Source organism: Trebonia kvetii, assembly GCF_007827045.1.
GTDB lineage: Bacteria > Actinomycetota > Actinomycetes > Streptosporangiales > Streptosporangiaceae > Trebonia > Trebonia kvetii.
In genome coordinates this window covers 399,253-455,397 of record NZ_RPFW01000006.1, presented here as the reverse complement: position 1 = coordinate 455,397, position 56,145 = coordinate 399,253, and the positions used below count along the sequence as shown (strand labels likewise).

The window sequence follows — 56,145 nt, the reverse complement described above, 5'->3', positions numbered from 1 at the left end:
CGACGTCCGCGGGAACATCACCAGCCACCGGGCCCGCTCCACGATCGCCAGCCAGCTCTACAACGCCAAGGAGCCGATGACCCTGTTCGAGCTGCAAGCCTGGCTCGGGCACCGCACGCCGACCTCCACCCAGCACTACGCGAAGATCACCCCGAACACCCTGACCAGGGCATACACCGAGGCCGGCTACTTCGCCCGGAACATCCGCACCATCGAGGTCCTCATCGACCGCGATGCCGTCACCTCCGGGGCCGCCGCGGCCGGACAGCCCTGGCAGCACTACGACCTCGGCCACGGATACTGCACCTACAACTTCTTCGAGCAGTGCCCCCACCGGATGGCCTGCGCCCGCTGCGACTTCTACCTGCCCAAAGACTCCGGCAAGGCCCAGCTCCTCGAAGCCAAGGACAACCTGCAGCGGATGCTCGTGTCCATCCCGCTCACCGTTGACGAGCGCGCCGCCGTCGAGGACGGCCAGACCGCGCTGGACACGCTGCTCACCCGGCTAGCCGGCGTCGCGACGCCGGCAGGCACGACACCACGGGAAACAGACCCGCCACCCGGCGCGACCAGCCTGCCGATCGCCGCAATCACGCATCCCAGACACGGATAAAACCGGACATTCAGATTCCACATAATGGCCACCGTGATCGACATCGCCTCCCGCCGGGTCGTCGGCTACGCCCTCGCGGACCACCTGCGCACCGAACTGGTCGCGGACGCGCTGTCCAACGCGGTCGCCATCCGGGACCCGGAGCCGGGCGTGGTCTTCCACTCCGACCGCGGCTGCCAGTACACCTCCGCCGCCTACGCCGCGCTCGCAGAGGAGAAGCAGGTCACGCTCTCGGTCGGGCGGACGGGCCAGTGCTGGGACAACGCGCTGGCCGAGTCGTTCTTCTCCTCGCTCAGTCGTTCTTCTCCTCGCTCAAGGGCGAGCTCATCGATACCCGCGCCTGGCCGACCAGAGCGGGGGCCAGGCGGGCGGTCGTGGAGTACATCGGCTGGTACAACGGCACCCGCCTGCACTCATCACTCGGCTACCAAAGCCCAGCCGCATTCGAAGACAACCATCACAACAAAGTCCGGCGAGTAGCCTGACCTAGCCGTAGCGGGAAGAATCAATGCCGTTTAGCGTGGAAGCCGACGTGGAGGCTTACGGCTTTCTGGCGAGCGATGATGACGAATTGCTCGCCAGGGTCATGGAGCGCCGGTGGGCGGAGGCCTTCCCCGTCATCACGGAACCGCTGCAGGTGACCTGGGAGCCAGGAGAGTCGCTGGTGAAGCCGAACATCTTCCGCCATAACCTCCTGCGGGACCTCGCCGTGGACGGCGTCGCCCTCCGGGCGCTTGACGCGGCGGTTGACGGGGGCCTGAAGCCGTATGCCAGGCTACTGGTTGACGGGACCGAGTTCTCAGTCGTACAGGCCACGAAAGTGCTCGATGTCGTCGACGTCGGCAGCTCGATCCCCCCTGATTACAGCTGGCAAGAATTCGCCTTCCCGCACATGCCGCCGCTTCATGACCCCATGACCGACCGTCAGTTCTTCAGGGTGCCCAACCGGGGTTGGGACCTATCGGTATTCATGGGGAATTCCGTGAAGCATGCATGCGACCAGGCCGGCCTGACGGGCCTGCTGTATTGCGAAGCGGTCGTCCCCCCAGATGAATGGGAACTTGGCCTCCCGTAGCCCAGGGGCGCCGCGCCGTCGTGGAGTACATCGCCTGGCGCAACGGCACCCGGCTGCACCCAGCGCTCGGCTACCCGGAGGCCCAGCCAACTACGAAAGCAACCATCACGAGAAAGCTCAGGCGAGTAGCCTGACCTAGCCATCAACCCTGTCCGTCAAAGCGGGGCAACCTCAGACCGGCCCTTTGACATGAGGGGCTGCGCTAGGGAGCGAGAACAGTAAGCCCGGCTTCTGCGCATTCGTCGTCTTGCCCGGGCACCATTCCGCCGCTTACCGCCAGCGCGCCGAGGACGGTGTCCCCCCGCAGGATGAGCGCCGCGCCGGCGCCCGCCAGGATGGGCACCCGCACGACCCGATCCAGCTGGGCGAAGAAGCCAGGCGAGGCCTCCTGCATCTGGCGCAGTGCGGCGCCGTCGCGGCGGAAGAGGGCGACGCTGGCCGCCTTGGTCTCGGCGATCCGAGCCGAGAGCGGCGCTGCGCCGTTCATGCGGCCGAGGGCCTGCAGGTGTCCGCCCTCGTCGACGACCGCGACCGTGACCATTGCGCCTATCTTGGCGGCGCGCTCGTGTGCGCCGGCGATGACTGTCTGAGTCTCTTGGAGCGTTAGCGGCATGGCGATCTCCTGAGTTAGTGTACAACTGTCCTTATATGAACAAGCGTATCGTTAGCGACGACGTCAGTGCAAGCACGCGAAGCTAGAATGATCGGGCGATGGACGACACCACCTCGGCAGGTCTCTCTGCTGGCCCTCGGCGCCCCAACGCGCGCGGGCAGGGGGAACGGCTGCGGGAGGAGATCATTTCCGCCGCCGTGCAGATGCTCGGCGACCTAGCCGACGACGAGGCCTTGTCGCTGCGCGCGGTGGCCCGTGCGGTGTCGATATCCCCCACCTCTGTGTACCTGTACTTTCCAGATCGTGACGCGCTCGTCGCGGCGGCCATGCAGCGCTGCCATGCGGAGATGCTCCAGGCCGCGGATGACGCCGAGGACGCACAACAGGACCCCGCTCTCGGCTTGCGCGCACGGATCCTGGCACAGGCGGCCTGGGTGCAGGAGCATCCCGGCATCTACAAGGTGATGCATGAGAGCAAGGTCGGCATGCCCTTCAAGGAGGCCGCGTTCACGCGCACTACGGCTGCGGTGCAGCGCTGCATGGACGCGGGGGTTGCCTCGCCAGGGGACGCCGCCACCGTCGCATTGGATCTCCGGACGGCCGTGATCGGCATGCTGTCTCTGCGGATCAATGAGCCTGACCTGCCCTGGCCGCCCTTCCCCGAGCAAGCCGATCGATTCCTGTCCAAGCTCGTCGGACTCGCGCCGCTGGCAGGGGAGACGACAGTCTCGCAAGCGAAGTAACAAAAGCGGGGTTGAGCTCGGTCACCCCACGGCGGCGACGGCGGCGAGGATCGCCGCGACCGACACCTCGGGGTGCGACACCATCGACACGTGCGAGGCGTCCACCTCGGTGATCGTGGCGCCCGCCCGCTCAGCCATCTTGCGCTGCGCTGCGGGCGGGATAATCCTGTCCTCGGTGCCGATCACCGCCCAGCTCGGGAGCGTCTTCCAGGCCGGGGCGCCGGACGGGGTGGTGTTGGCTGCCAGGGTGAGCGGGCGCTGGCTTGCCGCGATGAGCCACCGGTCGACCTCCGGGAGATCCTGTGCGAAGGCGGTATGGACGGCGTCCGGCTTAAGGTAGGCGTCGGCGTCGCCTTCGGGCGCCCCCGGATATCCGACGACGTCCAGGACGGTGGTCGGGTCGGGTACGGCCAGCGCCGACCCCGAGTCGCCCAGGACCCCGAAGGTCGTCTCGCCCTCGTCGGGCATGAACGCGTCGACGTAGACCAGAGCCTTCACGTCGCCGCCCCCGAGCGCGGCGTTCGTGATGACGAAACCGCCGTATGAGTGGCCGACCAGGACGACGGGGCCGTTCGTGCGCTGCGCGAGGAACGAGGCGACGTACTGAGCGTCGGTCGTGACGCCGCGTAGGAGGTTCGGTGGGGTAAGGACGGTGAAGCCCCGGCCCTGCAACTCGGTCGAGACGCCGTTCCAGCTGGAGCCATCGGCCCAGGCTCCGTGTACCAGCACGATCGTGGGCTTCGCCATTTCGGTCCTCTCGCTGAGGTGATCCGGCCCCTTCGGCACCACCCTACAAAGCGCAGTCGCTGATGACCGCTCTGCCCCCGTCGCCGCAGCCGACCTCGACGACATCCCGTGCGACAGGCATCTTGGACAACAGTGGCCCCTTCCGTGTCAGTTCAGGGCGGCTGTCGCGTGGGTATTTTCGCGTAAGTACTCGCGCCTGACCCGGATCGGAGCCCTATGACCACCGACACGCCCGACGCCGCCCCGGTGGCGCAGAAGCCCACCATCGTCCTGATCCACGGCCTCTGGCTCACGCCGCTCAGCTGGGAAGGCTGGAAGCAGCGCTTCGAGTCGAAGGGCCACGCCGTGCTCGCACCGGCCTGGCCGGGACTCGAGGGAACGGTGGAGGAGGTTCGCCAGAATACCTCCAGGTACGAGCGGCTCGGGATCAAGGAGATCACCGACCACTACGACGGGATCATCCGTGGTCTCGGCGCCCCGCCCATCATCATGGGCCACTCGTTTGGCGGCCTTATCACTCAGCTCCTGCTGGACCGCGGCCTCGGCGCCTCGGCCGTGGCGATCAGCCCGGCGCAGATCAAAGGCGTGTACATTCTGCCCCTCGCCCAGGCCAAGGTTGCTTCGGTGGCGCTGAAGAACCCGGCCAACCGCCACACGACCCAGATGCTCACGCCGGAAGAGTTCCACTACGGCTTCACCAACACGCTCACACTCGAGGAGTCGAAGCCGATCTACGACAGGCTCGCGGTGCCGGGGCCAGGGCGCACGCTCTTCCAGGCGGCGTTCGCGAACTTCACGCCCCACGCAGTGACGACGGTCAACCGGCATAACTCGAGCCGCGCGCCGCTGCTGTTCCTCGCCAACGGCAAGGACCACACCGTGCCCGCAGTGTCGACGCGCGCCGCCTACAACATCCAGCAGAAGACGGGCGCGCTCACCGAACTCAAGGAGTACCCCAACCGCTCCCACTACACCTTCTCCCAGGACGGCTGGGAAGAGGTGGCGGACTACTCGCTCGACTGGGCCGTGCGCAACGCGCGGACCTAACCCGCCGCGGGCCGACTGGCGTTCTCGCACGGGGCAATGTCCGCCAGATACCCTCGACCCAGCCAGAAACTGCCAGCCCACCGGGAAACCACGGCCCCCAACCAAGAAGACCCCGAACCCGTTGAGGGTTCAGGGTCATTCCGATGTCTTGCGACATCACAGTGCGCGCTCGGAGGGACTCGAACCCCCAACCTTTTGATCCGTAGCTTCCCGTACCGGCGTCCGGCGTCGTTCAGATCGGTCCGTGACCTCGGCGGGATCGCTTCGCGTTGTCCATGCGAGTCCGGGCAGCGATGAGGTTGTCCGTCCCCGTGGCTCCCAGTGTGGCTCCCATCCGTCCACGATCTGATCCGCGGACGGGCAAGACAGTCTGCGTTACGCCGGGACGTTCGCGGCTGGCCCCATGCGGAGCATGCTGAAGCCGTCTGGAAGGATTACACGCTCCTCGATGCGAGCACCTTGGCACATGTCAAGAATCCTGGGTTCGCCTCGCGGCCAGGGAGAGACGCCTGCAGGCCGGATCCGCCGCCATCTCGGGGTCTCCGCAGGACTGACGTCCAGACGGCAGACCATGACAAAGTGGGTTTGCGGGTCAAGCTGGCGGCAGTTTCCCAGCGGCACCGGCACTTCGGGGAGGTCCGCGATGCGGAGGAGCTCGTCGTCTGAGGTGAGCCTCGCCACTGCCCGGATGCAGACGCGGAACTTTTCTGACATGGGAGCCGTGGTCTGGTAAGCGCCCCCGGTCTGCCTGAGGACGTCCGCAAGAACAAAGCCCGCGGTAAAGCCCTTTTCCTGACCCCTCTTCAGAAATGGGTCGTCAGGCGTAAGGACCTCGGCGAACGTTCTGAATGTTGCCATCATCCACCATCCCGGCTGCTACCGCTGGTACCCAGCCGATGGGTGCCGCAGCATGGCACCACGGCTGCATCCAGTTTCTCACGCGTACGCCATACACGGAATTCCTGCTCTTTCCCGTCTGCCTCGCAGGTGCCGGATCCATGTGAGTGGGTGCCGGGTCTAGGCTGGCGACGACATCGCGAAGCGACGCCCGGAGGGCGGCCTAGACGCGGTGCCTGCGAGCTGGACAATCGAAGCCGAGGAAGACGGCCGATGCAGCGCTGTCGTGTCCGATTAAGCCTGGTAGATCAGTGGCTTCTGTGCGCGTTGGCGCGTCCGAGCCCGGCGGGCGCCCCAGCGTAGAGCCCAGCCCGGATCGCGCCGGCGGCGCCGCGCAGCGGCGTCGCCTTGATCTAAGAACGGTCTAATTCGGCAGTGCTTAGCTGAATGCGGTTCAAGGCAGTTCAAGTGCCCTTTCGGTGTTTTGTCCCGGCCCGCTGACTGCGCGGGCCGGATCGTCCGCGTGGTCAGTCGGGGGAGAACCGTTCCCACGCGGACTGGCGGCTTACGCCCAGTGCCTTGCCGATCTCTTCCCAGGTGCGGCCCTGCTGCCTGGCAAGCTTCACGGCCGCTCTGAGCGGGGGCTCCATCCCCTTGACTCCAGCGGCGATGCCGTTGATGACAGTAAGTGGGTCGGCGGACCAGTCGCCTGTGATGTCCATGTCGATGCCGACGCGGACCTTCTCAGACATGCGACGAACGCGGACCTTCTTCTCAGACATGATGTCAGGATTCCCTGACAAGTATTGCCTGTCAAGGCGTCCTGACAAGCAGGCAGCGTGAAGACAAGGCGGGTCTCAGACAAGCTTCCGGTCTTGCTGGTGCGTCCTGAGGACGCTGCCCGCGTGTTGGGGGGTGAAGCGGGTCAAGGATCGTGATGCCTCGTCCGGCCGCCCCACTCGGGTGCCTCGCTGATGCTGGCACAAGGGACGCGGCTGGAAGTGGTCTCTGAGGTCCTCTGTATGCCAGCATCGCGATCACCAAAGACGTGTACGGACACCTGCTCGAAGGTGACAAGCGGGCTGCCGCTGAGTCAATGAGCCGCGCTTTGTTCGGCGGTCAGCGTGTGTCCGTGGCTCCCAGCGTGGCTCCCAAGGGGACCAGAAGGCCGCTCCCGTGAGCTGGCCCCCCGCTAACGAACGAAGCCCCGGCCAGTAGGTTGCTGGTCAGGGCCTTGTTCGTCGCTGTCTCAACGAGCGCGCTCGGAGGGACTCGAACCCCCAACCTTTTGATCCGTAGCTACTTCACATATCCGAACGACCGTTTGAAAGTCCAGGACTAGCTGGAATAGACGGTCCATTAACGTCCGCCGATCTCCGTCCCGGTTGCGGTACTTCACTGCTGTACTGAGCTGTTTCCAACCTGGTTATGCCTCGCGGAGCTGCAGTACGTGAATGGCCTTGGCGAGTTTCCCGGCGCGCCACGGGCAGCAGCGTAGCTTCCGCAGAATCCTCCATGTCTTGAGCTGGGCGTTCGCCCGCTCGCCTAGGGCGCGCAGTCTCGCGTGGGCCCGGTTGGCCTCTTTCTGCGGTTCCGGCTTGTTCTTGCCCTTGTACGGGACCTTCGCCCAGGTGCTGCCCTGGTACCCCTAATGGGCACATGAGCTGGTCACCACTGCTGGTACCCCGGGGGCTCGAGTCCTCTGACAAGATCGTGGGACCGCTCGTGCCGGGCCACCGCCATTGTTGCCTGAGGCTTGAGCCTTCGTTCGAGGCTGCGGGGTCCGTCTCCCGGTCGATGCCGATAGCGATCCTGGCGCGTGACGCCTCGACCAAGGCTGGCAGGACCGGGCTGGCGCGGTCGGCGCCGGGTGACCCGCTGACATCACCGGGGCTGGACCTCTTGTCGAAGATCCGGGTCCCGGCGGCGACCGCGCTTTTCCCCGGCCGGCGGGCGACACGCCGGGCCGGGTGCTGGGAATGTGCTGGTCGTGGCGGTATGGGTGGTCGTGGCCTGAGCCATCCGCAGGAGCTACCCCTTATCAGTGCCGGGAGCCGCCGAGCCCTGGCCGGGACCGGGGCCTGCGGGCAGCCGGGGTCACGAACGGCCAATCGGATGGCGGTGCCCTTGAGCCCTTCCATTAGGGAGCGCGCGTGCCCTGCACGGCCCTGGCCAGCTCGGACAGGAGCTGCCAACGGAACGGAGGAGACAGATTGGACGTATTCTGCGGAATCGACTGGGCGGAGGACCATCACGACATCGCCCTCGTGGACCGCGACGGCGGGCTGGTGGCCAGGCTGCGGGTCAGCGACGACGCGGCCGGCCTGGCCCGGCTGCTGGACCTGCTCGCGGAGAAAGGCGACAGCGCCGGCGACCCGGTGCCGGTCGCGATCGAGACGCCGCGCGGCCTGCTGGTCGCCTGCCTGCGCGCCGCCGGCCGCAAGGTCTACCCGGTCAACCCGATGGCGACAGCCCGCTACCGGGACCGGCACTCCATGGCGGGCCGCAAGTCCGACCACGGCGACGCGGTCGTGCTGGCGAACGTCCTGCGCACCGACCTGCACGCGCACCGGCCGCTGCCCGCCGACAGCGAGCTCGCCCAGGCCGTCGCCGTGCTGGCCCGCGCCCAGCAGGACGCCGTCTGGGACCGCGTCGCCGCCCACAACAAGCTCCGCTCCCACCTGCGCGAGTACTTCCCCGGCTTCCTCGCGGCCTTCGCCGCCGCCAAGGGCGGCATCATGCGCCCCGAGGCCCGCGCCGTCCTCGCCGCCGCCGCCACCCCGGCAGACGCAGCGAAACTGACCCTCGCCCAGCTGCGTGCCCTGCTGCGGAAAGCCGGCCGCAGCCGCGGCATCGACGCCGAGGCCCAGCGGCTGCGCGACGCCTTCCGCCAGGAGCAGATGCGCCAGCTCCCCCTCGTCGAGCAGGCCATGGGCCGCCAGACGCTCGCGCTGCTGCGCCAGCTCGACGCTGCCTGCCAGTCCGCCGATGACCTCGAGCAGGCTGCCGTCGAGTCTTTTAACCAGCACCCGGACGCCGGCATCATCACCAGCTTCCCAGGCATCGGCGCGCTCACCGGCGCCCGGGTACTCGCCGAGATCGGAGACGACCGGTCCCGCTTCCAGGATGCCAAAGGACTCAAGGCCTACGCCGGCGCCGCGCCCGTCACCCGCGCCAGCGGCAAGAGCAGATCCGTCACCCACCGCAGGGTCAAGAACAACCGGCTCGCAGCCGCCGGCTACATCTGGGCATTCTCCGCCATCACCGCATCACCCGGCGCCCGCGACCACTACGACCGACGCCGCGACGCCGGAGACCGCCACGCCGCCGCCCAGCGCAACCTCTTCAGCCGGCTCCTCGGCTGCCTCCACCACTGCCTGACCACCGGCCAGCACTACGACGAGGCCACCGCATTCCCCACCAGAACCATCCCCGCAGCCGCCTGACAACATGAATTTCCACCAGCTACTTGACAGCTAAAGGGCATCGGATGTCTTGTCCGCGAGGGTGACCAGGCCGGCTTTCTCCAGTTCGTCGAGCACGCCCCAGATCCACTCGGCCTTTTTGTCGTGGACCGACCCGGGCAGTGCCCCGAGACCCACAGGATCTCACCGTCGGGACTGGCGATGACCTGCAGGTTCATCCCGTGCTTCTTGTGCTTGCCGGAGTAGAACGGCCTGTCGCGTGCGACCCGGTCGATCGGGATGAGCGTCCCGTCGACGATGACGTACGCGTGACCTGCCCTTTTAGCGTCCCGGACCGCATGGCGCAGCTTCGGCGCCCTGGCCGCGAGCAGCTCGACGACCTCGTTCACGTACCGCCACGCCGTGGTCCTGCCGACCCCGAACCCGGCGGCCAGCTCGTCGAACGTCTCCCCTTTGCGCAGGAGGCGAGCACGAGCAGGGCTTCCTGGCCCGCATTCAGCTTCCGCCACCGCGACCCGATCGCCTTCAGGTGCCGGCGGACCACCCCGGCGGCGAAGTTGAGGGTCCTGGATGACAGCGGCAGCGCGGCACGGTAAAACAGCATGAAGAAGCCCCTGGTGACGGCGATGAGATGTGGTAATCCCTCGCTTACCAGGGGCTTCGCCGTTCCCGCAGCCACGTGACCCAGCCACGGCCGGTCCGTCGCGACAACGTTATCAATCACCCAGAGTCAATACCTGATTACGATCAAGTTGGAAAAGGCTCACTTACTCCTCAGCACGAGCTGCTGCCGCGCTCCTATACGACCGGCCGCTTACCAGATCGCCTCAGAGCTATCCCGTGCTTCGCTCTTCCCCAGAACTGCAACCAGAATAGGACCGCGGATTTCTGGCACCGCTTGGGACCTTCCGCTTCCACAGCGGGGCGTAAGGAGGTCGACAGCATCTGATTCGTAGAGTGTGTCACCGGCTGTCAGGACCTGAGACTTACCAGGTGAGTAGCCAGGATGGTTGTCATTGGCTCGCATCATTTTCCGCTGTCGCGCAGTGTTGTAAGGCCAAAATCAGGCCACCTCGTCGCCGCCGTGCTCGACAGCGTGGCGATGCGGCCAGAATCTGGCCAGCGCGGCCCGTCGTCTGACATGTGTCCTTCGCGGTGTGAGATCCTTGAGCTCCCCCTTTAGGTCACGTCGCCAAATCACCCCTGCTGCATCGCGAAAAGTCACATCTGCGATTGGCGTGGCCTCTGGCGGCACGATGAACGACGGCTCACCTCTCGTGACGTCTCGCCCGGGCATTAGCACAGGCACGGGGTCCCCTTTCTTTCCTTCTGGAAGGGGAAAATCGACCCAATACCACGTGAACGTGACGTCGAACACTGGCTGATCGCTGGTGTTTGTACAGGTTGCCTCAACGACTTTGTTGATCTCTGTCTCCCCGTCACCGCCCTCCGGCCCAGCGGTGAAGCTCTGCTTACCCGTTTTCGTGAGGAATATGTGGCTGGCTTGGGCGCGGCGGCGCTCGTAGGTGTCGCGCTCGGCCTGGTCTTGCAACAGCTCTACTTCCGCGGACTGCTTGCGGAAAGCCAGCCAGGCGAAGAGCGCGGTGAGCACGGCAAAGAACGCCAGTGCAACAGTCGCGAACGCAAGGACTTCAGTTGAGGCATCCATCGACACAGCTGGAGCTTACGACGCCGGAACACCTTGGGGTAGTGGCTGATCATCTTGATGCGAACTGTCGGCGGGTCCCTGCCTGAAGTCCAGCGTGGACCGCATGGTGAGGGTGGCCAATGTCAGTGGTCGTCGGGGTGGGTTGCTCTGCCTTACTGCTCTACGACGATCAGCTTGGGAACTGGCCTGTCATACCCGGTCGACCTCAGCAACCCGGATCAATGGGCCTAAACTAGTACACGTGATTGACCGAGGGATACCGCCTCTGCTCGTCCTATCGGGCACGCAGCGGGCACGCTGCCTTAAGGCCGGAGAGCTATGACCCTGTGCTTGCAAAGTACGTTCAGGCTGTCGGTTACCGTCACTGGCCTGGGCCTGGCCCTCTTCCTCTGTCGGCTCTGGACGACTGACTCCCGGCCTCGTTGTGGGTCAGGCGCAATGGCCAGGGTGGCTGCTGGCGGTGGCGATATTTGTGGACACAGAGACCAGAATCATCAGTGCGGAAGAGACTTGGACACGCAGATTTTTGGTCATGCGATCATCTCCCTTCTTGGGTGGCTGGATGACTCCTATTACAATCTGTGAAATTGTCGCCACCGCCAGCAGCGCTCCGACCGCCACCATGCCGGCGTCTGCGAGCATCCTAGCGGAACAGACGCGGCCCACTGATCAACTGCTTAGAAGGTCATTTCACGCAGGGGGTCGACCTGCGCACTCCAGGTCGGAGGCCGTTCCACGTGTCCGCAGGAGCCCCCTGATGACCGTCGAACTCTGCTCGATCTGGCACATGCGTGGCACGGGGCACCTGACTGCAACTTGACAACTGAACAGTACGAGTTCCGGCGCACATGTGGAGCCATAATTAGTGGCAGCGATCGAGCCACCGTTGGGAGGGAGCTGCTATGGAGCGACCTGGAAAGGTCTATTACCTCTGCGGTAGCCACGATGATTCATATTGGGGCACGATAGAAATAAAACGGGCAAAGGCTGAACAAAATAAATAGATCACTAACGGCGCTAGAGAAGCTGTCTATTGTCATTGTGGCAGTTTGGCGACAAGGATCGTGGCCTATCTGCCTGTCGAGTTCGATAAGTTGCCCTGCCCGTCATGTCGGCAGGACGTTGAATATTACTATGCCGTTGAATGCCTCGACATGAGCGCATCTGGCGATCTCAGTGCGACTTTCGAATTCGTTGCATCGGTAACCTGCAAGCGTTGCGCTAAGAAATCTGTGTTTCGGCGCATAGCTGATAGCTTGCGAGAAATTAGCCGAGTAAAGATTGGCCCTACAGGTTTGGAGCTAGAGCTTGACCGCCAGTCGGCTTCGGATTAGTTGCCGTCTTAGATTCACTGCTAGGGAGATCGTCTCATGCGTCCGGGCGCCGAAGTGCTTACCCGCTGAGCCGCATGACCAGCTTGGAAGAACGGTCATGACCATCTCTGGCCTGAGCTGCGCTTACATGCATGCTGGTGGGGGAGCCGCGCATTGTCTCCGGTTGTCCCGGCTTACCCCTACAGGATCGCCTCTTCTGGCCCGTAGCTGGCCCGGCCAGCTCCGCATACACGGCTCTCTGCGACCACCGTTTCAGTGTCAACCTCGGCTTGACACTGCTGCTGCCATCGAGACCACCTGGTTGCAAAGTACGTTCACGTTGTCGGTTACCGTCGCTGGCCTGGGCTTGGACCTCTTTCCTGTCTGGCTCAATCGACCGTTGGCCGATCCCGTTGTGGTCAGGCGTAGTGGTCAAACTGGGCTGACCCATAAGGCGTTGCTCCGTCGCATTTTCAGGCTAGTGTCCTGAGTCGATGATGCGTTGGCAGTAGGCGGCGAGGGTTTCGAGGATTTCGTCGGCGGACTTGGTCCACACGAACGGCTTGGGGTCCTTGTTCCACTCGTTGATCCACTTGCGGATGTCGGTTTCGAGTTCGGTGACGCTGCGGTGCGCGGAGCGGCGCAGCTTGCGGTTGGTCAGCTCGGCGAACCAGCGTTCGTCGGGTAACCCCGGCGCGTTGCCGCGCCGGGGTCCCCTCAGAACCGGCCGTGCCCGTTTTCCGGGCAGCTCGGCTCAGGCAAGCCCTGATGGCTGCGGGCCGGGCAGAAGTGCCGGGCTGGTGCCGTTCCCGATGCGGTTGCGGCAGTAGGCGTGTATGAGGTGGTATGCGGCGCGTTCGTCCGGCGTGCCGAGGTCCGTCACGCTGGCGATCGCGTGCTTGCGGATCGCCTTGCGCGTGGCGGTGTGCCACTGCTGCCATTCCTCCGGGCTTTGCGGCTGGCGGTCGGCGTGCAGCAGCAGTCCCCGGCAGAGCGGGCACCGGCCGCGCTGGCGGCTCAGCAGGTGCCAGGTCGCCGGGTCCACCGGGAGGCGGTCGCGACGTCGCCGCTGCTGCCAGTACCCGGTGAGGGCGGGATCGTCGGGAGACGCCCGCCCGGCGACCATCCGGTGCCGGACGATTTTCGTCCAGGCGAACTTGCGCAGGTAGAAGCCGGTCTCCCGGCTGCCGAGCACCCACTTGTCCTGCCTGGCCGGGTTGAACATGCCGAAGTACCGGGCGATGATCCAGCGCCTTGGCTTGTTCGGGTGGGAGTACCTGGCCCACTTCCAGGCCAGCCTCCACAGGTGGGCGTCCAGCGCGCCGAAGGCGTGCTTGGACACCCCGATCCGGTAGTAGGCGGCCCACCCGGTGATGATCGGGTTGAGCCGCGCGATGAGCGCGTCCGCGGTGGCCCCGCGCAGGGTTACTGCCTCCGCGGATAGCCGCTCCCGGATCCGCCGCATTGCCTCCTTGCTCGGCTTGGTCAGCAGCTTGCCGTTGGGATAGCGGCGGATGCTGAACCCGAGGAAGTCGAACCCCTGGCTGAGGTGGACGATCCTGGTCTTGGCCTCGTTGAAGGCGAGGCCCCTGGGTTCCAGCCACTCGGCGAGCCGTGCCCTGACCTGCTCGGCCTGCGCGCGGGACGCGCACAGGGCCGCCAGGTCGTCGGCGTATCTCACCAGGACCGGCGTGCCGGGAGCGGCACGCAGGGTGCTGCCCTCCCAGTACCGGACCCCGGCGGCCTGTTCCATGCCGTGCAGTGCCACGTTCATGAGCGCGGGGCTGATGACGCCGCCCTGGGGGGTTCCCTCCCTGGTCAGGGTGATCCGGCCGTCCTCCAGCACGCCTGCCCTCAGCCACTGCCGGACGAGTTCCCTGGCCGGGAACGTCCCCAGCGACCGGAGGATGTGCTGATGGCTGAGCCGGTCGAACGCCGCCTCCAGATCGGCGTCGAGCACCCACAGCCTGCGGGCATCCTGGCGGGATGCCGTGGTGTGGATGGCCACGATCGCGTCATGGCAGCCCCGGCCGGGCCGGAATCCGTAGGATCTCGGCTCGAACCGGGCCTCCCACTCGGGCTCCAGCGCGTTCAGCGCCAGGGCCTGAAGCGCCCTGTCGGCGATCACGGGAATCCCGAGCCCGCGACGGCGCCCGTTGCTCTTGGGCACATACACCCGCCTGACGGGCAGGGGCCTCCATCCGGCCGCGCCACGCTGGAGCCAGGCGGCCATGTCGGCCTTCTCCCGGCCTGCCAGCACGATGCGCCCGTCGACCCCGGCCGTCCTGCGGCCAGCGTTGACCTCCGTTACCCGCCGCACGCTCACCAGAGCGCTGCTGCGGGAGCGGAGCATCAGCTTCTGCAAGCTGCGGACCTTAGCAAGGTCCCCGGCCTGTGATGCCGCGAAGATCCGCCGTCTCAGACGCCGTACGTGTTCTTCGGCCTGGCCCCAGTCCACAGTGTCCCAGTCCAGGCCATCGTCCTCAGGTCCGTTCACCAGATCGGCGTCCAACTTGTCCCTCGGTTCGGGCGTCCTGACATCTTCTCTCCGCGGGCTCACCAGACCCGCGTCAGCGCTCTTTCGAGCCGGGCAGCAGCCCTATCCGGCCAGTTATGCGGGAACCGCTGGCGGAGGAGCCAGCACCCGGTTTCCGGTTTCCTGCTGCCTTTCGGCCGCCGGCATTCGCTTCTCGGGTCTTCCTGCGCCCGCTGGGGAATTCAGCTTCCCTCACGGTCGGCCTGCCGGCAGGTATCCCGCCGGACCCCATCGGGGTTGTCACGTTCCGCATGCGATAGATGCGGCCGGGGTGGGCGTCCTCTGAACCCCGGGGACGGTGGTGCGCTCCCGGCCAGCCAAGTTCGCCCGGCCGGCACCCGCCGCCTTCCAGCGGCCGGCCCCTGTTCTCCCGCCTCCTGCGACCCACCGGCGAAAGTGCTAATGACGAGGCGTCATCGAGGATTCACTTGCGTTCACCCGTCCGGCCTTCCCCAGCCTGTGGCCCCCGGATGGAACGGGAGCCCTTGGGCACTTCCCCGGGCTTCGCACCCCACGGTCACCCATGACGCAGGCCGGGGCAGGGACGGTCCTTGCGCACTGGACCAGGTATTACGCCGTTGACATCAGTCAACCTCCTTCGACGAATACCGCTATCTACATGCGACTTCGTGTCGCACGACGAGGTTCATCCAGCTGGAGCTGGTCGGGGTGAAGTGCAGGTGGAACCGCGGGTGCTTCAGCAGCCACTGGTGGATCGCGGGCGTCTTGTGGGTGGCGTAGTTGTCCAGCACCAGGTGCAGTTCCAGGCCGTTGGGGACGGCGGTGTCGATGAGCTTGAGGAAGCGCAGGAACTCCTGGTGGCGGTGGCGGCGGTAGGGCTGGGCGATCACCGAGCCGCTGGCCAGGTCAAGCGCGGCGAACAGGCTGGTCGTGCCGTTGCGCACGTAGTCGTGCGTCATCCGGGCCGGGGTCGTCGGCAGCATCGGCAGGCACGGCGCGGTCCGGTCCAGGGCCTGGATCTGCGACTTCTCGTCCACGCACAGGACCAGGGCATTCTCCGGCGGCGACATGTAAAGGCCGACGACGTCGCGGACCTTGCCGATGAACTCCGGGTCGGTGCTCAGCTTCCAGGTCTCCACGACGTGCGGCTTGAGGCCGAACGCCCGCCAGATCCGCGAGACCGACGACTGCGACAGGCCGGTCTCGGCGGCCATCGACCGGGTCGACCAGTGGCTGTCCTGCCCGCGGCCCTTCTCCGTCAGCGTCCGCGTGACCAGCACCTCGACCTGCTCGTCGGTGATCTTCCGCGCTGCCCCGGGCCGCGGCGCGTCGCCGAGGCCGTCCAGCCGGCGCTCCACGAACCGGACCCGCCACTTGCGGACCGACTCCCGCGACAGCCCGGTCCTGGCGGCGACCCGGGTCAGCGGCGCCACCCCGCCCTCCTCCGCGCAGGCCAGGATCACCCGGGCCCGCCCGGCCAGCGACTGCGACGCCGTCCGCTTGCGCGACAAGGCCTCCAGCGACGCGCTCAGCATCAGACAGAACCAGCGGAATCAGCTTCGGGCTCGGCACAAGCCAAGCCTACAACCTGCAAAGTCTTCAATGACTCGGGACACTAGCGCCAATTGGATGCATGTTGCAGCGAGCGCAAGTAGCGAGCCTATAAAGATTATGAACCAGACAGTTGTCAGCCGAGCTACTTGCAAGATACGCGCAGCTTCTTTCCCACCTTCTTCTACGCCTTGCAGTTTAATCATTCTTCGCGGCATTTGCAGTATTGCAATAATGATCAATGCGAGCACGACAGCGGGCAAAAGAAGTCCAGCGTGAACGTGATTTTTCCTCGTCTCCGAAAGATTAATGTAGAACCACTTACGTAGCTCTTGCTTTGCCGCCTTAGAAGCGACCTGGCGCAGGTCTCGATACTCGATCAAGTTAGCTTGGGCCTGCGCGCCAGTCCCGATAGTCAATAGAAATGCTGCTAGGGTGGAAGCCCAGTCTGCTGTCAGCTGCCATGTCATGGTTACATTGAACTACGGGTCACGACGCACCGCATGGGCTGATTTTGTGTTTGCCCTAGCCTCGTCACTGAGACCGCGAGTCTGCCACGTCCAACTGATAGGTGCCAATGGGTTTGCCGGGCAAGATCACTGCTCAAGGGTCTGCGGTGCGGAGCACCGACGCGCCGGAGGCGCGCCCTTGACTGTGATCTTGAACGGTAAAAGAATCCTCGGCACCGTTGGACGGGCCACCCGCACGATCACACTTAGCGCGGTGTCGGAGACCGCGTAACGGCGAGCAACCACATACTCAGGCAAGCGGGGCCAGTCGCCCGGCGTCGGTGGCGCGCCCAGAGCGCTCCCGCGCGGCAGGGCGCGACAGACCGACGCCCCGGGCGCGGAACAGACCCCCGTCATTCCCCGCTGAGGACCAGGTGGTCAAGCTCGCACTCCCTCACGCATTCCTCTCCGGCACTTCGCGTCTTCAGCTCTCGATCTATTTGCGCGGGCTCGGCCCGCGCATGGCGTGCCGAAGGCGCGCCCTTGAAAATACTCATAGAAAGTCGTCACAACCCAAGACGCATAGTGAGACTTCAGGAGACTCGAAACCCGTGACCCTCTGGTTGCAAAAAAGAAGTCGCACCGAATCAACGTTTGAAAACTTTATTCTGAGCACTAGCCATGTGTCCGCCAGAGTCCGCCGGTGTCCGCCGATTTCCGCCCAGTGTTGCGGTACTTTTCTGCTGTACTGCGGGCACTCCATACACAGCCCGGGATTGACAGCGACACCCCAGCAACGATTGGGGCGTGACCGACGAGCCGGTGAGGGTCGACTTCATAAGCTCGTCGACTCACTAGGCACACACTGAGCCGTTTCCAACCTGGTTATGCCTCGCGTAGCTGCAGTACGTGAATGGCCTTGGCGAGTTTCCCGGCGCGCCAGGGGCAGCAGCGGAGCTTGCGGAGGATCCTCCACGTCTTGAGCTGGGCATTCGCACGCTCGCCGGGCGCGCGGAGTTTCGCGTGTGCGCGGTTGGCTGCTTTCTGCGGTTCGGGTTTGTTCCGGCCCTTGTACGGGACTTTTGCCCAGGTACTCCCTTGGTAGCCCTTGTCCGCGAGGGTGACCAGGCCGGCTTTCTCCAGTTCGTCGAGCACGCCCCAGATCCACTCGGCCTTCTTGTCGTGCACCGAGCCGGGCAGCGCCCCGGACACCCACAGGATGTCCCCGTCCGGACTGGCGATGACCTGCAGGTTCATCCCGTGCATCTTGTGCTTGCCCGAGTAGAAAGGCCGGTCCGCGGCGAGACGGTCAATTGCGATAAGCGTGCCGTCGAGGATGACGTAGGCATGACCTGCCCTTTTAGCATCGCGGACTGCCTGCCGGAGTTTCGGCGCCCTGGCCGCGAGGAGCTCCACGACCTCGTTCACGTACCGCCAAGCCGTGGTCCTGCCGATCCCGAACCCGGCCGCGAGGTCGGCGAACGTCTCGCCCTTGCGCAGGTAGGCGAGCACGAGCAGCGCCTGCTGCCCCGGGTTCAGCTTCCGCCACCGCGACCCGAGCGCCTTCAGGTGCCGGCGGACGATCCCGGCCACGAAGTTAAGGGTCTTACGGGACAACGGCAGCGCAGCACGGTAGAAAAGCACGGAAGCCCCTGGTAGTCGAAGTGAAGCAAGTTTTGGTCGACTAGCTCACTTACCGGGGGCTTCCTCATGCCCGGCAGCGACACGCCGCGCCTACGCCAGATCGTGACGAACCCATTACACCCAGGATGGAATCAGCTCACTGGCCGTGCCAATAATATCCCGGTATGGACCCTACGGTAGCGGCAGCGTTGATCGGTGCAGCGGCAGCCATCGTCGGAGTGGGGGGCACGGTAGCCGGGGCGATCACAGGCGCCCGGAACACCCGCCAGGCGAACCAGGCGACCATCGACGCAGCGCACAGAGATACCCAACTGACACTCGACGCGGCGAGTCGGGACACTCAGCGGACTCTGTTGACAACACTCGAAGCGCAATTCGCCGACCGCTACAGCAGAGCCCTGGACCAGGTCGGCTCGATGAACTCCGACGTGCGTATCGGCGGGATTTACGCCCTGGAATCCCTCGCGCTGGACTCCTCGCGGCACCACCCGACCGTGATGGAAGTCCTTACCACCTTCATCCGCGAGCATTCCCGCACGCCGGCAGACGGCACCAGGCCTGAACGATGGCCGCTTCCCGAGGTTCAGGCTGCTCTCACTGTCGTCGGTCGCCGCGTCACGGAACATGACATCCGCCGAGTGGACCTCTTGGGCGCGGACCTCGCTAACGCGAACCTCAGCGACGCGAAGCTCGCCGACGCGGTCCTCTTGCTCGCGAACCTCACCTCCGCGAACCTGTTTCTGGCAGACCTCACCTCCGCGAACCTGTTTTTGGTAGACCTCACCGAGGCGAAACTCATCTCCGCCAAACTTGCCGGTGCGAACCTCAGCCAAGCGAACCTCAGCGGCGCAGATCTCAGCGGCGCCGATCTCAAGGGCGCCAATCTGAGCGGAGCGAATCTGAGCGGAGTGGATCTGACCCAAGCTGACCTCGCCGACACGCACTGGCCCACTAACGCCAGCATTCCAACGGGCTGGACGTCCGACGATGATCCGGAGTCGGCAGACGGCACCGTCCGCCTCAGACTCGTGAACGCCTCCCCGAGTTCGGCAGGCGAGAGAAGACCGTTACATACCCTCGCACCCGGAGGCCGTTCGATGTGACCTGCCAAACTGTGCCGGCTGGCCATGTGTCGGCTGGCCACGATTAGCCGTCGCGCCGGGCGGTTGAACCTGCTGTACTTGGCGCGAAAGAGGCCGGTTACCCTCGGGTAACCGGCCTGACTTGGCTCACGTTCGCAGGTTCGCGGGAGGCGCGTCGCGCTGACCTGCAGGTTCCCCGGTTTTCGTAAGCGGATTTGCGCACTAACCCCGGCTCTCGTCCTGGCGTGCTGTTTTGCCTGATGGGGGTGTTCCGGCCCTGGTCAGGAGCGTGCGAAAGGGGCTGGTTCCCGGTGAGCCCCGGCGGGCTGCCGTCTCGCCCGCGCGGCTGTGCGCGGGACCGTAGGGTGGGCGGGTGCCGTATGTGCGGACGGTGAAGACGAAGTCGGGCGCGACCGCGGTGCAGATCGTGTGGTCGTCCCGGCGCGGCTCGCGAAGCATCGAGCACATCGGGTCTGCGCACGACGACGTCGAGCTGGAGGCGCTGAAGGCCGCCGCCGCCCGGCGGATCGCAGCCGGGCAGCTGGAGCTGGACCTCGGACTGGAGACGGCGGGGCCGGCCGGGCCGCTGCCGATCACGTCCTCGCGGATGGGTCACCTGCTGGACGCGCTCGACTGCGGCTACCGGGTCCTGGGCCTGGAGGACGCGGCCGGCGGCGACGAGGTGTTCCGGCAGCTGGTGCTGGCGCGGATCATCGAGCCGGCCAGCAAGCTCGACTCGCTGCGGGTGCTGGAGGAGGCCGGGGTGGCGCCGCCGTCGTACGCGACGGTCAAGCGGCGGCTGCCGGCCTACGCCAAGGAGGCCTGGCGGCGGCGGCTCTCGGCGGCATGCGCCGCGCACGCCCGCCTGGGGCCTGCCAGCCTGGTCCTCTACGACGTGTCCACGCTCTACTTCGAGACCGACCGGGGCGACGGGTTCCGCGAGTCCGGGTTCTCCAAGGAACGGCGCCTGGAGCCGCAGATCACGATCGGCCTGCTGGCCGACCAGGCCGGGTTCCCGCTGATGGTCTCCGCGTTCGAGGGGAACCGGGCCGAGACGAAGACGATGCTGCCGGTCATCGAGGCGTTCATGGCCGCCCACCAGCTCCCCGACGTCACGGTCGTCGCGGACGCGGGGATGATCTCCGACGCGAACATGAAGGCCATCGAGGCGGCGGGCCTGTCGTTCATCCTGGGCATGAAGGTGCCCGACGTCCCCTACGTGGTGGACGCCTGGCGGCGCGAGCATCCCGGCGAGGAGATCCCCGACGGGCACGTCTTCGCCCAGCCATGGCCCGCCGGGCCGAAGGACAAGCGCCGCGACCAGGTCATCTACTACACCTACAAGGCCGACCGGGCCAGACGGACGCTGCACGGCATCGACGAGCAGGTCGCCAAGGCCGCCAAGGCCGTCGCCGGGCTGGCCCCGGTCAAGCGGAACAGGTTCATCCAACTCGAGGGAGCGGTCAAGAGCGTCAACCGCGACCTTGAGGACAAAGCCCGGACGCTAGCCGGGATCAAGGGCTACAAGACCAACCTCGCCGCCACCCCGGACGGCGAGCCCGTCACCCCGGACTTCGTGATCGGGTCATACCACCGGCTCTTCGAGATAGAAAAATCGTTCAGGATGTCGAAGTCGGACCTGCAGGCCAGGCCGATCTACCACCGCAAGCGCGACTCCATCGAGGCCCACCTGACGATCGTGTTCGCCGCGCTCGCCGTCGGCCGCTGGACCGAGGCGCAAACGGGCTGGTCGATCAGGAAGTTCGTCAAGACCGCACGACGCTACCGCGAGATCGAGATCAAAGCCGGACAGCACGTCATCACCGCCGCCGACCCGCTCCCCGACGACCTCCGCCAAGCCCTCGACGCCATCAACCACGCCAGCTGACCTGCGCACTAAATTGAGCCAACTCAGGTTACATACCCTCGCACCCGGAGGCCGTTCGATGTGACCTGCCAAACTGTGCCGGCTGGCCATGTGTCGGCTGGCCACGATTAGCCGTCGCGCCGGGCGGTTGAACCTGCTGTACTTGGCGCGAAAGAGGCCGGTTACCCTCGGGTAACCGGCCTGTGACCTGGGCGCGCTCGGAGGGACTCGAACCCCCAACCTTTTGATCCGTAGTCAAATGCTCTATCCGTTGAGCTACGAGCGCAGGCGCGTAGCACAGTCTACGACACTCCAGCCACCGCGCGCGCCCAGCCTGAGCGAACGGGGGGCAGGGCTGTCCCCGGCCCCGGGGTCGCCGGGACCGGGGACAGCCCCACCTAATCGGGTGCCTTCTTGGCGGCCGCCGTTAACGGATCTCGACGAGGACCAGGTTGTAGGGGTCCGCCGTTGGTGCGGTGTCCTTGATGGTCACCGTGGTGCCCGTCGGCCACCGCTATGGCGGCGGCCGCGGGTCTAAGAATTCCCCGAAATCTCCAGTTCCCTCCATTTGGGAATGATTCGTTGAATATGCACGGTCCGTCCGATTACTTGAAGTCTTGGGCCCCGTGAAACGCCGAATGGCCAGGCGAGCATATCGAGGAACTTCGATCCTGTGCTGAACGATCGATGATAAGCCGCCACCCGTGTCGCTCAAGCCATTAGATTCATTGGGTGTTAAAAATAGACGGCCGCGTTCGTTATGTATAAATACCGTTAAATTGGCTGCCCACCCAGCCGGCGCACGCCGGCAACCTTGCCGGCCCGGCTCGCGTAGTAGCTAAGCGAACCGGGCGTGCCGGGCGTAGGAGTGGCATGGGTCAGAGTCAGCTGGAGTTCGAGGCGTTCTACGCAGCCGCCAAGGATGACTGCCTGCGCACGGTCTTCGCGTGTATCGGAGACCTGCACCGGGCCGAGGATCTGGTCGCTGAGGCATTCGCCAGGGCGTGGGCGTCGTGGGGCCGGGTCGCACATCATCCGGCGCCGCGGGCCTGGATCGTGCGCACCGCACTGAACCAGGGCGTTTCCGTGTGGCGGCGGCGGCGCCGAGAGCTGCCGCTGGCAGACCTGACCGGCTGGGAGCCGGCCGTCGACGCCGCGCAACAGGGGATCGAGTGGGACCTGAACGCGGCGGTGCTGGCACTTCCACCACGGCAACGGCAAGTTGTGGCACTGCGCGTCTTCCTCGATCTGGACACCGCGACGACGGCACGGACCCTCGGGATCGCCCAGGGGACCGTCCGTGCGCTGCTTTCCCAGGCCATGGCCGCCTTGCGAACCGCAATCGACACCCCGGGACAAAGGGAGAGATCACGATGAACGACGAGGCCTTGCGCGAGGCGATCCGCGGTTCCTTCGATAACGTGCGGATGCGGGTTCCCGCGAGCACGCTCGCGGCGCGCGGTGACAGGTTCCGCGCTCGCCGGAGGATGGTCGCCGCGGGCGCGACCGCGGTGACCGCAGCCGCCGCCGCGGCGGTCGCGGTAACGATGGCCGCCCCGGCGGCCGCGCCGCACACCCCGGCAGCCGCGACGGCCGGCTCGTCCCCGCGGGCGACGGCGAAGACCCCGTCCAGGCCATCGCGGGCAACGCTGGCGGCGTGGACCGTTACCAAGATGAACAACGGCACGCTGAAGATCACCATTCATCAGCTGCAGGATCCGTCGGGCCTGCAGGCGACGCTGCGGGCCGACGGCGCCCGGGTCGTGGTCACCGACTCGCTCGGCGCGCCGGCCGGGTGCGACGAGTGGAAGGGCGGCGACTACCGGATGGGCGGCGACGTGGTCCGGTCGGCGAACAAGACTGGGCTGCCGTCACCGGACGGGCTCGAGTTGTTTGTGCGCCCATCTGACATCCCGTCCGGCGCCGCGCTCTGGATAGGCATCGACGGTAAGCAGGTGCCGGGACCGACCGCATTCGGCTATGTCACGGCGACGACAGTCTGCCTGCGGAACTAGAGCAGCAAATAGGGCGGTGATTACGGAACTTTGGCTTACAACGGAAGATTTCTCCCCGTGCCGGGAGAAAAGTTCCGCCAGGATCCAATGTTCCGTGATCATGCGCCCTAAATTCGCGAAGGCGCCGATCGTCGCGTTGGCGGCCAGGTCCGCCGCCTTTCCCAGGCCGGGCGCGCCCGTCGTCCCGCCGAGCGCCCCGGTCGACAGCGCGCCCGTCGCGCAGCCGAGCGCGGCGGCCTCGGGCAGCGGCAGCCCCCGCAGCAGCCCGGCGATCAGCCCGGCGTTGAAGCAGTCGCCCGCGCCGGTCGTGTCCACCGGCGTCACCGGCGGGAGGCACACCCGTTGCAGCGAAGAAGGATCGACGCCGACGAGCACGCCGCGCGCGCCAAGCTTCACCGCCACCTTGGGCCCGAGCGCCAGCAAACTGAGCGCCGCCGACGAGACAGAAGAACAGGAACTCAGCGCGAGCGCCTCCGCCTCGTTCGGCAGCAGCAGGTCAGCCTGCGCGATCGCCGCGGACAGCCGCTCGTCGCGCCACCGTTCCGCTGGGTCCCAGTTGGTGTCGAGCGACGTGGTCGCGCCCGCCGCGCGGGCGTCGGACAAGACGGCGGCGAGCCCGGGACCGAGTGAGTCCGCGAGCAGGAAGTAGGAACTCACGTGCACGTGCCGGCACCGGTTGAGCAGACCGGCGGGGATGTCGGCAGCGGTCAGCGTGTCCATCGCGCCGAGCGCGGTCAGGATGGCGCGGTCGCCGCCCCGCGACAGCGCCACTGTCATGCCGGTGGCCATGCCCTCGCGGACGACCACGGCGGAAACGTCGACGCCCTCCCTGGCCAGCGCGTCGAGCATGAAGGTGCCCGCCGCGTCGGGCCCGACGGCCGCGACGAGCGCGACCCGCAGGCCTAGCCTGACGGCGGCGACGGCGGTGATCGAGGCGGACCCGCCGATCTCCAGGGACATCCTCTCGACCAGCTTCTCCTGCTGCCCGAACGCGGGCGTCACGTCCGAGCCGAGCACGAGCACGTCGGGATTGCAGTCGCCGATCACGACCAAGTCGAAGTCACGCGACGACAACGTCGATCCCCGCTGCCTTGAGCACGTTCAGGTCCTCGTCGGCGATCCCAGCGTCGGTGACCAGGGCGTCGACCTCGCCGGGGCCGCAGATCCGTGCGAACGCGCGCCGTCCCACCTTGGAGCTGTCGGCGACGATGATGACCTTGCCGGCCTGACGGCCCATCAGCCGGTTGATGTTCGCCTCTCCCTCGTGGTGCGCGGTTGCCCCGGCCACCGCGTCGATTCCGTCCACGCCGAGGAACGCGATGTCGAGCGTGACCTGCTCGAGCACGCCAGTGGCAAGCGGCCCGGTCAGCTCGTAGGACTGCGGCCGCGCCACGCCGCCGGTGGCCACGATCTTGATGTGCTGCCTGACGGCCAGCTCGGTCGCGATGTTCAGCGCGTTGGTGACCACGGTGATGGCCGGCGTCGGGGTACCGGAAGACAGGTCGGAGCGGGTCGCCAGGGCGCGAGCCACCTCGGTGGTCGTGGTGCCGCCGTTGAGTCCGACCACCTGCCCGGGCCGGACCATGCCGGCCGCGAGTTCCCCGATGCGCTGCTTCTCGGATGGATGCCGCTCCGACTTGTAGCGCAGCGGCAGGTCGTAGTTGACCCCCTGGGCGACGGCCCCGCCCCGGATCCTGGTGAGCATCTGCTGGGCAGCCAGCTCATCGAAGTCCCTGCGGACGGTGGCCGCGGAGACGTTCAGCGCGGCCGCCGCCTCCTCCACCTGAAGCTGGCCCGCCGTGGCAAGCAGCTCCAGCAGGTCATTCCACCGGCGATAACGGCTCACCAGCGCCTCCTGCCCGCGCACCCGTGTTGCCTGCCGGCTCGCGCACGCCGGCAGCAGCTGAATTATTTACCGTCCCAAGCAAGCGGAGCAGCCTGGTTACTTCCGCGGCGACCGCGTCGCGTCCCGCCGCACCGTACTTCCTAGGATCTGACGCCGCGGGCTCTGCCGACAAGAAAAGCCGCACCGCGGCGGTGAACATCTTGTTCAGCTGGGTCGCGATGTTGATCTTGGTCATCCCCGCGCTGACGGCCGCGGCCAGCACCGGGTCGGGGACGCCGGACGAGCCGTGCAGCACCAGCGGGACGTCGACCGCTTCGCGCAGCCGCGCGATAAGGGAAAGGTCGAGCACCGCGTCGCGGGTCGCCATGGCGTGTGAGCTGCCGACGGCGACCGCCAGCGCGTCCACCCCGGTCGCCGCGACGTACTGCGCCGCTTCGCCAGGATCGGTACGGGCGAGCGGCGAGTGCACTCCGTCCTTGCCGCCGATCTCGCCGAGTTCCGCCTCGACCCAGATGCCGCGCCGGTGACACGAACTGGCGACCTCGGCCGTGGCGCGGACGTTCTCCGCGTAAGGGAGCCGGGACGCGTCGAACATGACCGAGCCGATGCCGATCTCGGCCGCCGCCTCAACAAGCGCCACGTCGGCGGCGTGGTCGAGGTGCACGGCGGCGGGCACCGCGGCGCCGCGAGCGATGGCCAGGCACGCCGAGGCGATCGGGGCGAGCCCGCGGTGGTAGGCGACGCAGTTCTCGCTGATCTGCAGCACCACCGGGGCGGCCGCGGCCTCGGCGCCCGCGACGATCGCCTCCGCGTGCTCGATGCCGATGACGTTGAACGCGCCGACCCCGCGGCCCGCGGCGCGCGCAGGACCGATGATGTCGTCCATCGCGGCAAGCGCCATCAGCGGTCTCCGTCCAGCAACGCGCCAACAGCCCGCTCGCCCGCCGGGTAATCGGGCACCGCGTACCTGTCCACCGTCACCAAATCCACCCCGTTCTCGTAGTGCGCGTGACTGAACTCCCCGGCCACCGGCGCGGCGACGGCCGCCGCGCCAAGGGCGGCGGCATGCGCGAGACGCGCGGGCCATGGCTGGCCGAGCAGCAGTCCGCGCGCCACGCCCGCGGTCGCCGCGTCGCCCGCGCCCGTCGCATTGCCGCCAACCACGGCTGGCGGGTGCGCCAGCCAGCAGCCCTCATCCGTCACGGCGAGCAGGCCGTCGCGGCCGAGGGAGACCACGACCGACCGCGCGCCTGCGTCCCGCAGCCCGGCTGCGGCCGACGTCACCGCGGAAAGGTCCGGCGCGCCGTCGGCCGTGCGCAGTGACGTCCCCGCCAGCGCCGCGAGCTCGTCGATGTTCGGCTTGACGATGGCCGGGCCGGCGGCCACCCCGGCGCGCAGCGGGTCGCCCGAGGTGTCGAGCACCGCGGGCACGCCAGCCGCGGCGGCCGCCGCGATCAGCTCGGCATAGGCGGCAGATGACAGCCCGGGCGGCAGGCTGCCGGACAGCACGACAACCGAGGCGCCCGCCAGCGCCGCGTCGTAATCGGCGCGGAACCGCTTGAACTCGGCGGCGCTGACCTGCGGGCCCGGCTCGTTGAACAGCGCGACGGCGCCACCGCCGTCGACCACCGTGAAGGTGCGCCTGGTCTCACCGCCGGCCGGCGCGAACGCCGCGGGCACGCCGAGCCGGCGCAGCCCCGCCCCAACCGCGTTACCGGTGGTGCCGCCGACCAGACCGGTCAACAAGACATCGATACCGAACGAGTGCAGGTTTCTCGCGACGTTCGTCCCCTTGCCACCGGGGCGGGCATACACGGCGGTCGGCCGGTTCACTCCCGCCCAGTCCACGCTCTCCACATGGTGGGTGATGTCGAGCGCGGGATTGAGGCAGACGACAAGGATCATGATGTCCGGCCCGGCTCCGCGGCCGCGAGGATCACCGAACGGGTCAGGTTCCGCGGCCGGTCCGGGTCGAGGCCCGCCGCCCGCGCCTTCGCGAGGGCGACCAGGTGCACCCGGACAAGCGCGGCCATCGGGTCCTCGTCGGCCCCCCAGGCGAGTCCGCCGGCCAGCGTGATGTCGTCGGCGAGACCCGCGGGCGGCTGACCGAACAGCCAGACGACGCTGCCCTCGCCGGTCACCGCCGCCGGGCCGTGCCGGTACTCCATGGCGGGATAGGACTCGGTCCACATCCCCGCCGCCTCGCGCAGCTTCAGCGCCGCCTCGTTGGCCAGGCCGTAGGTCCAGCCGGTGCCGAGGAAGGTGAACTGGCGTGCGGCGAGCAGCTCGGCGGGGAGCGGCTCGGCGAGCACCCGCTCGGCTGCCCGTGCCGACGGCTCGATGTCGACGCCGAGGTGCGCGCGGAGGAAGGCCAGTTCGGTGGTCGCGAACCGGGTCTGCACGACCGACTCTTCGTCGGCGAAGGCGAGCTCGATCACCTCGTCCACGGCGAGGCCTACCGGGGTCTGCGCATCGGTGGTGATCGCGACGGTGGGACTGGCACCACGCACCCGTTCGGCTGCTTCCTTGATTTCCGTGGTGGTGCCAGACCTGGAAAGGAACAGCGTGCGGTCGTAGCGCCGGCCGAGCGGCATCTCCGAGGCGGTAAACGCGTCGGTTTCCCCCTGACCTGATTCCTCCCTGGCCGCCGCGTAGGACTGCGCGATGAACCACGAGGTGCCGCAGCCGACGACCGCGACACGCTCACCGCGAGCGGGCAGCAGTCCCGCCACGTCCCCGGCCAGTCCGGCGGCGCGGCGCCAGCAGTCCGGCTGCGAGGCGATCTCCTGCTCCGTGCGAACGCCCGCCGCTGCCTGCTCCTGCGTCACTGAGGCCTCCTTGCCCATCACTGAATCGATCTCCTCTTGCTTGTGCGCATTTCCCCGTGCCTGTCTCGCCGCGTGGCTCACGTCCCGGCGAGCCCCGTCGCGGCGACTGACCTGATGAAGTACCGCTGGGCGACGAAGAAGACGACCAGCATGGGGATCAGGCTCATCACGTTGCCCGCCATCAGCAGAGGCCAGTTGGTGGCGTGCGCTCCCTGGAAGGTGGCCAGGCCAAGCGGCAGCGTCATCTGGTTGGTCGACGTGACGGCGATCAGCGGCCACAGGAAGTTGTTCCACGAGTCGAGGAACGTCAGCGCCGCCAGCGTGGCGAGCGGCGGTGTCGCAAGCGGCAGCACGATCCTGATCAGCACGGTGAGCCTGCTCGCCCCGTCCACCCGGGCCGACTCCTCGTACTCCAGCGGCAGGGTACGGAAGAACTGCCGCATGAAGAAGACACCGAAGGCGGTCGCCGCGTTGGGCAGGATCAGCGCGCCAATATGGTTGATGCCAACCCCGGCCAGGACGTGCACGCCCAGCCATTTGGTGATGACGAACCACGGAATCATCGTCACCTGGAACGGCACCATGAGCGTCGCCATGATCACCGCGAACAGGGCCGTGCGGCCGAGGAACCGGAACCGGGCGAAGGCGTACCCAGCCAGCGTGCAGAGCACCAGGTTGCAGAGCACCGTGACCACTGCCACGACGGCGCTGTTGAGCAGCCAGTGTACGAACGGCGCGCTTGACAGCGCGTCGGAGTAGTTGGCGAACCTGATCGTGTGCGGGATGAGGATCGGCGGGAAGTGCAGCGCCTCCGGCGAGGTCTCCACGGAGGTGATGAGCAGCCAGGCGAACGGGAAGAGAAGCGCCACCGAGGCCGGGATCAGCACCAGGTGCCAGGGACTGAACGGCAGCCGCCGCCTGCGCCTGGCAGCAGGGATGGCGCCGCTGGCCGCGGACAGGGTGTCGCCGCGCGCAGGCGCGGAGGTCGCGCTCATGACCGGTAGTACGTGAACCGCCGGCCAGCCCAGAACTGGATGACGGTGATCACGATGGTTATGAGGAACAGGAAGTAGGCGATGGCGGACGCGTAGCCGAAGTTGAAATTCTGGAAGGCCTGCTCGTACAGGTAGTAGACGAGGACGGTGGTTGCGTTCAGCGGGCCGCCCTGGGTACTGAGGTACACCTCGTCGAAGAGCTGCAGCGCGTTGATGGTGAGCCATACCGCGAGGAACAGCGAGGCCGGGCTGAGCAGCGGCAGCGTCACCTTGCGGAACGTCCGCCACGGGCCGCAGCCGTCGATCGCGGCCGCCTCAAGCAGCGTCTGCGGTACACCCTGGAGCGCGGCGAGGTAGACCACCACGGCGAAGCCGGTCCAGCCCCAGATGGTCATCACCGCGATCACGTACAGGGCCTCTGACGGTGAGTTGAGGAACTGCTGCTGCGGCAGGCCGACTTTGTCGAAGACGTAGTTCACGATTCCGTACGAGGGGTCGAACAGCCAGATGAAGACGATGGCCTCGCTGATCGTGGAGATCGCCATCGTCGCGTAGGCGGCGGTCCGGTAGAACGAGATGAAGCGGATCTTCCTGTTCATCGCGACGGCGAGGAACAGCCCGACGATCATGGTCCCCGGGACGAAGATCGCCGTGTAGATCAGCGTGTGCTGTATCGCCTGCGCCACGATCGGGTCGTGCACCATCTGCCGGTAGTTGCTCAGGCCAACGAACGGAGTCGACGACCCGAGCAGCGTGGACTTCTGAAACGAAGTCACCGCCGACCAGACGATCGGCACCGCGCCGAACAGCAGGATGAGCGCGACGCCCGGCGTCACGAACGCCCAGCCGTTGAACTGTTCGGAGTCAAGCGCCCTGCGCACCAGGCCGGCGCGCCCGGGCCGGCGCACGCCGGCCCGGGCAACCGAGTTAGCTGCCACGCTCAGCTCCCCGCCGCCAGGGCGGCGTTGACCTGGCTGGCCGCGGATGCCAGGGCTGCCTGCGGCGTGGCCTTCCCGAGCAGGACGGACACGACCATGTTGCCGAGAACTTTGGACACCTGCGGGTAGGTGGCGATCTGCGGGCGTGCCTGCTTAACGTTGCCAAGGTTGGAGATGAATGTGCTCACCCCGGGCAGCATCTTGTTCATCTGGGTGTCGAAGCCGGACGCGTCAGCCACCGACTGCCGGGTCGGCAGGTCACCGGTTGCCAGCGAGAAGGCCTTGACCTGGGCCGGGGCGGTGAGCCAGAGCAGGAACTGCTCGGCCGCGCTCACCTGGCCGCTCCCGTTGTTGAATACGACCCAGTTGTCAGGCCCTGAGATGGTCTGGTGGCCAGCGCTCGTGCCCGGGTAGGACGGCATGACCTGCACCCCGTAGTCCACGTTGGGGAACGAGCCCAGGTCCCACGGCCCGGTGACCAGCATCCCGATCTTGCCCGAGTTGAAGAGGTTGCCGTAGGCGGAGTCCGTCGGGTCCAGGTACATGGACTTGTCGGTGACGGCCATGGTCTGCAGCGTCTGAAGCGACTGGAGACCTGCCGCGGAGTTGAACGCCGCCTGCTTATTGTCGGCCGTCAGCAGGCTGCCGCCCGCCTCCCAGAGGAGTGACTCCCAGTGCCAGACGGTGTCCTCGGTGCCGGGGGTGACGTAGGCGGTGCCGTACTGCTTGACCGACGAGTCGGTGAGCTTCTGCGCGTCGTTGGCGAAGTCCTGCCAGGTCCAGTTCGCGGTGGGCAGCGCCAGGCCGGCCTTGGCGAACAGCTTCTTGTTGTAGACCACGGCCAGGTTGTCCACCAGCGCCGGGATGCCGATCACCTTGCCGTTGACGCTGGCCACGTCGCGCTCGCCGACGTAAAAGTCGTTCCAGTTGACGCCGGACTTCTGCACCACCTGAGTCAGGTTCACTACCTGGGGGATCTGGGCGACGTTGGGCGCCCACGAGCCGTAGAGGTAGGCGATGTCGGGCGGACTGCCGCCCTTCACCGCGGTCAGCACCTTCTGCAGCGTGTCGTCGTTGTTGACGAACAGCGTGTCTACCTTCTGCCCGGGATGCTGCGCCTCGTACTCGGAGACCAGGTGCGCGAACTCCTTGGCCTCCGTGTCGGTGTAGCCCTCCCAGATCTGGATCGTGCTGGAAGCGGACCCGGTCGATGACGACCCGCCGCCATTGGCGTCTGTACCGCAGCCCGCGACCGCTAGTGATGTCGCTGTCATCGCGGTGAGCACCCCTACCAGGGCTCCACGCCTTTTCCTTGCGCTGGTCATGTCGCACTCCGCTCGAAGATGCACTCACCGCTCACCAATTGAGCAGTATTGTGCAGGCAAACCAGGACAAGATGCAAGATCTTGCAAGAAAGTGGTCGCCATGGAACACTAATGAGCGTGATTAAGCTGGCCTTCATTGGCGCTGGAAGCGTCGAGTTCACCCGTAACGTGACCACCGACCTGTGCAGCTACCCCGAGTTCCGCGGTGGACTGCACTTCGTCCTCTACGACATCAGCGCCGAGCGGCTGGCGCACGCCGAACGGCTGGTGCGCAGGATATCCGCGCAGACCGGCGCGCAGGCCACGGTGACCACCACCCAGGACCGCCGCACCGCGCTCGCCGGGGCCACCTACGTGATCAACGAGGTGCAGGTCGGCGGGTACACGGCCACCCGCGCCGACTTCGACATCCCCGCCAAGTACGGGCTGCGCCAGACGATCGGTGACACCCTGGGCATCGGCGGGATCTTCCGCGGCCTGCGCACCATTCCCGTCGTGGTCGACCTGGCGCGGGACATGAATGAGGTGTGCCCGGACGCCTACCTGCTCAGCTACAGCAACCCGATGGCGATGCTGCCCTGGGCCGCGTACGAGGGCGCCGGGTTCGAGCGGGTATACGGTCTGTGCCACTCGGTCCGCGACACCCAGGCCTTCCTGACGCAGCTCGTGGGCGCCGACCCGGAGCGGGTGCGCTTCACCACCGCGGGGTTCAACCACCAGGCGTTCGTGCTCCGCTTCGAGCAGGACGGCGAGTCGCTGTATCCCAGGCTCGCCGAGGTCATCGCGTCTTCGCCCGAGCTGCAGCGGCGGGTCAGGGTCGAGATCTACCGCAGGTTCGGCTACTTCCCCACCGAGTCGAGCGAGCACTCGGCCGAGTACGTGCCGTGGTTCATGCACCACGACGACCAGATCGACCAGTTCCGCATCTTTGTCGGCGACTACCTGGAGCGCTCCGAGGAGAACCTGCGCGAGCTGGAGTCGCTGGAACGGCAGCTGGCCGGGGACGAGCCGCTTGAGCTCACGGTCGAGAACGAGCTCGCCTCGCAGTTCATCCACTCGCTTGAGACCGGGACCGAGCGCGAGCTGCACGTGAACATCCGCAACGGCGGCCTGATCTCCAGCCTGCCCGACGAGTGCTGCGTCGAGGTGCCGTGCCTTATCGGCGCGGGCGGGCCCAAGCCGGTGTCCGTCGGCGCGCTGCCGCCGCAGCTCGCCGCGCTCAACAGGACCTTCCTCAACGTGGTTGAGCTGACCGTGCGCGCCGCGCTCGACGGATCGCGTGATCACGTCTACCAGGCGGCGCTGCTCGACCCGAACACGGCCGCCACGCTCACCACCGCGCAGACGGTCGCCATGTGCGACGAGCTGCTCGACGCACACCGGCATCTGATGCCGCCGGCCTTGCGCGGCTGATCGCCATGGCCCGGCGCAGGACCGTACCCGTTACCCAGACTCGGACGCGGGCGACGCGTCCTACCCGGGCCGCCGCCATGGCGGCGCCCTGCCTGCTGGCGCTGTCCCTGGCGGCACTGGCCGCCGGGGTTTTCGCCCCGGCGTCGCTGGCCGCTCCCGCGCCTCCCCTGACAGTGGCGGCGCACGCCGCGGCGGGGAGCATCCCGGCTCCCGTGCACCGGGGCGCGCTGCGCATCAGCGGGCCGTTCCGCGACGGTGCGACCGTCGTGGCGGCCGGCCTGAGCTGGCGGGCCCCCGCGCTGCCGCACGGGCTGAAGCTAGTCAGCTTCGCGGTCGGGTACACCTGGCAGAGCTGCGCATCCGGCGGTAAGCAGTGCAGGACCGCGGCGGACTCCACCGCCACCCCCTTCGCCGCACGCGATTACGTCGTCGGGCACGCGGACACCGGGCGGGTGCTGCGCGTCACGGAGACGGCAACTGAGGTCGTGGTGCCTTCGGGGCAGCCGTCCGCCGACTTCTCCACCATCACCCGCTCGGTGACCAGGACCTCGACCACCGCCGTGCACGCCTACTCCCACGGCAAGGCGCCGGTGACCGCATTCGTCAACGGCACACCCGAGCGGAAGACCGCCTCAACGGAGGAGTACTTCCAGGTGACCGGACCGCACGCGAACAGCGCGGACGGTCCGGTCACCCTGACCTACCGGGTCGACGACGGCGGCTGGCGATCCATGCCGTCAAGTCGCGTGCTCTACACGGGCAAGCTCGCGGTCGGCCCGCACCGGGTGCAGGTACGCACGGCGAACCAGGCCGGTGGAACCACCATCCGTTACTCCTGGCATGTGGTTTCCATGGCGGCCCCGGCCGCCTGCCGCAGCTCGCGGCGGGGCGGCTGCTGGTACGCGCCGCACCTGGACAGCAAGGGCCGGCCCATGCGCTGGGACTGGCAGATCGGCCGGGTCACCGCGCTGCAGCGCACCGGCGGCAAGGCCGTCGACATCTACGACATCGACGGCTTCCTCACCACCAGGGCCGAGGTCACCGCGATCAAGACCAGCTGGCAGGCGGCCACCCTGCCGCACCCGCGTACCGTCTGCTACCTGGACCTCGCCTGGGAGAACTACCGGCTGGACGCGAGCCCCGGCAAGTACTTCCCCGCGTCGGCCCTCGGCCTCGTCTACTACGGCTACCCGGCGGAGCGCTGGGTCGATTTCCGGCAGCTCGACGCGCTCAAGCCTATGCTGGACACGCGGGTCGGCATGTGCGCGGCCATGGGGTTCGACGCGGTCGAGCTCGACGACATCGACGGATTCGACCCACCGTCCACCACCGGCTTCCATCTCACACCCGGCGACGTGGAGAACTATCTCGCCTACGCGTTCAACGAGATCCACAGGGACGGGATGACCGCGCTGTGGAAGAACTCCCCCTACCTGTCGTCATGGGGGCGCGAGTACACCGACGGCGCGGTGGTCGAGGAGTGCTACCTGTCGAAGGCCTGCTTCGCCGCGCAGCTCGCGGGCAGCAGCCAGTACGGGATCACCTGCACCGGCCTGCACGGCGGCACCCCCTGCGGCTGGGACGATTTCACCACGGACGTGACCACGCACCAGCCGACGGGCAAGTGGGTGGGCGAGGCCGAGTACACCGATGACGGTTACGTGTGCGCTCCCGGGCGTACCTGCCCGGGGGCCCGCGAGTTCGAAACCTTCTGCAAGTCCGTGTACGCGCCGCCCTACGGTTTCACCGCGGTGCTCTTCGAGTCGAACCTGGACGGGCGCACCTTCGACACCTGCCCGGGCCAGTTCCGCAAACACTAGCGCCAGCCGCGGCGTCGGTGCCGCGGCTGGCGCGAGTGGGTTGGGGGTTGGGACAGGTGTTAGGCGTTGGCCTTCTCGAGGGCGGCGAGCTCCGCCGCGACCTTGGCCTCGTGCTCGTCCGCGTCCTGCTTGGCCTTACGCGGGCTCCACCGGCCGGTCATCATGAAGATGAAGGGCAGGAAGAGGATCTCGCCGCCGACGCAGACCCACCACCAGTTCTTCCACTGGCCAGGCTCGGCCGCGGCCGCGGTCTGGACCTGGGTGCCGTGCTCCTGGAGGTAAGTGAGCGCCGCCGCCGGCACCTTGGACAGCGCCGTCAGCTGCGCGCTGTACGGGGCCATGGCGGTCAGCTCGGCCGAGTACGGTGCGATCGTCTTCAGCTGCGCCGAGTACGGTGCGATGGTCTGCAGGTCGGCCGCGTACGGCGCGACCGTCTGCAGCTGCGGGCCCACCGCGATGACGCCGGCGATCGCGGCCGCGTTGGCGCCGATCGTGGCGAGCGCGGCGGCGCCCTTGGCCCCGCCGCCCAGGGCGGCGACGGCCTGCGCCTGCAGGGCCTTGTTAGTGGGATCGGCCTGCAGCTTGGCGAACAGCGCCGGGTTGGCCTGGATCACGGCCAGTTCCGGCTGGAACTTCTGCGCGTTTGCCAGCTGGGTGCTGTAGGTGGTGGCGGTGGCGATCACGTTGGCCGGGATCTTGGCCGCGGTAGCCGTCACGTTGGGCGGAATGGCCGTAGCGGTGGCGATCACCGACGGCGGGACCTTCTGCGCGTCGGCGACCACGTCCGGGTGGGCCTGGGCGAAGGCCAGCGGGGCGGCGTACTGGGTCGCGTAGGCCTGAACCTGGGCGCCGTAGGTGATCACCGGCGTTATCGAGCCGACAACTATCGGCACGAACAGCGCGGAGAGCGCGACCACGACGCGGATGATCCAGCCCCACACGGCCAGCCCCGTCGCGATCAGCGCCGGGTTGTGCTTCTCGATCGTCTCAGTGAAGCTGGCCATCCACGGCGCGTACGCGATGGCGAGGAACGCCGCGAGGACGCTGATGACCGCCACGATCGTCCCGTACGAGGTCGTGGAGCCCAGGTTGGCGAAGACGATCGTCATCACGATGGCGCCGATCCCGCCGATCACCATGAATGGTTTGCGGACCCGGAACCGGTCGGAAATGATCCCGGTGATGATCAACACCCCTGCGTCGAACGCCCAGAACCAGTTACCGATGCTGTTGGCCTTCGACAGCGAGTACCCGAAGATGGTCGTGAAGTAGATGGTGAAGAACCCGACCGCCGCGTAGTAGATGAGCAGGAACACGGAGATCGCGAACGCGGACCCGACGATATCGGGGCGAATCATCTGCCGCCAGTGGCTGCGCCCCATCGCCTCCTCGACGTTGATGCCGCGGGCCTTCGCCTCGATGAGCGCCCGGTCGTGCATTGACACCATCAGCTGGTCGCGCAACTGCGGCGACAGCTCCCTGAGACCGAACAGCGCGACCACGCCGACGATGAGCCCGACGACGCCGCAGATGATGTACTGGTCCTGCCAGGCGCCCAGGTGGTTGACCGTGTTGGTGGAAACCACGGCGACCACAAGGCTGCCGATGACCGGGCCGAGGGTCCAGAAGCCCATCGCCGAGGCCCGACCGAGCTGCGGGGAGAAGTCCCTGACCAGGGCCGGGGTGGCGACGAGGATGACGCCCTCGACGAGGCCGATAATGACGGACAGGATGGCGAACGACCACTTGTCGCCGGCGTTGGGGATTCCGAAGAGGGCGAGCAGAGCGGTTAGCACCAAACCGTAGGCGGTGAGGTTCGCCCTGCCCCAGCGGTCGCCGAGGCCGGCCAGTAGCGAGCCGAACGCGCCGACCGCGTTGCCCACCACGCTGATGTAAACGTAGAACGGGAAGGTCATGCCGTAGCCGGTCAGGATCTTCGGCGATACCGCCCCGCCAATGTAGAGCTCGTAGTAGAGAACGATTGTCGCGGCAACCACGATGGCCAAGTACCACATGCGGTTTCGCGTGTCGGGGTAATGAGGTAGTTGTCGGTTCCAGAGACCCTGGATTATTCCTGGTGCGGCAGTACCGTCGACGGTAGCTGTCATTCTTCCGACCCCTTTCCGCGCCACGTCAGCGTTGATCGCGCGCAGGGCCTAAAGTACGGGGGGGTACTTTAGGAATTTTCCAGTTACTCTAGGCTCATGCTCGACGCCAAGCAAGAGGGCAGTCTTGCCGGAACGCACACGGGAAAGCCCGGCCTGCCGCGGGGACGGAGCCGGCTTCCCGAACCGGACGTGCAGGCATCGCAGCGGGACAGGCTGCTGCGTGCCACGGTTGCCGCCGTGGCGCAAAAGGGATACGCGTCGGTGACGGTGGCCGACATCGTGCGGCGGGCGCGGGTCTCCCGCGCGGCCTTTTACCTTCACTTCCGCGGCAGGGAGGAATGCTTCCTCGCCGCGACGAGCTTGGGCGGGCAACTCCTGCGCTCCCGCGTGGTCGAGGCAGCGGCGGCGGTGCCCGACGACGCGGACGACGAGGAGGCGCTGCGCGCGGGATGCCGGGCGTTCCTGCGTTTCCTCGCCGATGAGCCGGCCTTCGCCCGGGTCTTCTACATCGACATGCCAGCGGCCGGGCAGCACGCGGTCGAGCGATTCCAGGCGGCCGGCATGCGCTTCGCCGAAGTCAACGCGAAGTGGCACAGCCGGGCCCGCATGCGCCACCCCGACTGGCCCGAGGTTCCCGACGAGGCCTACCAGGCGCTGTCGGGCGCGACGGCCGAGCTGGTCAGGTCACGGGTAGGCGCCGGCCGGACGGAGGAGCTACCGCAACTCGAGGACACCCTGGTCAACCTGCACCTGGCGGTCATGGCCGCCCGCCCGTGGGACGCGGCGAGCGGGGCTGAGCAGGGCGCGGCACTGACCTGCTCGGGGCGCTAGCGGCGCGCTATTCGGTCACGATCCAGCCGATTAGGTCCTGCTGGGTGACCGACGCAAGGACGGCGGGGTGATCGGTGGCCATGTGGCCGCGGATCTCACCCAGGACCTGGTCGTTGTTTTCTCCTCGTGCGACGTAGCCGCACTCGCATCGGATCAGCTTCACCGCGCACCTCCATCGGGGCAGCTACTGGTGGATGTACTGCAAGCTTAGTGAAACGATGTTGGCGTGACCTTGGGGTCCGTGCGCATCGAGATCTGCGGGGCGCTTGTCGTTGAGCGCGACGGCCAGCGTCTCGACGCGCTGCTGCCAGGCCGCCAGGGGCGGCTCCTCTTCACGTATCTCGTGGTCAACCGTCACCGGCTGGTTCCGCGTGACGAAATGGCCGAGGCCCTGTGGCTTGAGCCGGACCCCGACGCGGTCGACGCCCGCCTCAATCCGCTGCTTTCCAAGCTGCGCAAGGTCTTCGGTCCTGGCACCGTGGAGGGGCGCTCCACGCTCCGGCTGTGCCTGCCGGACGCCTGGGTCGACCTGGAGGCCGCATTCGACGCGGTGCACCGGGCGGAATCCGCGGTGGCGCAGCAGGACTGGGCGCGAGCCTGGGGTCCCGCGCTTACCGCCCTTTTCGTGTCGGAGCGGGACATCCTGCCCGGCGAGGACGCCCCGTGGATCGGCGAGATCAGGAACCAGCTCACCGAATTCCGGCTGCGGGCGCTCGAGTGCTACGCGGCCAGCGGGATCGGCCTCGGCGGTACCGAGATCGCCAGCGCGATCCGGGCCGGCCGTCAGCTCACCCGGCTGGCGCCGCTGCGGGAGAGCGGCTACCGCTACCTGATGCGGGCGCTCGCGGCGCAGGACAATCTCGCCGAGGCGCTCGAGGTCTACGGTCACCTCAGCGAATGCCTGCGCGATCAGCTCGGGGTATCGCCGAGCCCGGCCACCCGCGAGCTTTACGAACAGCTGCTCGCCACGACCTGAGCCCGCTCGCCCCGACGCGTCCAGGCTTCGCCGCCTGCCACCAGGGTTTCGCCGCCCGCCGCCAAGGTTTCGCCAACGTCAGCGCAACGTCGCGACAATGCCACCGCCGTAGAACAGCCCCAAGACATCCGATCGCGGGGAGGTTCTCATGAAGACCGCATATGACACCAGCGCAACCGGGCAGGTGCTCGTCGACCAGCGATGGCTCGCTGCCCGGCTGGACGATCCGCAAGTGCGGGTCATCGAGGTCGACGTCAGCGCGGCGGCCTACAACGACTGGCACATCAATGGCGCCACGCTGTGGAACGTCTACACCGACCTGAAGGACGAGCAGTACCGCAGCAGGAGCACCGCGGAGTTCCAGGCACTTGTCGCGCGCTCCGGGATCGGCCCGGACTCCACGGTGGTGTTCTACGGGTACGCGCCCGCCGTCGGCTTCTGGCTGATGCGGCTCTACGGGCACCGGGACGTGCGCATCCTGGACTGCTCACGGGACACATGGCAGGCCGGGGGCCTGCCGAGGAGCAGCGTCGCGAGCGACCCAGCCGCGGGCACCTTCTGCCTCGGCAAGCAGGACCCGCGCATCCGGGCGGACCTCGCTGGCGTGCGCGAGGCCATCGGCCGGCCGGGCACCACGCTGCTCGACGTCCGGTCCGCGGCCGAATACCAGGGGGAGCGCTTCTGGCCATCCGGCGGCATGGACCCCGACGGCCGGGCGGGCCACGTGCCGTCGGCCGTCCACCAGCCCGTCGACGGCCTGTGCAACCCCGACGGCTCGTTCCGCACCGCCGCCGAACTGCACCGCGTCTTTTCCGCGGTCGACCTCGACGGCGACGACGAGCTCATCACCTACTGCACGATTGGCGGCCGGGCCGCGACCGCCTGGTTCGCGCTCACCCAGCTGCTCGGCAGGGACAACGTGCGGGTCTACGACGGGTCATGGGCGGAGTGGGGCCGCACCCCGGGCGTCCCAGTCCAGCACCCCTAATGGGAGTTAGCCGGGTCAGTCCCGCGTAGAACACCAGCCCCGTGAGGAGCGGGAGTTCGCAGGGGTGCAGACTCGGTCCGGCAGCCGCTGGCGGGTGAGCACTGCACACCCCCAGGAGCACGTGAGTCCTAGGGTTAGACCGTGCCCCTGCCAGTGAGTCCGGGAGACATGACCGCTGTTGGGCTGTCGTGCCCGCCGCTCGCGGCGTGAGCACTGATCCATTAGGGTGCGAGCCGTTCTCCCGCAGGCTGCCGTGGCCGGTCGTTTCGTGGTCGTGATGCGAGGAGAACTGAGACGTTGCTGTTCGTCGGGGATGACTGGGCCGAGGATCACCACGATGTGGAGATCCAGGACGAGACGGGCCGCAAGCTGGCCGCCCGGCGGCTGCCGGAAGGCGCGGCCGGGATCGCCCGGCTGCATGAGCTGATCGCCGCGCACCTGGGCCAGGACGGCGATCCCGGCGAGGTGGTCGTGGCGATCGAGACCGACCGGGGACTGTGGGTGCAGGCACTGACCGCGGCCGGCTACCAGGTGTACGGGCTCAACCCCAAGCAGGTCGCGCGGTTCAAGGAACGCTACAACCTGTCCGGGGCCAAGAGCGATGCCGCCGACGCGCACGCCCTGGCCGACATGGTGCGCACTGAGCGGCACCAGCTGCGTGCCGTGGCTGCCGACACCGCCGCCGGGCAGGCGATCAAGGTGGTCGCCCGGGCGCACCAGACGCTGATCTGGGAACGCACCCGGCATACCCTGCGGCTGCGCTCGGCGCTGCTGGAGTTCTTCCCCGCCGCGCTGGCGGCCTTCGCCGGCCTGGGCCTGACCGGCGCTGACACCCTGGAGCTGCTGGCCCGGGCCCCTGATCCGGCGGCCGCGGCGAAGCTGACTCTCGCTCAGGTCAGCGCCGCGCTGAGACGGGCCCGCCGCCGCGACGTGCCCGCCAGGGCCGCCGCGATCAAGGACGCGCTGCGCGTCCCGCAGCCGGCCCAGCCCGCCCAGGTCACCGCCGCCTACGCCGCGGCCGTGCAGGCCGCCGTCGCCGTCCTGACCGTGCTCAACGAGCAGATCGCGCAGCTGGAAGCCCAGGTGGAGGCACATTTTCTGCAGCACCCGGACGCTGAGGTCTACCTGTCCCAGCCCGGCATCGGTACCGTCAACGGCTCCCGGGTGCTCGCCGAGTTCGGGGACGCGCCCGGCCGCTACGCCTCCGCCAAGGCCCGCAAGAACTACGCCGGCTCCAGCCCCATCACCCGCGCATCCGGGCGCAGCAAGGTCGTCCTGGCACGGTTCATCCGCAACGACCGGCTAGCCGACGCCCTGCAGTCCCAGGCCCTCTCCGCGCTGAGCGCATCACCAGGAGCCCGCGCCTACTACGACAAGCAGCGCGCCCGCGGCCTCGGCTACAACTCCGCACTCCGCCAGCTCAGCAACCGCCTCGTCGGCATCCTGCACGGCTGCCTGAAGACCGGTACCCGCTACGACGAGGCAACCGCCTGGCCAGGCGCCGCAAACACCGAACCCCTCGCAGCTTGACATCTAAGCCCTTGGGATGTCTAACCCGTCGCCCGTGGCCATCCGCAACGAGGGCGGCCGGCCGCCAGGGGAAGCTTGCAGCCCCCTGGCGGCCCGGTCGTGTCCGGCGCGCTTTCAGTCGGGCAGCGTCCGCGGCAGCCCGAACAGCGGCAGCGTGCTGTTGTCTAGGAATCCGGTCAAGACGCTGACCTGGCCGCCGGCCAGGGCGAGCACGATAAGCCCGTTGGCCCGCGCGACCCCCGACTGCGGGTCGCGGACGTAGAGGCCAAAAGCGGGCTGGCCGTTGGCCCTTGTCGGCACCAGGCGAGCCGAGCGACCCGGCCGGAACGCGGTCGCCGCCATGAACCGTGCGGCCACCTCGCGTCCCTGGTACCGCAGCGGCACCGGCGGCATGATCAGCCAGGCGTCCTCGGTGAGCAGGGCGACGACCCGGTCCACGTCGCCCGCCTCGTAGGCCTGCGTGAACCGCTGCACGAGATCCCGCTCCTGCGCCGAACCTGGCGGTGGCGGTCCGGCGGCGGACGCATGCTGAAAACGCAGCGCGGCCCTGGCCCGCTTGAGCGCGCTTGTCACCGACTCCTCGGTGCAGTCGAGTATCCCCGCGGCCTCGCTCGCGCGGAAGCCGAGCACGTCGCGCAGGATCAGCACGGCGCGCTGCCGTGGGGGCAGCAGCTGCAGGGCGGTGACGAAGGCCACCGAGATCGCTTCCCTGGCCTCGTACCGTGCCTCGGGGCCTGGCGCGGCGTCGGCGAGTCCCGCAAGCAGCACGTCCGGGTACGGCTCAAGCCAGGTCACCTCATCGATCCTTGTTGGCTCTGGCAGCCCGACCACGCCCGGCGGCGGCCAGGCGACCGCCGGCCGCCTGCTCGCCGAGCGCAGCGCGTTCAGGCAGCGCCTCGTTGCGATCTGGAACAGCCAGACCCGCAGCGAGGACCGGCCCTCGAACCCGGCAAGCCCCTGCCAGGCCGCGAGCAGGGTCTCCTGGAGCGCGTCCTCCGCGTCGAGGGCCGAGCCGAGTATCCGGTAGCAGTGCACCTGCAGCTCGCGCCGGTGCGGGCCGACGAGTTCGCCGAACGCCTGCTCGTCGCCGGCCCTGGCCCGTTCCATCAGCTCCGTGCTCACCAGATCCCCTCTCTGCGGCTCCTTCAGGTACTGACACCGTCCCGTGCGCGAACTGGGCGCGCCAACTCTCGCCGCGTGCCGGTGTCTCCATGAGTAGCAGCACAAACAAGCCGCATGTCGCCGACTTGGAGGGACCAGAACCATGACCGCAGGCAATCCGGATATCGCGCGCGCCGCCGGGCCGGGCCTAGGCTGGGTGCTCGGCCTGACCTCGACCGCCTACTTCATGGTCGTGCTGGACTCGGTGGTGGTCATCACCGCGCTGCCGCGCATGCAGCGCGACCTGCACGTCGGCCTTGCGTCGCTGCAGTGGACGCTGACTGCCTACAACATCGCGTTCGCGGCAGGCATCATCACCGCGGCCGCGGCGGGCGACCGCTTCGGCCGCCGCCGGGTCTTCAATTTCGGCCTCGTCGTGTTCACCGTCGCGTCGGCGGTCTGCGCGCTCGCGCCGAACGTCAACGCGCTTATCGCCGCCCGCACCTTGCAGGGGCTTGGCGGCGCGATCGTGCTGCCGCTCAGCCTCACCATCCTCACCTCTGCCTTCCCCGCGGAACGCCGCGGCATGATCGTCGGCATCTACGGCGGGCTGGCCGGCCTCGCGGTCGCGATGGGCCCGATCATCGGCGGCGCGGTCACCCAGGGGATCGACTGGCACTGGATCTTCTGGATCAACGTGCCGATCGGTGCCGCCGCACTGCCGCTCGCGATGCGGCTGCTCCCGGAGAGCCGCGGCGCGACTGGGCGGCTCGACCCGGGCGGCGTCACGCTGCTCACCGGCGGCGTCGTCGCCATCGTGTGGGCCCTGGTGCGCGCTAACCAGGCGGGCTGGGCGAGCGCCGAGATCATCGGCTGCCTGGCAGGCGGCGTCGTCCTGCTCGCCGCATTCGCCGCCTGGGAACAGCAGGTGAGCGAGCCGATGATCCCGCTGCGCCTGTTCCGCAGCCGCGCCTTCGCGATCGGCAATGCCGCCACCTTCCTGATGTCTGGCGCGATCTTCGCCGCGGGCTTTCTCGTCACCCAGGAGTTCCAGTTCGCCCCTTCGCTATGCCGATGCTGATCTCGCCGATCGCGGGCGCCGCCTCCGACCGCATCGGCCGGCGGCCGGTCATGGTGACCGGGCTCTTCCTGCAGGGCGCGGGATTCGTCTGGGTCGCCGTCAGGGGATCGCTCGCCACCAGCTGGACCGAGCTCGATGTCGCACTGCTGATCGCCGGCGTCGGGGTCTCGATGGCGCTGCCGACCGTGCCGACAGCCGTGCTGAACGCCGTCGCGCCGCACGAGCTCGGCAAGGCGTCCGGGATCAACTACATGATGCAGCGGTTCGGCGCCGTCTTCGCGATCGCGGTCGCCAGCGCCGTGTTCGCCGCATACGGGCACCTCGGCACCCCGGTGAGCGTCACTGACGGCTTCCGGCCGGCGATCGCCGCCTGCGCCGGTTTCGCGCTGCTCGCCGCGCTCGGCGCGCTCGCCATCACGCCTGCCAGGCCGCAGCAGGTCACCGATGCCGAGCCCGTCGGCTTCCACCACCAGGACAGCACCGAACGGGTTCGTGGCTCCGCCTGACCCCGCCCGCCGCGCCCCCCGCGCCCGGCAGCCTCGCTTCTCACGATCACAGGCCCGCGTCCTGCCGACGGCTCATGGTGGATCGTTAGGAGGTACCCAACCCTCCTTACGATCCCCATGACGAGTTCGCGGACGCTATTGGTGTAACATCGTTCTGTTAACAGAACGGTGGTGAATGATGGCCGCGGGCGAGACGCTGGGGACGAGGCTGCGGCGGTTGCGCGCCGAGCGCGACTGTTCCCTCTCTGAGCTGTCGCGGCGCAGCGGCGTCGGCAAGGGCACGATCTCGGAGCTGGAGAACGATCGGCGCGGCGCGCGGCTCGACACGCTCTTCGCGCTGACGACCGCGCTTGGCGCGCCGCTCGGCGCGCTGATGCCCGACGGCGCCGCCGCCGCGGGGGCGCAGGTCGAGGGCGACTCGGTCACGGCCACGCTGCTTGGCAGGTGGCCGATGGAGCGGTACCTGGTCGAGGTGTACCGCGCCGCGCTCACCGAGCGGAGGCAGGAGTCGGCCGCGCACGCGCCTGGCGTGCTCGAGACCGTGACCGTGGTCCGCGGCCGGGTCCGCGCCGGCTGCGCCGGCGCGGAGCGGGAACTGGCCGAGGGTGAGAGCCTGCGCTACCGCGGCGACGTGCCGCACCAGTTCGCCGCTCTCGGCGCCCCCGCCGACGTGGTCCTGCTCATGCACTACCCAAGTCAGGCAACCAGTGAAGGGACGATGACCGATGACCGATGACCGGCAGTTGCCGGCCCGCAGCCAGATCGTGCGGCAGCACCTCAGCGACGCCGGAGTGACGGCCCAGGTGCGCGTGCTCCCTGACTCGGCTCGCACCGCCGCCGAGGCTGCGGCGGCGCTCGGCTGCGAGGTCGGCGCCATCGCGAGCAGCCTGGTGTTTCTCGCGGACGGCGAACCGCTGCTCGTCATGACGAGCGGCAGGCACCGGGTGGACACCGGCGTGCTCGCCAAGGAGGCAGGCGCCGATGAGGTGTCGATGGCCAGCGCCAAGCAGGTGCGGGACATCACCGGGCAGGCCATCGGCGGCGTCGCGCCGGTCGGGCACCCGGCGCGCGTGCGCACCGTGATCGACGAGGCGCTGCGCGACTACGCGACCCTCTGGGCGGCGGCGGGAACTCCGCACACGGTGATGCCGCTGACCCTCGATGACCTGGTCACGCTGACCGGCGGCTCGATCATCCGCGTTGCCGCCGACTAGCGAGCGGCACGATATCGCGTTCCGGTCCGATAGAGAGAGAGTGCTGGGTTCTTCCCCACGCTCGCATTCGGACTCCTTCTTCTTCGCTGCCACGGCGGGGCCTAACCAGACCGGCTCCCCGACGTGGGAGCCTTGACGTGCGCCGGTCTTTCCGCAGCGAGACCACAAGAAGGATGTCCAGCATGACCAGCGCAACGTTTTCTCGTATCGCCACGCCCACGGGCCAGGTACCCGCGGACGCTCCCCGCTGGCACGGCTGGCACCTCGGCCGACGGTCAGGGAATTATGCCGTCTTCGCGATCTCGGCGATCTTCCGGCGCAGGACTGTGCGCTCCCGTTCGTTGCCGCACAGTGCGGCGGCGCGTTCCAGTTCGGCCTGCGCCTCGTTACCCCGGTCGAGGCGGGCGAGCAGTTCTCCGCGAACGCTCGGCAGCAGGTGCGATCCGGAAAGCGCGCCGTCGGCGACCAACTGGTCCACGATGAGCAACCCCTCCGCCGGTCCGCGGGCCATTGCGACCGCCACCGCGCGGTTGAGTTCGACCACCGGTGACGGGGCGAGCATGCCGAGCGCCTCGTACAGGATCACGACGCGCTGCCAGTCGGTCGCACCGACCGACGGGGCGACGGCATGGCATTCCGCGATCGCCGCCTGCAGGCCGTACGCGCCAAGGCCGTGGCCTGTCTGCTGCGCGCGGGCGAGCGCGGCCCGTCCACGGCGGATCGCGGCGTGATCCCAGCGAGCCCGGTCCTGCTGCTCAAGCAGGACCGGCTCGCCGTCCGTGCCGGTGCGGGCCGGAAATCGGGCCGCGGTCAGCTCGAGCAGCGCGAGCAGGCCGTGCACCTCGGACTCGTCCGGCATGAGTCGCGCGAGAACGCGGGCGAGACGCTGCGCCTCCGCCGCGAGGTCGAAGCGGATCAGGTCCCCGCCGAAGCTAGCCGACGACCCCTCGGTGAAGATCAGGTAGATCACGCTGAGCACCGAGCCCAGCCGTTGCGCCCGCTCGGCCGCGGGCGGCACGCCGAACGGGACACGGGCCGCCGCCAGGGCCTTCTTCGCCCGGGTGATCCGAGCCTGCACGGTCGCGGCGGGGACGAGAAACGCCCTGGCGATCTCGTCGCTCGTCAGGCCGCCGATGACCCGCAGCGTGAGCGCCACCCGGGCCTCCCTCGACAGCAGCGGGTGGCAGGAGATGAACACCAGCGCAAGCACGTCATCGTCGATCTGATCCGGATCCCACAGCACGTCCGCGCTATCGCCAACGCTGGCATCGCCGCCGGGCGGCCTCCCCGCGGTGATGCCGCCCTCGCCCAGGTCACGGGCGAGGGCGGCGTACCTTTCGTCGAGCGCGGAGCGACGCCGGAACGCGTCGATCGCGCGTCGGCGGCCGACGGTGAGCAGCCACCCGGCGGGATTGCCTGGCACGCCATCGCGTGGCCAGGTCACGAGTGCCTCGGCGAACGCCTCCTGGGCGAGATCCTCGGCAAGGGCGAAGTCTCCGGTGTACCGGGCGAGCGCACCGACGATCCGCGCAGACTCGATCCGCCACACCGCGGCGACCGATTCCCGTCCGCCGTGGTCGGCCATCGTCAGCTGCCTCGCTGGCTCACAGCTGGCCGGTAGCCTCGCGCCACGGCCGCTCCTTCTTGATCCACTCGTTGTCTTGCGGGAACTCGTCGATCGTGGAGACCCGGCGGATTTCCGTCTTGAATCCGGGGCCCGTGATCGGCTGCCTCTTCGCCCACTCGACGGCCTCCTCCCTCGACGCGACGTTGAGGACGTAGAACCCGCCGAACAGCTCCTTGGTCTCGCCGTAGGGACCGTCGGTGACTACGGGCGGCTCGGATGCGAAGTCGACGACCACGCCGTCGGCGGCGTCGGCTAGCCCCTCCGCCGCTAGGAGCACGCCCGCATTGATGAGCTCCTCGTTGAACTTGCCGACGGTCGCGATCATCTCGTTGAAGTCGACTTCCCCCATGGACGCGTAGGCCTCATCGGTTGCCCGCATGATCAGCATGTACTTCATGTCGCATCTTCCCTCGGCTATCTGGGACCCGCCTTGAGTCCCGCTCACCCCTAGGTCGAACGGGACATCCCGCAGATCGACACTCTGCCAGAAACCTTGCGAGGGGATCAGTGGGGACGGGCGCTGCACCCTGGCCGCGGAGTGCGGCCAGGGGTCATGACTAGCTCACTTTGACCTCGATTTGGCGGCGTACCAGCAATGGCGTCAGGACGCCAGGTCCCACTGCTGGCAGGTGTTGTCGAGCTGTGCCCACTGGCGGACGACGGTGCCGTTCGCCGTCTCGCAGTCGAGCGCGTCGAGCACGGCCGTTGCCGACATTGCTGATCGTGTAGTGACTGCCGATCGCGCTGACGTCCCATTCCTGGCAGGCGTTGCCGAGGGACGCCCACAGGTCGGTCAGCGTGCCGTCGAAGATTCCGCAGTTCACCGAGTCAAGGACGGTGCCGCTGCTGACATTGGTGATGATGATGATGTAGTGCCCGTTGCCCGCGCTGGTGCGTGTCAAGACCCCACGGGGTGGCACAATAAGGCCCGGCCCCGGCCGACCGGAATCAGTCCGGTCGGCCGGGGCCGGGGTTAGCGCACCTCACCAGCCGGTGACGGCGGACTGGAAGGCGCGCCGTCTCAGCGCAGCACGCGGGACGCTGGCTCTCGCCCTGCCTCCGGCGTCTTCTCTGGCGTCCGGTCAGCGTGCCCTGGCCACCAGGCGCGCTGCCCGATCAGCGCGGTGAGGCTCGGCGAGAAGAACATCGCCATCACGAACGCGGCGAGCGCGATACCGCACGACACCGCGAACCCGAGCTGGGACAGGATCGTGTTGCCCGCGAGCATCAGCGATGCGAACGTGCCGGCCAGGATCAGCCCGGCAGCGCCGATCGCCGGGCCGGTGTGCCGCAGCGCCATCGCCGCGGCCTGCCGGGGATCGCGGCCCTCTCTCGCCTCCTCGCGCAGCCGCGCGATCATCAGGATGTTGTAGTCGGTGCCGATCGCCACGACAAACAGGTACATGTAGACCGGAAGCAGGAACACCAGGCCCGGCTGGTTCCGGAATACCTGGAACACCAGCACGCTGGCGCCGAGCGTGGCGGCGAAGCCGAGGCCGACCGAGGCCAGCAGGTACCACGGCGCGACCACGCTGCGCAGCAGCAGCATCAAGATCAGCAAGATGATGACCGCCGCGACGGGGAACACTACCGCGTAGTCGTGGTTGATCGCGCGCTGGATGTCGGCGAACACGGCGGTCGTGCCGCCGACAAGCGCGTACGTGCCGTGCGGCGCGGCCGCATGCGCGCCTGGCATGACCGAGCTCTTCATCACGCCGACCGCCTGCGTGGACGCCGGGTCATAGCTCAGCGTCACCGGGTAGTCGGCGGTCCGGTGGTCCGCGCTGAGCACCGGAGCCCCGACCGAGCCGACGCCGTGCAGCGCTTTGAGTGCGGTGCCGTAGCCCGAGAGCTCGGACGCCGACAGCGGACCCGATGACGAGTGCAGCAGCACGTCGGTCGGGTCGGTCGCGCCGGGCGGCAGGCCCTTCTCCAGGGTGACAAGTGCCCGCTGCGACTCGGCGCTTGCCGGGATGCCCGCCGAGGACAGGTCGAACGTCGGCTTGAATCCGAACGCGCCGATCGCCAGCGCCACGAGCACCAGACCGGAAACGGCTGCGAACAGGGCGGGCCGGCGGCCGAGCGCGTTGCCGATGGCACCGAAGCGTGCCGCGCGCGGCTCCCGCTGCCAGGACTTGGACGGCCAGAACACCTTCGTGCCGAGCAGCGACACCACCGCGGGAACCAGCGTCAGGCCCGCGATCAGCGTGACGCCGACGGCGATCGCCAGCGCCGGGCCCATCGAGCGCAGCACGCTCACGGTGGACAGCACCAGCGCGAGGAATGCGACGATGACCACGCCAGCCGCCGAGGAGATCACCTCGCCGACCCGGGTGACCGCGCTGACCATGGCCTGATTGCGGTCCTCGCCGCGGCGCAGCCGCTCCCGGTAGCGGAACATCAGGAACAGGATGTAGTCGGTCCCGATGCCGAACAGCACGACGATGAGGATCGTGGAGATCGAACTGTCCGTGTTGAGGTGCAGCGCCTTGCTGACGGTGGCGATCAGGCCGTTCGCGACCTGGGAGACAAGGGCGATGACGATCAGCGGCAGCAGCGCGATGATGGGGCTGCGGAAGATGATCAGCAGCAGGATCAGGATCAGCGCGAGCGTCGCGAGCAGCACGATCTGATCGGCCCGGTTGCCCGATTGCTCGCTGTCGAGGCTCTGGGCCGCCTGTCCTGTCACCCCCTCTTCCAGGTGCGTCCCGGGAATCATCGTCTTGAGATCGGACCGCAGCGTCTTGACCGCGTTGTCCGACGCGGCTCCCGAGCCGTTGACCACGGAGTTGGGCATCGCGACCATCGCGCTGCGCACTAGGTGGTTCGCCGACTCAGGCCCGGCCGTAATGCTGACGATGCCGGGGATGTGCCTGGCGTCGAGCGACTTGGTAATCGACGTGACCTTCGCGGAGTCGGCGGCGGTCAGCTTCCCGCCGTCCGCGCGTGAGAACACGATGATGGCCGCCGCGCTCGTCTGCCGGGCGGCCGGTTCTCCCGCGACCTAGTGCGCTCGCGGCGATCGACCGCAGCTCCTCGATGCGCTCGACGGTGCGGGCCGCGGTCTGCAGCAGCGAAAGCAGCCCGAGTGCGCCGGAGACCTGCACGCTCACCTGAACCGCGAGCGTGATCACGAGCACCAGGTCGCCGATCGAGGCATGCCGGTTCAAGGCGCTGGCCAGCTCGAGCACGATGGCGCCGCCGTAGCCGAGCGCGAAGAGGCCCTGGCCGATCGCGCGGAAGACGGCGGCCTTCAACTGGCTGCGCCACATCACCGCGGTCACCTCGTCCCAGGTGCTCCGCTGCCTGTCGAGCAGCACGCCTTCGCCGCCGAGCAGGCGCAACTCCTTCACGGAGCCGATGCTTGTCGCCAGCTCGATGAGGTGCTTGTTGAGCCGGAGCCGTTCCGCGGTCTGCTCCCGCGCCGATTCCACGGCGCTTTGCGCCACGCGTTCAAGCAGCACGGGCACGACCGCGCACAGCGGAAGGAGGGCGAAGAACGGGTTGAGGTCAATGAGGATCCCCGCGGAGAGCGGTCTGCAGTATCAGCCCGGCGAGCTGCAGCACGGCCTCAAGCGCACGCGTCGAGCCGAACAGGCCGTCGCGGACCAGGCCGGTGTTGTCCGCGAAGTCCGCCCGGTCCAGGTGGTCGATGCCCGGCGGGCCGTTCACCAGGGACATGGGCTCGCCGCGGAGCCGGTTCTGCTGCAGCTCCGCGACCTCGAAGTAGTCGAGGTGCGCGAAGTGACTGAGCATCAGCTGTGCGACAAGCAGCAGCGCGGCGAGCAGCGCGTAAACCAGCGCTGCGCCCGCCTGCCGCCCGAGCAGGCTGTCGGTGAGGCTGCGCAGTGCCAGCGCGGCGAGCGGCGCCGCGATGTAGCCGGCGAACATCAGCACCACGGCCCGCAGCAGCCGGCCGCGGTCCACCGCAAGACCCAGTGAGAACAGGTACCGTGCGGCCCTGACGATCCTCATGACCGCGCCTCCATCCGTTCCTCGTCGGCGCCGTCTTCCTGTTCCGCCTCGTCACCGTCGGAGAACCGTCTCGCCTGCAGCTCGAACAGCTCGGCATAGCGGCCGCCGAGCGCCAGCAGCTCCTCATGGCTGCCCTGCTCGATGATTCGGCCGTGCTCGAGCCCACGATCCGTTGCGCACGGCGCACGGTGGAGACCTGTCGCGCCACATCGGCCGCAGGTAGGCGTCGGATTCCTGCTCGGCACGCGCGCGCCACCGGGGCAGCGTGCCGAGCACGCGGATTTCCTTGGCGGCGGCGAGCTCGCTGCCGGTGTCGAAGACGTAGAACATCTTGCGTCTCGCCGACGACACCCGCTCGATGACCACCGACCAGCGAGACAGCGACCCCCTGTTGCCGAACCGGGCCACCAGCGCCGCCGCGGCGATCAGGAACGCGGCCAGCGGACCGAGCACGATCCCGACGATCACCACCGCGCCGAGCAACTGCGCATAGCGCGCGATCAGCGTGATCAGCGTGATCAGGCCGGCGGCGGCCGCACCGGGCGTGACGAAGTACTCGACAAGGCCCCTGCGAGCATCGCTCAGCTTGTCGAGCATCGCCGACTGTTCCAGCTGGGCAACCGGCGCCTCGGCCAGGGTGCACAGCATCAGCCGCCTAGTGCAGTAGCCGTCGACGCGCCTGCTGATCAGTTCGGTGAACGCGGCCTGGAACGGTGACAGGGCGCTCTGCAGCAGGAGCATGACGATGGCCAGGATCATCGCGGCGAGCACGGCCCCCATGCGCCGTGCGCCAAACGGCCGAGCGCCGGTACCCGCTCGATGGCCACGCTGGTGGCCACCACGAACCCGAGCGGCAGCAATCCGATGACGAGGTTCCGCAGCGCGGCGACCGGGACGGCCCGTCCCGCCTGCGCAACGATGCGGATGATCGACCACCAGCTGCTCCAGCGCGTCTGGCTCCAGCCGCGCACCCGCACCATATTGAACATAAATCATATAAATCACAAAACCGGTTAAGGTGACAATCCGTTTTCCGCGGCCGCCCCGGTTTCCGTTATCCGCCGCCCGGGGGCGCGTCTCCGGTACGGGAGCGCACACACAACAGGCAAGGAGCCAGCATGAGGCCTCGTTCATCCGCGCACGCCGGGCGTTTCCCTGCCCGCTGGCTCGCGGGCGCCATCGCTGTCGCGGCGGTCGCGGTGTCCGGAGTGGCGGGAGCCGCCGGGTCGTCGTCGGCGGCGTCGCTAGCGAACGCGGCGGTCTCCGGCGCTCCGCCGTCCTCGTTCTGGGGAAATACCGGCAAGATCCCGGCGGCCAAGAAGGTTCTCGAGGTCGAGATCCTCAACAGGACCGGCGGTCGATACCCGGACAGCAAGGTGTTCTGGAGCTTCGACGGCACGGAGAAGTCGATCGCACAGCAGCCCTACATCGACATGCCCGCGAACTCGGCCGGCCGCCTGTACCTCTATCTCGGGTCGAAGAACAGCAAGTACTTCGACTTCATCGAGTTCACCGTGGGGTCTGGCTCCATCAACGTCGACACCACGCGGGTGGACCGGTGGGGCCTGCCGCTCGCTCTCCTGGTGCACAGCCACAGTGGCGCCGCCAAGGAGGTCGGCGACGCGTACACCGTGTTCACCGAAGGCCGTGCGAAGACCCTCGCCCGCTTCAAGGCCTTCGTGCCGAGGCAGTTCAAAGAGCTCGCCACCATCAACGCGCCGTATGGCATCCCGTCGCCAGGCAACGATCCCTCGTTCCGGCCTGGCGGAAAGTACGCCGGCTACTTCACCGCGTACGCGGCGGCGCACGGCGCCAAGGGTGACACCACCGCCGAGGTGTTCGGCTGCGGTGGCACGCTCTCCGCGAACCCGCCGCTGTGCGCGGCACTCAACAGGCACGTCGCGAAGCTCTCGCAGGCCGGGCAGCAGAATCCCGCGAACTTCTACAAGACGGGCCCGGCCAACTACTACGCGGACTTCTGGCACAAGAACGCGATTGGCGGCAAGCAGTACGGCTTCCCCTATGACGACGACGCCAGCCAGTCCTCGGACATCTCGGTCGCCCATCCCAAGTACATGGTCGTCGCCGTCGGCTGGTAGGCGCGGCGGCGCGTGCTATCGCCGTTCCTCCGGCGGGCCGAGGCCAGGGAGGGTGTCCGGGCCGGCCGAGTACGTGGTGGCCGGCTCGGTGGCATAGCGCGCCATCACGCCCGCGATCTGGCCCGCGGTCGGCTCCGCCCCGGACGCGACCATCTCCCGCAGGTCCCGGAAGTACTGCACGTACAGATCGGGGGTGAACGTGTTGAGCAGGACCACGGGCTCGTCGCTCTCGTTAGCGAAGGTGTGCGGCGCCCCCGGCGGAATCATCACCAGCGTGCCGGCCGGCGCCTCGTACGTTTCCTCGCCGACGGTGAAGCGAGCGGTGCCCGCCACGACATAGAAGCCCTCGTCGTGGCGCCCGTGCCGGTGCTGTGGCGGGCCGGCTACGTGTGGCGCGATGGTGATCTCGGCGATGCCGAGCCGGTGCGCGGTGGTGCTGCCGTCCTCGAGAATGCGCAGCCGAGTCGGGCCCTGGAGTGCTATTTCGCCGCCGTCCGGCCCGACGATCGAGACCGGGGTCATGACCGGGGTCCGCCCTGCCGCGGCTGCCAGGTCACCGCGGTGAACTCACCCACGGCGGCAAGCAGTTCCGCTGGCGTCTCGAGTTGCGGCAGGTGACCGGCGTCGCTGATCATCCGCAACTGCGCGCCAGGGATGCCGTCCGCATAGGCCTTGCCGTGCTCGACGGGGATCATCCTGTCGGCCGCGCCCCACACGACAAGGACCGGCACCGAGATCGCGGGCAGCCGGTCTCGCAGTCCAGGATCGGCCATCCCGGTTCCCGCATAGTCGAGCAGCGCGGCGCGGTTGGCCGTCATGGTGGCCGCCCGCTCCGGTGGCATCGCGGCCGGATCGATGCGGAACGCGTCCGGGTTGAAGTAACTCAGCTCCGCGACCTTATCCAGCGTCAGCGAGAAGAAGTCGGGAACCGGCGCGCCGTCGACCCGCAAGCCGGCCGCGTCGACCAGGACGACCGAGCTGACCGGGCTGCCGGGCATCCCGCTTGCTGTCAGCGCCAGTTCGGCGGCGATCCAGCCGCCTATCGAATTGCCGATGACGCAGACGCCGGTCAGGCCAAGCTCGCGCAGCAGCGATGCGTAGACGGCCGCGAGCCCGGCCATTGTCGTCAGCCCGGCCGGCCGCGGCGTGCCGTCAAAGCCAGGGTGCACCGGGACGATGACACGGTAATCCGCCGCGCTGAGCAGCGCGGCGAACCCGGCAACCGAGAAGGGCCCGGCACCGCCGTGCAGCAGCAGGACAGGGCGTCCGCTGCCGCTGTCGGTGTAGGTCACCGGTACCGGCCCGGTGCCGGGGACGACGAGGTGCGCAGTGCTCATGACAAGGCTCCATTCGACGCTTATGAGAGCTAACTCTCACGAATGAACCTAGGCCAACTTCGCTCTTTATGCAAGTCCACTCTCATAAAGAGAGTCGACTTGATTTGATATGGCCAACCCGGCACAGTGGAGGCATGACAGCGGATGCCCCGGCCGGGCGGGTGAACCAGAAGCAGCGCACCAGGGCCGCCATCGTCGCCGCGGCACGGGACCTCATCACCGGCAACACCGAAGTCACCATGCCCGCGGTGGCCCGCGCGGCACTGGTTTCCGAGGCGACGGCGTACCGCTATTTCCCCGACCTGGTCTCGCTGCTGCGAGAGGCCGTCGATGGGACCTGGCCGAGCCCGGCGGAGGCACTCGCGCCCGTCGAGAACAGCACCGACCCCGTGCGGCGGATCGCGGTGGGCACTGAGCGGCTGCTGCGCCATGTCCAGGCCTACCAGGGCGCCGTCCGGGCGATGATCGCCGCCACGGTGGTGCGACCCGGGTCGGCGGCCCTCAGGCCCGGCCACCGCCTGGGCATCATCGATCACGCGCTCGCTCCCCTGGAGAGCACCCTGGGCCGGCAGGACCCGGAGGCGTTCCGTCAGCTGAAGCGGGAACTAGGCATTGTGGTCAGCGCCGAGGCGCTGTTCACCCTGACCGACCTCTACGAACTCTCACCGGACGAGGCGATCGCCAGCGCCGTGGGCGCCGCCAGGACGATCACGGCCGCCGCCGTCCGCATGAGCCGCTAGACCCTCTGCAGCGCGCGTCCCGCACCGCATCGCATCGCCGGCTGTGCACAGGAGAGGGTGGCGCCCGCCGAGGTAGCGGTGTGCTCCAGTTGCCAGGTTGCGGTGTGCGGCGCGAGATCATCGGCGACGACGGAGGCGAACCCACTGAGCATCGAGCCCGCCGACAACGCGGTCACCGCCGTACCGCACGCAGGAGTCCAGGCCGGTGCGGACAGGCTCAAGGTTGCCTTGACTGGCTTGCCGTTCCCGAGGCTAACGAGGCTCGTCGGCTTATCGCCGTGGCGAGCTTGTCGAGCTCGTTGCCGCGATGGGCGCGGTGCTGCTGTGTCCAGGTTTCGTCGTGCAGCGGATCGAGGGTCATCACCACGTTCGTGCGGTCGCCGACCGGTTCGATGTCGATGGTCGTGAGGTGCTCATACGGCTCGTGGCCGGGCACGAAGTCGATCAGTGACCGGTAGGCGAGGCGGGTCGACGGTCTGACGTCGGTGAACGTCTTACGGACCACCACCGAGAGCGGGTTGCCGGTATCGCGCATGAATGCGACCTGTTCCGGCCCTGTCGCGGTCATGGTGTACCGCAGCTGACCGCCAGGCCTGAGCTCGAGCTCGCTCACCCGGGTTTCGAAGCCGTCGGGGGCAAACCACTCATCGAGGCCGGCGGCGGTGGTGAGCAGCTCCCAGATAAGCTCGACCGGGGCGTCGTAGGTGCGTTCGAACCGCGCGGCGTTCCGGTCTGGCAGGGATTCGTCGGTCATTGGTCCTCCTCGAATGCGCCGCCTCCGTTCGGCGGTTCTGCAGCAGTGACGAAGGGCAACGCGCCGGACGGACACCACCGACGCGGATAATTTCCTCGGTGCCTGGCGTCCGTCCCCGGCGACGCCGTTCGTCTGATACTCGAAGACGGCATCGTCTCCCGGCTGGAGGACTCATGCAGTACGCGTTGCTTGCCTATGTGCCGCCCGAGGACACGGACCGGGCAGCCCGCCCGATCCCCGCTCCCCTGTCCGCGCTGCTCGACCATGCGGCCGTCACCGGCTGGGCCCGTCTGTACGCCGATGAGTCGGCCACGACGCTACGCAACCACGAGGGACGGACGCTGCTGACCGACGGTCCGTTCATCGACAGCAAGGAGTACCTCGGCGGCCTCATCCTGATCGAGGCCGACAACCTCGACGGAGCGCTCGCCATTGCCGGCGAACTGCTCCAGCAGACCAGGCCAGGCACAATCATCGAGGTGCGGCCCATTATCGAGGGACGCTTCGGTGGCGCTTGACGCCGTCTTCCGCGACCAGTGGGGCCGGGTGCTGGCAACGCTGGTCGGCAGCCTCGGTGACATCGAACTGGCGGAAGACGCCGCCGCCGAGGCGTTCGCGATCGCCGCCGAACGCTGGCCGCGCGACGGTGAGCCGTCCAATCCCACCGGGTGGCTGATCACGACCGCGCGCAACCGCGCCATCGACCAGCTTCGCCGCAAGCGGGTGCTAGCGGCTAAGGCAAGGCTGCTCGCCCGCGACCTCGATGTCGCACCGCAGGAAGCGGAGACCCTCATGGATGACACCGCCACCATCCCGGACGAGCGACTGGAGCTGATCTTCACCTGCTGTCACCCCGCGCTGGCCCCCGAGGCGCAGGTCGCGCTCACCCTGCGCACACTCGGCGGCTTGGCCACCGATGAGATCGC

53 protein-coding genes, 1 tRNA gene and 5 pseudogenes (2 of these 59 cut by a window edge) are annotated in these 56,145 nt (G+C 68.0%); 23 read left to right on the top strand and 36 right to left on the bottom strand.

The genetic code is table 11. The features are described from left to right. The 3 genes and pseudogenes from EAS64_RS30750 to EAS64_RS30740 form a co-directional block, all read left to right on the top strand. Window positions 1-613: the end of a tyrosine-type recombinase/integrase gene (locus EAS64_RS30750; RefSeq protein WP_222849734.1), read on the top strand. Its footprint begins 1,724 nt before the window's first position; only the last 613 of its 2,337 coding nucleotides appear in the window; its start codon lies off the left edge, out of view; the stop codon is at window positions 611-613. Window positions 614-637: 24 nt separating this feature from the next. Further along, window positions 638-1,098: pseudogene (locus EAS64_RS46255) on the top strand (IS3 family transposase); the annotation flags it as partial. 35 nt (window positions 1,099-1,133) lie between these two features. Further along, window positions 1,134-1,688 (top strand): hypothetical protein, encoded by a 555-nt coding sequence (locus tag EAS64_RS30740; protein ID WP_145858707.1) that lies wholly within the window; start codon window positions 1,134-1,136, stop codon window positions 1,686-1,688. Window positions 1,689-1,890: 202 nt separating this feature from the next. Here EAS64_RS30740 and EAS64_RS30735 read toward each other — a convergent pair whose 3' ends face one another. After that, window positions 1,891-2,301, bottom strand: a complete 411-nt coding sequence (locus EAS64_RS30735) for a GlcG/HbpS family heme-binding protein (protein WP_145858705.1) — start codon at window positions 2,299-2,301, stop codon at window positions 1,891-1,893. Between the two features lie 98 nt (window positions 2,302-2,399). On the opposite strand from EAS64_RS30735, the gene EAS64_RS30730 reads away from it, so the two are divergent. Then, on the top strand, window positions 2,400-3,044 hold the full coding sequence (locus EAS64_RS30730; RefSeq protein WP_145858703.1) for a TetR/AcrR family transcriptional regulator: 645 nt from the start codon (window positions 2,400-2,402) through the stop codon (window positions 3,042-3,044). Window positions 3,045-3,065: 21 nt separating this feature from the next. Here EAS64_RS30730 and EAS64_RS30725 read toward each other — a convergent pair whose 3' ends face one another. Further along, a complete protein-coding gene (locus EAS64_RS30725; protein ID WP_145858702.1) occupies window positions 3,066-3,791 on the bottom strand; it encodes an alpha/beta fold hydrolase in 726 nt (241 codons plus the stop codon). Between the two features lie 216 nt (window positions 3,792-4,007). Between EAS64_RS30725 and EAS64_RS30720 the strand changes: the two genes are divergently transcribed. After that, a complete protein-coding gene (locus EAS64_RS30720) occupies window positions 4,008-4,838 on the top strand; it encodes an alpha/beta hydrolase (protein ID WP_145858701.1) in 831 nt (276 codons plus the stop codon). A 375-nt stretch (window positions 4,839-5,213) separates the two neighbouring features. Here the strand turns inward: EAS64_RS30720 and EAS64_RS30715 are convergent, their stop codons facing one another. The 3 genes and pseudogenes from EAS64_RS30715 to EAS64_RS30705 all read right to left on the bottom strand — a co-directional run. Beyond that, window positions 5,214-5,699, bottom strand: a complete 486-nt coding sequence (locus tag EAS64_RS30715) for a hypothetical protein (protein WP_145858699.1) — start codon at window positions 5,697-5,699, stop codon at window positions 5,214-5,216. Window positions 5,700-6,202: 503 nt separating this feature from the next. Continuing rightward, window positions 6,203-6,457, bottom strand: coding sequence for a hypothetical protein (locus EAS64_RS30710; RefSeq protein WP_145858698.1), 255 nt, complete (start codon window positions 6,455-6,457; stop codon window positions 6,203-6,205). 644 nt (window positions 6,458-7,101) lie between these two features. Continuing rightward, window positions 7,102-7,323: pseudogene (locus EAS64_RS30705) on the bottom strand (transposase family protein); the annotation flags it as partial. Window positions 7,324-7,888: 565 nt separating this feature from the next. On the opposite strand from EAS64_RS30705, the gene EAS64_RS30700 reads away from it, so the two are divergent. After that, a complete protein-coding gene (locus tag EAS64_RS30700; protein WP_145858696.1) occupies window positions 7,889-9,121 on the top strand; it encodes an IS110 family RNA-guided transposase in 1,233 nt (410 codons plus the stop codon). A gap of 48 nt (window positions 9,122-9,169) precedes the next feature. Here the strand turns inward: EAS64_RS30700 and EAS64_RS30695 are convergent. From EAS64_RS30695 to EAS64_RS30665, 7 genes and pseudogenes are all read right to left on the bottom strand, one after another. Further along, window positions 9,170-9,704: pseudogene (locus EAS64_RS30695) on the bottom strand (transposase family protein); the annotation flags it as partial. A gap of 459 nt (window positions 9,705-10,163) precedes the next feature. After that, window positions 10,164-10,775, bottom strand: coding sequence for a hypothetical protein (locus EAS64_RS30690; protein WP_145858694.1), 612 nt, complete (start codon window positions 10,773-10,775; stop codon window positions 10,164-10,166). 1,785 nt (window positions 10,776-12,560) lie between these two features. Further along, window positions 12,561-12,761, bottom strand: a pseudogene (locus EAS64_RS46250) (IS630 family transposase); the annotation flags it as partial. Between the two features lie 75 nt (window positions 12,762-12,836). Continuing rightward, on the bottom strand, window positions 12,837-14,540 hold the full coding sequence (gene ltrA, locus EAS64_RS30680; protein ID WP_246115951.1) for a group II intron reverse transcriptase/maturase: 1,704 nt from the start codon (window positions 14,538-14,540) through the stop codon (window positions 12,837-12,839). Window positions 14,541-15,250: 710 nt separating this feature from the next. Then, window positions 15,251-16,151: pseudogene (locus EAS64_RS30675) on the bottom strand (IS630 family transposase); the annotation flags it as partial. Further along, a complete protein-coding gene (locus EAS64_RS30670) occupies window positions 16,133-16,600 on the bottom strand; it encodes a hypothetical protein (RefSeq protein ID WP_145858690.1) in 468 nt (155 codons plus the stop codon). The gene EAS64_RS30670 and the pseudogene EAS64_RS30675, both read right to left, overlap by 19 nt. 864 nt (window positions 16,601-17,464) lie before the next feature. Further along, window positions 17,465-18,223, bottom strand: coding sequence for a transposase family protein (locus tag EAS64_RS30665; RefSeq protein ID WP_145852752.1), 759 nt, complete (start codon window positions 18,221-18,223; stop codon window positions 17,465-17,467). Window positions 18,224-18,387: 164 nt separating this feature from the next. Here EAS64_RS30665 and EAS64_RS46245 point away from each other — a divergent pair, with 164 nt between their 5' ends. Further along, window positions 18,388-19,326, top strand: a complete 939-nt coding sequence (locus EAS64_RS46245; RefSeq protein WP_145858688.1) for a pentapeptide repeat-containing protein — start codon at window positions 18,388-18,390, stop codon at window positions 19,324-19,326. 352 nt (window positions 19,327-19,678) lie between these two features. Beyond that, window positions 19,679-21,193, top strand: coding sequence for an IS1634 family transposase (locus EAS64_RS30655; RefSeq protein WP_145858686.1), 1,515 nt, complete (start codon window positions 19,679-19,681; stop codon window positions 21,191-21,193). A 192-nt stretch (window positions 21,194-21,385) separates the two neighbouring features. Here EAS64_RS30655 and EAS64_RS30650 read toward each other — a convergent pair. Continuing rightward, window positions 21,386-21,458 (bottom strand) — tRNA-Arg (locus tag EAS64_RS30650). Window positions 21,459-22,045: 587 nt separating this feature from the next. Here EAS64_RS30650 and EAS64_RS30645 point away from each other — a divergent pair. Next, the gene (locus EAS64_RS30645) at window positions 22,046-22,549 is read left to right on the top strand and encodes a SigE family RNA polymerase sigma factor (protein WP_145858685.1); all 504 of its coding nucleotides are present in this window, start codon (window positions 22,046-22,048) and stop codon (window positions 22,547-22,549) included. A gap of 494 nt (window positions 22,550-23,043) precedes the next feature. On the opposite strand, the gene EAS64_RS30640 is transcribed toward EAS64_RS30645, so the two are convergent. The 8 genes from EAS64_RS30640 to EAS64_RS30605 all read right to left on the bottom strand — a co-directional run bounded on the left by EAS64_RS30640 (window position 23,044) and on the right by EAS64_RS30605 (window position 31,119). Further along, on the bottom strand, window positions 23,044-24,261 hold the full coding sequence (locus tag EAS64_RS30640; protein ID WP_145858683.1) for a carbohydrate kinase family protein: 1,218 nt from the start codon (window positions 24,259-24,261) through the stop codon (window positions 23,044-23,046). Then, window positions 24,248-25,033, bottom strand: a complete 786-nt coding sequence (locus EAS64_RS30635) for a DeoR/GlpR family DNA-binding transcription regulator (RefSeq protein WP_145858681.1) — start codon at window positions 25,031-25,033, stop codon at window positions 24,248-24,250. Before EAS64_RS30635 ends, EAS64_RS30640 begins: the two co-directional genes overlap by 14 nt. Next, a complete protein-coding gene (locus tag EAS64_RS30630) occupies window positions 25,008-25,934 on the bottom strand; it encodes a class II fructose-bisphosphate aldolase (protein WP_145858680.1) in 927 nt (308 codons plus the stop codon). The genes EAS64_RS30635 and EAS64_RS30630 overlap by 26 nt, the downstream gene beginning before the upstream one ends. Then, the gene (locus tag EAS64_RS30625; protein WP_145858678.1) at window positions 25,934-26,938 is read right to left on the bottom strand and encodes a 1-phosphofructokinase family hexose kinase; all 1,005 of its coding nucleotides are present in this window, start codon (window positions 26,936-26,938) and stop codon (window positions 25,934-25,936) included. The genes EAS64_RS30630 and EAS64_RS30625 overlap by 1 nt, the downstream gene beginning before the upstream one ends. Then, on the bottom strand, window positions 26,935-27,861 hold the full coding sequence (locus EAS64_RS30620; protein WP_246115925.1) for an SIS domain-containing protein: 927 nt from the start codon (window positions 27,859-27,861) through the stop codon (window positions 26,935-26,937). The genes EAS64_RS30625 and EAS64_RS30620 overlap by 4 nt, the downstream gene beginning before the upstream one ends. Before the next feature lie 77 nt (window positions 27,862-27,938). After that, window positions 27,939-28,856, bottom strand: a complete 918-nt coding sequence (locus tag EAS64_RS30615) for a carbohydrate ABC transporter permease (protein ID WP_145858676.1) — start codon at window positions 28,854-28,856, stop codon at window positions 27,939-27,941. Continuing rightward, window positions 28,853-29,794: a carbohydrate ABC transporter permease gene (locus EAS64_RS30610; RefSeq protein WP_222849730.1), complete on the bottom strand. Its 942-nt coding sequence runs from the start codon at window positions 29,792-29,794 to the stop codon at window positions 28,853-28,855. The genes EAS64_RS30615 and EAS64_RS30610 overlap by 4 nt, the downstream gene beginning before the upstream one ends. Window positions 29,795-29,796: 2 nt before the next feature. Further along, complete coding sequence (locus EAS64_RS30605; RefSeq protein ID WP_222849729.1) at window positions 29,797-31,119, bottom strand: ABC transporter substrate-binding protein; 1,323 nt, start codon at window positions 31,117-31,119, stop codon at window positions 29,797-29,799. Between the two features lie 111 nt (window positions 31,120-31,230). Here EAS64_RS30605 and melA point away from each other — a divergent pair, with 111 nt between their 5' ends. Both melA and EAS64_RS30595 read left to right on the top strand, forming a co-directional pair. Beyond that, entirely contained in the window at window positions 31,231-32,532 is a 1,302-nt protein-coding gene (melA, locus tag EAS64_RS30600; RefSeq protein WP_145858674.1) for an alpha-galactosidase, read from the top strand. A gap of 77 nt (window positions 32,533-32,609) precedes the next feature. After that, window positions 32,610-34,352 carry an endo alpha-1,4 polygalactosaminidase gene (locus tag EAS64_RS30595; RefSeq protein ID WP_187366285.1) on the top strand — a complete coding sequence of 581 codons (1,743 nt, stop codon included), beginning with the start codon at window positions 32,610-32,612 and terminating at the stop codon, window positions 34,350-34,352. A gap of 59 nt (window positions 34,353-34,411) precedes the next feature. Here EAS64_RS30595 and EAS64_RS30590 read toward each other — a convergent pair whose 3' ends face one another. Then, window positions 34,412-36,367: an MFS transporter gene (locus EAS64_RS30590; RefSeq protein WP_222849728.1), complete on the bottom strand. Its 1,956-nt coding sequence runs from the start codon at window positions 36,365-36,367 to the stop codon at window positions 34,412-34,414. Between the two features lie 189 nt (window positions 36,368-36,556). Between EAS64_RS30590 and EAS64_RS30585 the strand changes: the two genes are divergently transcribed. Then, a complete protein-coding gene (locus EAS64_RS30585; protein WP_145858669.1) occupies window positions 36,557-37,291 on the top strand; it encodes a TetR/AcrR family transcriptional regulator in 735 nt (244 codons plus the stop codon). Between the two features lie 7 nt (window positions 37,292-37,298). Here the strand turns inward: EAS64_RS30585 and EAS64_RS43950 are convergent, their stop codons facing one another. Further along, on the bottom strand, window positions 37,299-37,454 hold the full coding sequence (locus tag EAS64_RS43950) for a hypothetical protein (protein WP_187366284.1): 156 nt from the start codon (window positions 37,452-37,454) through the stop codon (window positions 37,299-37,301). Window positions 37,455-37,517: 63 nt separating this feature from the next. Here EAS64_RS43950 and EAS64_RS30580 point away from each other — a divergent pair, with 63 nt between their 5' ends. The 3 genes from EAS64_RS30580 to EAS64_RS30570 all read left to right on the top strand — a co-directional run bounded on the left by EAS64_RS30580 (window position 37,518) and on the right by EAS64_RS30570 (window position 40,785). Continuing rightward, the gene (locus EAS64_RS30580) at window positions 37,518-38,267 is read left to right on the top strand and encodes an AfsR/SARP family transcriptional regulator (protein ID WP_145858667.1); all 750 of its coding nucleotides are present in this window, start codon (window positions 37,518-37,520) and stop codon (window positions 38,265-38,267) included. 148 nt (window positions 38,268-38,415) lie between these two features. After that, a complete protein-coding gene (locus tag EAS64_RS30575) occupies window positions 38,416-39,255 on the top strand; it encodes a sulfurtransferase (protein ID WP_145858665.1) in 840 nt (279 codons plus the stop codon). A 297-nt stretch (window positions 39,256-39,552) separates the two neighbouring features. Then, the gene (locus tag EAS64_RS30570; RefSeq protein WP_145858664.1) at window positions 39,553-40,785 is read left to right on the top strand and encodes an IS110 family RNA-guided transposase; all 1,233 of its coding nucleotides are present in this window, start codon (window positions 39,553-39,555) and stop codon (window positions 40,783-40,785) included. 114 nt (window positions 40,786-40,899) lie between these two features. Here the strand turns inward: EAS64_RS30570 and EAS64_RS30565 are convergent, their stop codons facing one another. Continuing rightward, entirely contained in the window at window positions 40,900-41,907 is a 1,008-nt protein-coding gene (locus tag EAS64_RS30565; RefSeq protein ID WP_222849727.1) for a sigma-70 family RNA polymerase sigma factor, read from the bottom strand. A 142-nt stretch (window positions 41,908-42,049) separates the two neighbouring features. Between EAS64_RS30565 and EAS64_RS45165 the strand changes: the two genes are divergently transcribed. The 4 genes from EAS64_RS45165 (at window position 42,050) to EAS64_RS30550 (ending at window position 44,687) form a co-directional block, all read left to right on the top strand. Next, window positions 42,050-42,967 carry an MFS transporter gene (locus tag EAS64_RS45165; RefSeq protein ID WP_222849726.1) on the top strand — a complete coding sequence of 306 codons (918 nt, stop codon included), beginning with the start codon at window positions 42,050-42,052 and terminating at the stop codon, window positions 42,965-42,967. Continuing rightward, the gene (locus EAS64_RS45160; protein WP_222849725.1) at window positions 42,961-43,473 is read left to right on the top strand and encodes an MFS transporter; all 513 of its coding nucleotides are present in this window, start codon (window positions 42,961-42,963) and stop codon (window positions 43,471-43,473) included. Before EAS64_RS45165 ends, EAS64_RS45160 begins: the two co-directional genes overlap by 7 nt. 175 nt (window positions 43,474-43,648) lie before the next feature. Next, window positions 43,649-44,209 carry a helix-turn-helix domain-containing protein gene (locus tag EAS64_RS30555; protein WP_145858662.1) on the top strand — a complete coding sequence of 187 codons (561 nt, stop codon included), beginning with the start codon at window positions 43,649-43,651 and terminating at the stop codon, window positions 44,207-44,209. Beyond that, window positions 44,199-44,687 (top strand): YbaK/EbsC family protein, encoded by a 489-nt coding sequence (locus EAS64_RS30550; protein WP_145858660.1) that lies wholly within the window; start codon window positions 44,199-44,201, stop codon window positions 44,685-44,687. Before EAS64_RS30555 ends, EAS64_RS30550 begins: the two co-directional genes overlap by 11 nt. 283 nt (window positions 44,688-44,970) lie before the next feature. Here the strand turns inward: EAS64_RS30550 and EAS64_RS30545 are convergent, their stop codons facing one another. The 8 genes from EAS64_RS30545 to EAS64_RS30515 all read right to left on the bottom strand — a co-directional run bounded on the left by EAS64_RS30545 (window position 44,971) and on the right by EAS64_RS30515 (window position 51,278). Then, window positions 44,971-46,272: an RNA polymerase sigma factor gene (locus EAS64_RS30545; protein ID WP_145858658.1), complete on the bottom strand. Its 1,302-nt coding sequence runs from the start codon at window positions 46,270-46,272 to the stop codon at window positions 44,971-44,973. A gap of 19 nt (window positions 46,273-46,291) precedes the next feature. After that, a complete protein-coding gene (locus tag EAS64_RS30540) occupies window positions 46,292-46,711 on the bottom strand; it encodes a YciI family protein (RefSeq protein ID WP_145858656.1) in 420 nt (139 codons plus the stop codon). Window positions 46,712-46,871: 160 nt separating this feature from the next. Next, on the bottom strand, window positions 46,872-47,216 hold the full coding sequence (locus EAS64_RS30535) for an RICIN domain-containing protein (RefSeq protein ID WP_222849724.1): 345 nt from the start codon (window positions 47,214-47,216) through the stop codon (window positions 46,872-46,874). 119 nt (window positions 47,217-47,335) lie between these two features. Continuing rightward, window positions 47,336-49,243, bottom strand: a complete 1,908-nt coding sequence (locus tag EAS64_RS30530; RefSeq protein WP_246115950.1) for an MMPL family transporter — start codon at window positions 49,241-49,243, stop codon at window positions 47,336-47,338. Next, window positions 49,149-49,778, bottom strand: a complete 630-nt coding sequence (locus EAS64_RS46240; protein ID WP_246115924.1) for an ABC transporter ATP-binding protein — start codon at window positions 49,776-49,778, stop codon at window positions 49,149-49,151. Before EAS64_RS46240 ends, EAS64_RS30530 begins: the two co-directional genes overlap by 95 nt. 46 nt (window positions 49,779-49,824) lie before the next feature. Continuing rightward, the gene (locus EAS64_RS30525) at window positions 49,825-50,289 is read right to left on the bottom strand and encodes a hypothetical protein (protein WP_098043157.1); all 465 of its coding nucleotides are present in this window, start codon (window positions 50,287-50,289) and stop codon (window positions 49,825-49,827) included. 123 nt (window positions 50,290-50,412) lie between these two features. Beyond that, on the bottom strand, window positions 50,413-51,069 hold the full coding sequence (locus EAS64_RS30520) for a hypothetical protein (RefSeq protein WP_145858653.1): 657 nt from the start codon (window positions 51,067-51,069) through the stop codon (window positions 50,413-50,415). Beyond that, a complete protein-coding gene (locus EAS64_RS30515) occupies window positions 51,045-51,278 on the bottom strand; it encodes a hypothetical protein (protein WP_145858651.1) in 234 nt (77 codons plus the stop codon). The genes EAS64_RS30520 and EAS64_RS30515 overlap by 25 nt, the downstream gene beginning before the upstream one ends. A gap of 129 nt (window positions 51,279-51,407) precedes the next feature. Between EAS64_RS30515 and EAS64_RS30510 the strand changes: the two genes are divergently transcribed. After that, complete coding sequence (locus EAS64_RS30510) at window positions 51,408-52,388, top strand: glycoside hydrolase family 64 protein (protein WP_145858650.1); 981 nt, start codon at window positions 51,408-51,410, stop codon at window positions 52,386-52,388. Between the two features lie 15 nt (window positions 52,389-52,403). Here the strand turns inward: EAS64_RS30510 and EAS64_RS30505 are convergent, their stop codons facing one another. After that, on the bottom strand, window positions 52,404-52,910 hold the full coding sequence (locus EAS64_RS30505) for a cupin domain-containing protein (RefSeq protein ID WP_145858648.1): 507 nt from the start codon (window positions 52,908-52,910) through the stop codon (window positions 52,404-52,406). After that, window positions 52,907-53,725 carry an alpha/beta fold hydrolase gene (locus EAS64_RS30500; protein WP_145858646.1) on the bottom strand — a complete coding sequence of 273 codons (819 nt, stop codon included), beginning with the start codon at window positions 53,723-53,725 and terminating at the stop codon, window positions 52,907-52,909. Before EAS64_RS30500 ends, EAS64_RS30505 begins: the two co-directional genes overlap by 4 nt. Before the next feature lie 134 nt (window positions 53,726-53,859). Here EAS64_RS30500 and EAS64_RS30495 point away from each other — a divergent pair, with 134 nt between their 5' ends. After that, entirely contained in the window at window positions 53,860-54,465 is a 606-nt protein-coding gene (locus EAS64_RS30495) for a TetR/AcrR family transcriptional regulator (RefSeq protein ID WP_145858645.1), read from the top strand. On the opposite strand, the gene EAS64_RS30490 is transcribed toward EAS64_RS30495, so the two are convergent. Both EAS64_RS30490 and EAS64_RS30485 read right to left on the bottom strand, forming a co-directional pair. Beyond that, window positions 54,462-54,641 (bottom strand): hypothetical protein, encoded by a 180-nt coding sequence (locus tag EAS64_RS30490; RefSeq protein WP_145858643.1) that lies wholly within the window; start codon window positions 54,639-54,641, stop codon window positions 54,462-54,464. The genes EAS64_RS30495 and EAS64_RS30490 overlap by 4 nt on opposite strands. A gap of 41 nt (window positions 54,642-54,682) precedes the next feature. Beyond that, entirely contained in the window at window positions 54,683-55,219 is a 537-nt protein-coding gene (locus EAS64_RS30485) for an SRPBCC family protein (RefSeq protein WP_145858641.1), read from the bottom strand. 173 nt (window positions 55,220-55,392) lie between these two features. On the opposite strand from EAS64_RS30485, the gene EAS64_RS30480 reads away from it, so the two are divergent. Both EAS64_RS30480 and EAS64_RS30475 read left to right on the top strand, forming a co-directional pair. Further along, on the top strand, window positions 55,393-55,737 hold the full coding sequence (locus EAS64_RS30480) for a YciI family protein (RefSeq protein WP_145858640.1): 345 nt from the start codon (window positions 55,393-55,395) through the stop codon (window positions 55,735-55,737). Then, window positions 55,727-56,145, top strand: the start of a protein-coding gene (locus EAS64_RS30475) for an RNA polymerase sigma factor (protein ID WP_145858638.1). The gene runs 763 nt beyond the window's last position; the window shows 419 of its 1,182 coding nt (coding positions 1-419); it begins with the start codon at window positions 55,727-55,729; its stop codon lies beyond the right edge, outside the window. Before EAS64_RS30480 ends, EAS64_RS30475 begins: the two co-directional genes overlap by 11 nt.

What these genes read in the sequence shown, in the direction of transcription:
- EAS64_RS30735 (WP_145858705.1), bottom strand. Translation starts at nt 2,301, where the DNA reads ATGCCGCTAACGCTCCAAGAGACTCAGACAGTCATCGCCGGCGCACAC.
- EAS64_RS30730 (WP_145858703.1), top strand. Translation starts at nt 2,400, where the DNA reads ATGGACGACACCACCTCGGCAGGTCTCTCTGCTGGCCCTCGGCGCCCC.
- EAS64_RS30725 (WP_145858702.1), bottom strand. Translation starts at nt 3,791, where the DNA reads ATGGCGAAGCCCACGATCGTGCTGGTACACGGAGCCTGGGCCGATGGC.
- EAS64_RS30720 (WP_145858701.1), top strand. Translation starts at nt 4,008, where the DNA reads ATGACCACCGACACGCCCGACGCCGCCCCGGTGGCGCAGAAGCCCACC.
- EAS64_RS30715 (WP_145858699.1), bottom strand. Translation starts at nt 5,699, where the DNA reads ATGATGGCAACATTCAGAACGTTCGCCGAGGTCCTTACGCCTGACGAC.
- EAS64_RS30710 (WP_145858698.1), bottom strand. Translation starts at nt 6,457, where the DNA reads ATGTCTGAGAAGAAGGTCCGCGTTCGTCGCATGTCTGAGAAGGTCCGC.
- EAS64_RS30670 (WP_145858690.1), bottom strand. Translation starts at nt 16,600, where the DNA reads ATGACATGGCAGCTGACAGCAGACTGGGCTTCCACCCTAGCAGCATTT.
- EAS64_RS46245 (WP_145858688.1), top strand. Translation starts at nt 18,388, where the DNA reads ATGGACCCTACGGTAGCGGCAGCGTTGATCGGTGCAGCGGCAGCCATC.
- EAS64_RS30645 (WP_145858685.1), top strand. Translation starts at nt 22,046, where the DNA reads ATGGGTCAGAGTCAGCTGGAGTTCGAGGCGTTCTACGCAGCCGCCAAG.
- EAS64_RS30630 (WP_145858680.1), bottom strand. Translation starts at nt 25,934, where the DNA reads ATGGCGCTTGCCGCGATGGACGACATCATCGGTCCTGCGCGCGCCGCG.
- EAS64_RS30625 (WP_145858678.1), bottom strand. Translation starts at nt 26,938, where the DNA reads ATGATCCTTGTCGTCTGCCTCAATCCCGCGCTCGACATCACCCACCAT.
- EAS64_RS30615 (WP_145858676.1), bottom strand. Translation starts at nt 28,856, where the DNA reads ATGAGCGCGACCTCCGCGCCTGCGCGCGGCGACACCCTGTCCGCGGCC.
- EAS64_RS30605 (WP_222849729.1), bottom strand. Translation starts at nt 31,119, where the DNA reads ATGACCAGCGCAAGGAAAAGGCGTGGAGCCCTGGTAGGGGTGCTCACC.
- melA (WP_145858674.1), top strand. Translation starts at nt 31,231, where the DNA reads ATGAGCGTGATTAAGCTGGCCTTCATTGGCGCTGGAAGCGTCGAGTTC.
- EAS64_RS30595 (WP_187366285.1), top strand. Translation starts at nt 32,610, where the DNA reads ATGGCGGCGCCCTGCCTGCTGGCGCTGTCCCTGGCGGCACTGGCCGCC.
- EAS64_RS30590 (WP_222849728.1), bottom strand. Translation starts at nt 36,367, where the DNA reads ATGTGGTACTTGGCCATCGTGGTTGCCGCGACAATCGTTCTCTACTAC.
- EAS64_RS30585 (WP_145858669.1), top strand. Translation starts at nt 36,557, where the DNA reads ATGCTCGACGCCAAGCAAGAGGGCAGTCTTGCCGGAACGCACACGGGA.
- EAS64_RS30575 (WP_145858665.1), top strand. Translation starts at nt 38,416, where the DNA reads ATGAAGACCGCATATGACACCAGCGCAACCGGGCAGGTGCTCGTCGAC.
- EAS64_RS45165 (WP_222849726.1), top strand. Translation starts at nt 42,050, where the DNA reads ATGACCGCAGGCAATCCGGATATCGCGCGCGCCGCCGGGCCGGGCCTA.
- EAS64_RS45160 (WP_222849725.1), top strand. Translation starts at nt 42,961, where the DNA reads ATGCTGATCTCGCCGATCGCGGGCGCCGCCTCCGACCGCATCGGCCGG.
- EAS64_RS30555 (WP_145858662.1), top strand. Translation starts at nt 43,649, where the DNA reads ATGATGGCCGCGGGCGAGACGCTGGGGACGAGGCTGCGGCGGTTGCGC.
- EAS64_RS30550 (WP_145858660.1), top strand. Translation starts at nt 44,199, where the DNA reads ATGACCGATGACCGGCAGTTGCCGGCCCGCAGCCAGATCGTGCGGCAG.
- EAS64_RS30545 (WP_145858658.1), bottom strand. Translation starts at nt 46,272, where the DNA reads ATGGCCGACCACGGCGGACGGGAATCGGTCGCCGCGGTGTGGCGGATC.
- EAS64_RS30540 (WP_145858656.1), bottom strand. Translation starts at nt 46,711, where the DNA reads ATGAAGTACATGCTGATCATGCGGGCAACCGATGAGGCCTACGCGTCC.
- EAS64_RS30525 (WP_098043157.1), bottom strand. Translation starts at nt 50,289, where the DNA reads ATGAGGATCGTCAGGGCCGCACGGTACCTGTTCTCACTGGGTCTTGCG.
- EAS64_RS30520 (WP_145858653.1), bottom strand. Translation starts at nt 51,069, where the DNA reads ATGGGGGCCGTGCTCGCCGCGATGATCCTGGCCATCGTCATGCTCCTG.
- EAS64_RS30515 (WP_145858651.1), bottom strand. Translation starts at nt 51,278, where the DNA reads ATGTTCAATATGGTGCGGGTGCGCGGCTGGAGCCAGACGCGCTGGAGC.
- EAS64_RS30510 (WP_145858650.1), top strand. Translation starts at nt 51,408, where the DNA reads ATGAGGCCTCGTTCATCCGCGCACGCCGGGCGTTTCCCTGCCCGCTGG.
- EAS64_RS30505 (WP_145858648.1), bottom strand. Translation starts at nt 52,910, where the DNA reads ATGACCCCGGTCTCGATCGTCGGGCCGGACGGCGGCGAAATAGCACTC.
- EAS64_RS30500 (WP_145858646.1), bottom strand. Translation starts at nt 53,725, where the DNA reads ATGAGCACTGCGCACCTCGTCGTCCCCGGCACCGGGCCGGTACCGGTG.
- EAS64_RS30495 (WP_145858645.1), top strand. Translation starts at nt 53,860, where the DNA reads ATGACAGCGGATGCCCCGGCCGGGCGGGTGAACCAGAAGCAGCGCACC.
- EAS64_RS30485 (WP_145858641.1), bottom strand. Translation starts at nt 55,219, where the DNA reads ATGACCGACGAATCCCTGCCAGACCGGAACGCCGCGCGGTTCGAACGC.
- EAS64_RS30480 (WP_145858640.1), top strand. Translation starts at nt 55,393, where the DNA reads ATGCAGTACGCGTTGCTTGCCTATGTGCCGCCCGAGGACACGGACCGG.